This is a genomic window from Blautia sp. OM06-15AC, assembly GCF_003481425.1.
GTDB classification, from domain to species: Bacteria; Bacillota; Clostridia; order Lachnospirales; family Lachnospiraceae; genus Fusicatenibacter; species Fusicatenibacter saccharivorans.
Map to the genome: position 1 here is coordinate 115,344 of NZ_QULD01000005.1, position 57,671 is coordinate 173,014.

A 57,671-nucleotide genomic window follows, 5' to 3' on the forward strand; every position below is an offset into this window, starting at 1 on the left:
TTCAAGAGCTGGGGCGGCATGTACCATGATCAGTGGCTGACACTGAACGGTTCTCAGTATTATTTCCGCAGCTGGGGCGGAAGATATCAGAACTGCACCGCTACGATCAATGGAAAACAGTACAAATTCGATGCTTCCGGACGCAGAATCACGGAAGGATGGGAGTACATCGGAAAATACCGCCGTTACCGCAAAGCAGACGGTTCTTTGATGGAGGATGTGACAAGCATCTTCAATCCGTCATCCAAATACATCACAGTAGACAGAACCCGCGGACGTGTCACCATTTACGGCTATAACAGTGCAACCGGTTCTTACGATACCCCGATCAAATCAATGATCTGCTCCGTAGGAAATCCAATCAGTTACACTGCAGCAGGAACATATAAAATCGGCTGGCAGTTGAAAAAGAAGCAAATGAGAGGTGAAGATTATGTGTGCTGGGCACCATATGTATCACAGATTTATGACGCTGTTTACTTCCATGGCGTAGCAAGCAGCACACCGGATCTGAATATGATCTCTGCCGTAGACTTCAATTCCCTGGGATCACCGATGTCACATGGTTGTGTCAGACTGACTGCAATCGATGCAAAATGGATTTATGATAACGTCAGCAGCGGAACAACGGTCCGCATTGGCGACAATCTGGATTATCCGCTGACAAACCCGACCCGTTATACCTGGACAGGCGGTGCTTTCGGAAGCGATCCGACATATCGATAAAAAATAGAACAGGAATACCTGTATGAGAAAATCCATCGGGGCAGCAGTGCCGCCGATGGATTTTCTGATAAGAAGACATCGGCCATTTTACAGGAAAGGAAGACAGATACGATGGAATTACAGGAAAAGAAAAAGAACCGGACAGAACAGAAAACAGATATGCAGAATAAGGAAAAAGCATTGCTTACCCAACTTGACGAGATTGCAAAACAGGATCTCTGTCTGGCATTCTCCGGCGGTGTGGACAGCAGTCTGCTGCTGAAGCTTGTCATGGATGCATCTGCAAAATATGGAACAAAGGTTTATGCAGTAACCTTTCAGACACGGCTGCATCCGCCCTGCGACCTGGAGACAGCGACAAGAGTAGCAAAGGAGGTTGGCGCTGTTCATGAGGTCCTTTTTGTTGATGAGCTGGAGCAGGAGGCAATCCGTTACAATCCGGAAAACCGCTGCTATCTCTGTAAGCACTATCTATTTGGGAAACTTCTGGAATTTGCCCGCGATCACGGTGTCACCCAGGTACTCGACGGAACAAATGAGGATGACCTTCATGTCTACCGGCCGGGGCGAAAAGCGCTGAGAGAATATGGTGTCATCAGCCCGCTTGCAGCGTGTCATGTGACAAAAACAGAGGTAAAAGCACTTGCTGCAAAGTACGGCGTTTCCGTAGCACACCGTCCATCCACTCCATGTATGGCGACACGCCTTCCCTACGGGGCAGAAATTAACTATGACGTTCTGGATCGGATTGCGGACGGCGAAGCATGGCTTCATACGCTGTTCGGTGCGGAAGAGAATCTCCGTCTGCGTGTACATGGCGATGTGGTGCGTCTTGAAATCTCACCGGAGCGTATGGGGGAAGTGCTTGAGAAGAGAGAAGAAATGATTGCATATCTGAAAAAGCTCGGCTTTTCTTACCTGACGATGGATCTGGAAGGGTTCCGTTCCGGCAGTATGGATGAGAAAATAACACAGAAAGAGGAAACAAAATGAAAGCAATTTTAAGTGCGGACCGCAAATGGGGTCTGGGATATCAGGGACGGCTGCTGGTAAGTATTCCGTCTGATCTGCGATTCTTCCGTGAAACTACGATGGGACACGTTGTCGTGATGGGAAGAAAGACACTTGCTACACTACCGGCAGGGCAGCCCTTAAAAGGCAGAACGAATATTATTTTAAGCCGTGATCCGGAATGGACTGTCCGCGGCGCAACCGTTGTCCACAGTATCAAAGAGCTGATGGAAGTATTAAAGCCGTATGAGGACGACGATATTTATGTTGCGGGCGGCGGAGAAATTTACCGTCAGCTTCTCCCATACTGTGATACGGCATACGTCACACGAATTGACATGACGTATCAGGCGGATACCTTCTTTGAGGATCTTGACGAATCACCGGATTGGGAGATGGTAGAAGAGGGCGATGAGCAGACCTGCTTTGATATTGAATTTTATTTCACGGAATACCGAAGAAAGAATGAAAAGGCAGAACGCCCGAGATAAGGGTAAGACAGGACGTAAAAAACGGAGAAACCACAGAAAAAGCGGCTTCTCCGTTTTTTTTTATATAGGATACAAAAAGTATCAGTGCTGTCCGCCTGCAGAAAGCTCCAGCATTTTTTTCTTAATATCATTTTCGAGCTGTACCAGCTCAACTTCAGCGGCGGCACGTTTCTGGCGGCCGTCCTCCTGAATCTTCATCACTTCATCGAGGGTAGAGATCAGGCTCTGGTTCGTCTGTTTTAAGGTTTCCATATCGATGATACCGCGCTCAGATTCTTTTGCAGTCTCGATCGTTGCCATCTTCAGATTCTCCGCATTCTTTTTCAGAAGCTCATTTGTCATATCCGAAACCTGGCGCTGTGCTTTGGCAGCCTCAGTCGAGTGATGAACGCCGAGTGCAATGATCATCTGGTTTTTCCAGAGCGGAATGGTGTTGACGAGTGTGGATTGGATCTTTTCGGCCATTACAGAATCGCTGTTCTGAAGCATGCGGATCTGCGGCGCTGTCTGGATCGAAACCATACGGGTCAGTTCCAGATCATACAGTTTCTTCTCAAATCGGTTGCAGAGATCTTCGAGATCCTTGGCAGCCTGTGCATCTTCGGCCTTTCCGGTCATCTGCGCTTTATTCTGCAGATCACGGAGTTCTGTGGAACGTACCAGCTCCAGCTTTTTCTTTCCAGCGAGAATGTACATGGTCAGCTCTTTAAAATAATTCAGGTTCTGTGCATACATCTGATCCAGAATGGCAATGTCTTTCAGAAGCTGCCGCTGGTGGCCGTCGAGCACGTCACAGATTTTATTGACATTCACCTCTGCCTTGTCATACTTCGCTTTCATTGCATTGATTTTGTTCGTGCTTTTCTTAAAGAAAGAGAATGGTCCCTTTTCTTCTTCTGCGTCAAACGTTTTCAGCTCTGTCACAACAGAGGTGAGCAGATCGCCGATTTCCCCGAGATCTTTGCTTCTGACGTTCTCCAGCGTTTTCTCGGAAAAGTCTGCCATTTTCTTCTGTGCACCGGCACCGTACTGCAGAATGCCGTTTGTATTGGCAAGATCAATCTGGGAAACAAAGGCATCCACCATGGCTTTCTGTTCGTCGGACAGAACAGAATCATCCATGACCTCTTTCTTTTCTTCCGGCTGCTGTACCGGAAGTTCCGGTTCCGGCTCCGGAGCGCCGAAACTTAAGCTTGGAATTTCAGTGGTGTCCTTTACAAAATTATTCATGTTTTCTATTCTCCTTTTCTTCGGTACGGAAACGTAACCGGTGATTTGATTTCCATTGTATAGCTTTGAATAGTTACATGTGAAGCGGCTCAATATCCTGCTTTGACGGACCTGCCTGATTTGTCAGTCCCTCCTGCGCCAGCATCGTCTGCAGAACAGAGATATCAGAAGAAATATCCCATGCCGTTGTCTGGAACAGATCATCAAGCAGCTTTTCGAATGCGGCATTGATGGTATCCAGTGTGTCCTCGATTTCCTTCTTGGTTCGGAGGATATTGTCGCTTTGAATTGGTTCGTTCTCAAAGGAACGGTAAGCGTCGAGCAGCTTCCAGGTTGTCGGCATATAGTAATCCATAAATTTCCGCAGGGCGGCGGCTTCTTTTGGGCGCTTTTTTGCCTCCTCGAGAATCCGGGTAACAACCGTTTCGAGACGGCTCAGCTTGGCTGTGATGACTTCACCCGGCAGATCCAGGTTGCACTGATGGATCTTCTGAATATAAGATTCACATTCTTCCAGCATCTGCTGGTATTCCGGCGTTACACCGGAGGCCTCCAGCTGTTCACGTGCTTTCTGCTCAGCAATCTGCTGTTCCCTCTGGCTGGCGAGCATTGCGCGGTACTGGTCGTAGCAGTCATTTGTCACCATCAGACAGGTACCATTCTCGTCGAGGTGGCCCTGGCGCAGCATGGATTTATCAATCATGGTCGTAATATCGGTCAGAAGCTCACCTTTCTCACAGTGCATACTGTCGCAGAGTTCTTTCGTGGAAATATATTCCTTTGTGCCGATCAGCGTACAGATCTGGCGGAAATGGCGGACCAGACGCCGGTTTTTACTTCCCTTTTTCAGAAGAATGCCGCCGCCGATGGTAAATGCGGCAAAAATAAGAGAAGGAATCAGCGCGCTGTTGTCTGGACCTGCAAATAAGGAATACAGACTAAGCGCTGTGCAGCAGCCGAACAGTCCGGTGACACCCCAGCCGGCGGCCGTCTGAAATCCGCCGACAAGTGCAAGATCGGTGGATGGCATAAAGCGCTCGCGCAGTACACGGCGTTCTTGTATGCGGCTGTTCCATTCCGTATTCTGGGGGGTCTGCCAGGTATGGGAAGGTTTGGGAACCGGGTTCGCGCTCTTACCCGGCATCGTGCCTCCCGGCCCGTAGGAATAGTGATGCGGTCCGGTCTGCTGCGCTGTATTATTATGGGAAGAATGCTGGCTGCTGTAGGAAGTATCTGCGGAATAGCCGCGGGACGGCTCCTGTGTGCCATTTGCACGGAATGGTCCCTTCCGGTTTGGGTAGACAAACTGGTTGATGGTGTCTGAAATCTTCCGGTTTAATTCCTGAAAATCCTGAGAATTTACAGCGTTATCCACAAGCTTTCCAATACTGTCGCCGACATCCTTTAAATCATCTTCAAAACTCATGACAGTTCCTTTCTGATGAGGTACTTTTTCTGTGTACCGTTTTCCATTTATTATACAATGCGATTGGAAATCTTACAAGCATACAGTGCTTAATTTTCTATGAAGCTGGAGCTGACGGGAATGGTTACAGTTCACAGGAAATGATTTTGTTTTTGGATGAGTTGAAAGAAAGCAGTAACTATTATATACTAAAGAATATCGAATGTCAGAAAAAATCAAATCAGAATAAAGGGGCCGCAATACTAAATGAATAAAAACGAAATTATCCAGATACAGGGAATGGAATATAAAGAAATGACAAAACAGCTTTTGAACAAATGTGCCTTAGCTACGCTCATTCCTTCGAAGGTCAGTCTCATCGGTATTAAGCCAAATCTGGTAGCACCTGTCCCGGCGGAGTTTGGAGGGACGACACATCCGGAGGTGGTTGCGGGGATCATCGAATATCTTCAGGAAAATGGATTTACTAACCTTCAAATCATGGAAGGTTCCTGGGTCGGGGATAAGACAGAGGAATCGTTTGAGGTCTGTGGATACCGTATGCTTTCGGAACAGTACAGCGTTCCGCTTATCGATGCGCAGAAGGAAAAAAGCATGCCGGTGCAGTGTGGTGATATGGAACTTCAGATTTGCGAATGTGCGAAAAAGGTGGATTTTATGATCAATGTCCCGGTCATGAAAGGCCATTGCCAGACTAAAATTACCTGCGCACTGAAAAACATGAAAGGTCTCTTGCCGAATAAAGAAAAACGTCATTTTCATGCCATGGGACTTCATCGGCCAATTGCGCATCTGGGGCTTGGGATTCATCAGGATTTTATTTTGGTGGATAATATCTGCGGAGACCTTGACTTTGAGGATGGCGGTAATCCGTTTATTATGAATCGCCTTTTCGCTGGGTTAGATCCGGTGTTGATTGATGCATATGTCTGCGCGGAACTGCATTATAAGCCAGAAGATGTCCCGTATGTCAAAATGGCAGAAGAGTTGGGCGTGGGCAGCGCTGATCTCACACGGCTTTCAATCCGAAAAATTGGCGAAATTGGTGAAAAAAGAGTGATTCCGGAAAAACGGAAGATCGTGGAACTGCAGGATGCCGTAGAGGAAGTTGAGTCCTGCAGTGCCTGCTACGGCTATCTGATCCCGGCGCTCGACCGGCTGAGGGAGGAAGGACTGCTACCGGAACTCCACGAAAAAATCTGCATCGGGCAGGGATACCGGGGAAAGAGCGGGGCGCTTGGTGTGGGAAGTTGTACTTCAGGGTTTAAATACAATCTGAAAGGCTGCCCACCGACCGATGAGCAGATGTATGAATTTTTGAAGCAGTACATTGCAACTAGACGAAAAACAGAAGCAGAAAAATAGCAACAGAGGAGAGAGTGAATGAAAAAAGCAGTCAAAGCCATTTTAAATGTATTGTCCTACGGCGGAATTGAAGTAGAATCCGCCCGTCGGCTTGCCGATATCAAGAAGCTGGATCCGATCCGTATTTTTCTGCGAAAATTGGATATGGAAATATATAATGGGGACTACAAGGTTCCGATTCGGCTGTTCTTCCCGGATGAAAAAATGGAGGAGCATGGTGCAAAAGAAGCGATTCTGTTCTTCCATGGCGGCGGCTGGACAACCGAGAGTGTGGAGACATACGACCGTGTCTGCGCACGCATGGCGCAGTCGACGGGGCAGATTGTTGTATCGGTAGAATACCGTCTTGCACCGGAGCATCGTTTCCCGACAGGCTTAGAAGACTGCTACGCCGCCGCCCAGGCAATGCTGCGCGGGGAGATTCTGCCGGAGGTAACGCCGGAAAATGTCACGATCATGGGCGACAGCGCAGGAGGAAATCTTGCGGCTGCGGTCTGCCTGATGGCGAGGGACAAAAAAGAACTGCTGCCGGGGAAACAGATTTTGATTTATCCGGCGGTGAATTCCTGTTACACAGAGAAATCACCGTACAAATCCGTGAAAACCAATGGAACCGGATACCTTCTGACCAGTGTCAAAATGGAAGATTATGTAATTCTGTATCAGCGGACCGAAGAAGACCGCAAAAATCCGTACTTTGCACCGGTACTGGCAGAAAATCTGCAGGGACTGCCGGACACGCTGGTACTGACGGCGCAGTACGATCCGCTGCGCGATGAGGGCGAGGATTATGCGAAAAAGCTGAAAAGGGCTGGCAATCTGGTTGAACATCATCGGATCAAGGGCGCATTGCACGGCTATTTTGCGCTTGGCATTGAACACCTATATGTGCAGGAAAGTTTTCAGTATATGAATGCATTTTTAAGGAAAGAAAAACAGCAGAAAAATGCAGACGAAGAACTGGAAAACATAGCAGCAGTGAAGAAACAATTGACACACGGGAAGGCGTAAGGAGGCATAGAAAATGAAGAAAGAACATTCTTCGCGCTGGAGAAAGCTGGACAACGCGGCACAGGCATTTCCGGCGGCCACCGGAAAAAAGGATACGAGAGTCTTCCGGTTTTACTGCCAGCTGAAAGAGGACATCCAGGCGGATCTGCTGCAGAAAGCGCTGGAGCAGACAATGGAGCATTATCCGGTGTTTTCCATGGTACTGCGGAAAGGTCTTTTCTGGTTTTATCTGGAGCAGCGCGATCTGCCAGCAAAAGTAGAAGAGGAAAAGCGTCCGCCGTGCAGTGAGATTTACGTACCCGACCACAAAACGCTTCTTTTCCAGGTTTCTTACTATAAAACCCGAATCAATTTCGAAGTATTCCATGCCCTGACAGACGGCACCGGTGCGATGCTGTTTCTGAAAGAACTGGTGAGCAATTATCTGATCTTGTGTCATCCCGAGGAAATCTTTTCAAAGGTCAGCGAAGACATGCTGACAGAGACAGATTTCGAGGAGGACAGCTTTTCCCAGTATTACACCGGAAAGAAAAATGAAAAAGAAAAAAGCCGCCCGGCATACCAGATCAAAGGCGAGTATCTGGAGCAGGAGGAGATGGAAATTACTGAGATTCTGCTTTCCGCGGAAGCAGTTCATAAGTGCGCAAAAGCACATGGCGTGTCGGTGACGGCGTACCTTGCGGCGGCGCTGGTATATGCGGTATATGAAGAAATCCCGAAAAGCAGGCTGAAAAAGCCGGTTTCTCTGATGGTTCCAGCCAACTTGCGTAACTTTTTCCCATCCGCATCGATGACGAATTTCTGGAGCTGGATCGAGATTGCCTGTGATCTTGGGCCGGAGGCATCGTTTGAGGATGCCCTGCAGATCACGGGAGCCGCGATGCAGAAAGAGGCGCTGAAGCAGGAGATTTCCACACGTATGAACGATCTGGTGCGGATTGAGCGGAATCCGGTGCTGCGCGCCGTGCCGCTGGAAATCAAAAATCTGGCGCTGATGGCGGGCACGACGCTCGGCGGACGAAGCATTACGACCGTCTATTCCAATATCGGCCGGATTCAGATGCCGCCGGAGTATGAAACATATATTGAGCGGTTCGGATTTTTCACCAGCACCGACAAAGTACAGATGTGTTCCTGTTCCTACGGTGACAGCATGGTGCTTGGAATCACATCTAAAATCGCTGATTCCAATATTGAACGGAACCTGATGCATCTGCTGCAGAAAGAGGGCATCGCCTGTGAACAGGAGGAAAATGATTTTCCGGGACAGAAAGAACAGCCGCACGGGACGGCCAAACTGGGATTGAAAATTTTTTCTTTCACCTGCATCGCGGCTGTCGTACTCTGCTGGATGATGAATTTCCTTGCAACGCCGCAGATGTGGTGGGCAGGTTATGCGACAGCGGGTGTGTTCTGCGCCTGGCTTCTGATCCGGGTGGGATATCAGAAACGGAAAAATCCACTCAAAAACAGTATGTGGCAATTGATCTTTATTATGATCGGTGCGATTCTGTGGGATTATGCGACGGGCTGGATCGGCTGGTCTGTCGATTTCGCAATTCCGCTCGCCGTTCTTATGAATGGCGCGACGATGCAGATTCTGGCAAGAGCGTACAAAATGGAGGTCAGTGAATATCTTTTTTATCTGATGCAGTCCGGAGCAGCAGGAATCGTTCCGGCGATTTTGTGGCTGACGGGAACTGTCCGCATTACCTGGCCGTCCGTGATCTGCGTGGGCCTTAGTGTGCTGTATCTGATCGGGCTGTTTTTTTTCCGCGGAAAAGATTTTATGCGGGAAATGCAGAAAAAATTCCGGGTATGAAGGGAAAAGGTGATAGAAAAAATAAGAAGAGCAGGTAAGAAAAGTGGATGTTGGTCCCTTTTCTTACCTGCTCTTTTGAAACTTGTGTGTGTCTGCGGCGGAAAAGCCTGGAGAGATATCTACTGCGCCTTCTCCTCACAGCCGCAGGAATCCCACGACGGCATTTCATCCCCATTTTTAATCGCATCGCGAACCGCGCTGTAATACCGCACTTTCTGCTGAATATGCTCGAGATCAGATTCCATGCGCTCGATTTTCTCGCGTGTATTCTGCTCATGTTCCTCGAGAATGGCAACCATCTGGTCAATATTTCCCGGGATATCATCCTCAAGCCGGAAAAACTCCTGAATCCCCGCAATCGGAAGACCGGTGCGCTTGAAGCAGAGAATTGCGGTCATGCAGTTAATGTGCTGCTGGGTGTAAATTCGTTTCTTGCTTTCGGTATGAATGACATCTGTCAAAAGCCCGATCTCCTCATAATAACGAAGCGTAGAGGCCGGAAGTCCAAAACGCTCGGACATTTCACGAATGGTGTAGGTCTGCTGTTCCATGGAAAAACCTCCTTGAAATAATGAAAAATCAACTGCTTCAAGTATACTTTAGGAAGACAAGTTTGTAAAGTGTAAAACATGATTTCTGAAAAACACAGACCATAAAAAAGAGAAAATCAGAGCAACTTGTGACTGGACGGAACAGCAATTGGTTGTTAAAATGGTGTTAATGAGGTTTCATTTTGCAGAAAATGTTTAAAAACGAATGTGCAGATGGGGGATGGAGAAAAAATGGGGAAGCCAAAAAAGAGAAAAGAATATTCCCTGAAGAAAATTGTTTTAATGGTATTTGCATGCAGCAGTCTGCTCTGTCTTCTGCTGATTATTTTTGTCACGCGGATTTCCATGAAAGCCATGCGGGAATCTAAAATGGAAACATCGCTGAAAGCAACACTGGAGGAAGTGAATCAGGGCTTTGAGTCAGAGTACAATGTGCTGCTGCGTCTGTCACAGACGATGGCATCGAATGGACTGGTCGGGGAAAAATATGATGCTTATCGAACGGCAGAAGAGCAGTATGATAAAATTCTGGAGTATCAGGATTTTTATCAGACCCTGAATGTCGCAACCTGGGAGATGGAAGATGTTATGCTGGGCGCTTATCTGATTCAGGGGGAGAGCCGGGAAATGACACCGGAGGTTCTGTTTTCCACGTACAGCACAAAGAAGGAGACATTCCAGCCGGAAACACTGTCGAAGCTGGTTGATACGGGAGAAGTTACATATCATTCCATTCATCAAAGCTACAACAGTGTGAGAAATGATAATGTTGTTTCAATGGGACGCAGAACATCATTTTCAGATGGCACAGATGCCTGGATTTATTTAGAAGCAAAATCAGATGAAGCACTGATGCTGCAGAAACGTTCCGAATTAGAAAAAATACCATATGTGCTGCTGCAGCTGAATCCGGAAAAGAAAGTAGAGTATTCCAGCGAGAAAGCATTTGCAAAAGGAGATATCCTTGAACTGGATGAGGATGGCAGAATAGAGCAGAACGGATATGAGGGAGTTGCCAAAAAGAATATCTATGGATTTTATACGGTTTTGCTGCTTCCAACTTATGAATACCAGAGCGAAATTTATCAATGGACCCTGCTGACAGGAAGCGTGATTTTTATTTCACTGGCCATTCTTGCCGTAGTCGCAATTTCACAGATCTGGCTGGTATCGCATCCGATCAAAGTACTGGAAAAAGAAATGCGTCATTTTGGAAAAGGAGATTTTTCTGAGGCAGAGACACCGGTTCAGCTTGCGGAATACAATCAGCTTTTTGCAACGTTCAATCAGATGAAAGCGCAGATTCAGGAGCTGATTGAGAGTGAGCAGCGGAAGGAAAAAGAAAAAGCGGATCTGGAGCTGGAAAAGCTGATGTATCAGATCAATCCGCATTTTCTGATGAATGCGCTGAATTCTATTCATTGGATGGCGCTGACAAATCATCAGAAAGAGATCGATGATTACGTGAAGCATCTCGGCTTTATTTTGAGTTATTCCCTCGGGAAGGCGGAGCAGAACACGACACTGCGTACCGAATTGAAATACCTGCAGTATTATCTGGAACTGCAGCAGATGACGCATGATTTTTCCAGTGAATTTGATATTGCGGAGGGAGAGTACCTGAATACGCGGTGTGCCCGCTTTCTGCTACAGCCGATTGCAGAAAATGCGGTCTGCCATAATATGGACGAATTTGGAACCCTGTGGGTAGAAGCGTCGGAACAGGATGGGATAATTACCATTCGAATCCGGGACGATGGAAAGGGCTTTGAAATATCGGAGAAGATGGAGCAGAATGCAAAAGACGAACGAAAGGAGATCGGTCTGCGTTATGTGCAGATGACACTGAAATCATTCTATGGAGAAGAAGCAGAGATCAAAATAGAGAGTGAACTGGGAAAAGGAACGGAGGTTACCCTGCATTTTCCGGTGCTTCCGGCATAAAAAAAGAACTACGAGAAGGAAAAGAGAAAAAGATAAAATGGGGTGGAACAAATGTATCAGGTATTGGTGATTGACGATGATAAGCTGGCAAGAAAGGGACTGATTTCACTGATTCCGTGGGAAAAATACGGAATGGAGGTCGCCGGAGATGTGGCGAACGGAGCGTTAGCACTGCAGTTTATTGAAACACATCCGGTGGATCTGGCTGTGGTGGATCTGACGATGCCGGTGCTCTCCGGGTTGGAGTTTATCTGCGAGTGCAGGGCGCGGGAAATTTCCATGGACTATATTGTGCTTTCCGCACATGAGGATTTTACGTATGTGCAGAAAGCATTGCGGCTCGGGGTAATTGATTATATTTCGAAGCTTCAGCTTGAACCGGAAGAATGCGGTGAGGTGTTCCTGCGTGCGGCGGAGCATATTCGAAAACGGAAAGAAAAAGAGCAGCAGATGCAGACGGGGGGAAGAATAAATCGGAAAAAGACAGAGACTGTGGCAGATCAGGAAGAGAAGGAACAGTGGAGAAAACTCTGGGAGGAGACGGCTTCGCTGACCTGGATTTATAATATAGAGGAAACACAGAAACTCTGTAATCTCAGGAAGGCAATTCCGACCAGTCAGAAACAGGAATACCGGTACACAATGCAGACGCTGCAGGAAATTCAGAATGCCTTTGGCATTTTCATGGAGGAGCAGGAATATGAAAATCTGCAGGAGCCGGAAAAACTGACAGAAAAAATACGACAGGATCTGTGGCAGCGGGTACAGAACGGAGAAGGACAGGCTGTTACGGAGATATTGATTTTAAAAGCGGTACTTTTTATCGAAGATCATCTGGTGGATTCTGAAGTGAAAGCGGAGCAGATTGCAGATGCTGTTGGAATGTCGAGAAGTTATTTTTCCGTCTGTTTCAAGAAATGCACAGGCTATTCGGTCAACAGTTATATCCGAAAAGAACGGATTGCGCTGGCCTGCCGTCTGCTGCGGGAAAATCCGCAGATTTCGGCAGAACAGATGGCGGATGCTGTCGGGTATCATGATGAAAAATATTTTGTAAAACTGTTTCAGCAGAGTATGGGTATTGGCTTTGCCGAATATAAAAAACAGTTAAAACGGCAGGAGTTTTAGCAGAATGCCGGAGTGTGGGAACGAAAAAGCAGACATTTGTTTGAAGGACAGAGAACAAATGTCTGCTTTTTGGATGAAATGGATCCTGGTTTTGTATAAATGTTCGTAAAAAATAGAACACAAGGCTGTTTTAATTCGTCAAAATATATCATAAAATAGACTTATAAGAAAACGAAAGAAACAAAATGACGAACGAGGAAAGGGGAAAACACATGAAAAGGAAAAAACTTGTTGCAATCTTACTCACAGCAGCGATGACCGCAGGCATGCTGGTCGGATGTGGAAGCAGCGGCGGCAGCACAGGAGGCACATCGGACAGTAAAGCATCATCTGAGAGCACAGCATCTTCCGGAACGGCTGATAATTCTTCTGAGGAAGAGGGAGAGGATCTGGCGTTCAAAAAATTTCCGGAAGTTGTCGAGGTACACGTAGGACAGGGTGTCAGCGCAACCGATACTCTGCCGGACGGACTAAGCGTGGATAATAACCAGTACACCGACTATCTTCTGGAAAACTTCAACATCAAAGTCGTTGTAGACTGGACCGCAGCATCTGGAAATGATTACACACAGAAAGTAGCGCTCTGTATCGCAAGCAATACCCTTCCGGATGCGATGACGGTATCGAGAGAGTATATGCTGAAAGCCGCAAAAGCAGGTCAGTTATACGATCTGACCGATCTGTTCCAGAAAGTACAGTCTGATCAGGTAAAAGAAGTTATGGATTCGACCGATGGACAGGCTATCGCAGAAGCGAGCGTGGACGGCAGACAGTATGCAATCCCGGCAGTTGAGGTAGAAACAGGAAGCGTTCAGGTATTAAACGTTCGTCAGGACTGGCTCGATGAGTATGGTCTCGATGCACCGAAAACTCTGGACGATGTAGAAAATATTGCCAAAGTATTTGCGGAGAAAAAACCGGCAGGCGAAGATACCATTCCGCTGGCTGGTCCGGATAAAAATACAAAATGCTATACCAGTTTTCTGGATACCGGCACAACAACAGGCGGATTTGACGCAGTATTTACCGCAAACGGCGCATATCCGGGACTGTTCCTGAAAGATGATGACGGAAACGTAACATATGGAACCGACTCCGATGCAACCAGAAGTACACTGGAGCGTCTGGCGGACTGGTACGCAAAAGGCTATATTGATCCTGAGATGGGAACAAGAGATTCCACAATCGAGCAGATCAATGCCGGAAAAGTTGGTATGTTCTTCGGCGCATGGTGGGTTTCCGGTTATGGAATCGGTGATGCATACCGTAACGAGCCGGATGCAAACTGGCAGACCTATCCGATCTACACCGATGACGGTGAATGGAATGTAAGACTTGGATCTGCAACAACAGGTTACTGTGTCATCAACAAAAATGTTTCCGAAGATGTTGCCAAAGCAGTTATCATCATGGCCAACGTTCTGTTGAGAGATGAGAGCAAATTTGATGTTTCCGAGCAGCCGCTCAGCTTCTGGCCAGTCAGAACACTGATGGCTCCGGCTGATGAGTGTGAATACACTTATCATGAACTGATCAAAGTATTAAACGGCGAAACCAAGCCGGAAGATTATGCAGGTGTATCCAGTGCATACAAACTGCTGGCAAACGATGTTTCGGTTATTAAGGATACCGTTCCTGGATACGAAAAAGACAAACAGCTCTCTATCGAAGATTTCAGCACTGAAAACTTCGGTAACTTCCAGAGAATGTATTCTCTGCTGGTCGGCGACCGTCCGTACGCTACGACAGAAGTAAACAACAAAGTCAGAAGCTGCATCTTCAGCCAGACAGCTACCATGGAGAAAAAATGGGCAAACCTGCAGTCCATGGAAAATGAGATGGTTATGAAAGTCATCACCGGAAAATCGGATATCAGCGCATACGATGAGTTCGTGAAGAACTGGAAGTCTGAAGGCGGCGATACAATTCTGGAAGAAGTAGAAGAATACTAAAACAGGAAAAAGGCAGACCGTTTCAATGTGATTTTCAGATACTGAAAGATCACCTGCTTTGCGAAAAGGGGAGAGCAGTCAGCTTTCCCCTTTTTCACAGAATACGTTCTGTCCATCGGAAACAAAAGGAAAATACGGAAATGACAGGAGGGAGGATCTGTATGAAAGCAGCTTCTGCGTCAAAGAAAAAGGGAGTTCTGAAAAAAACAAGAAATTCCAGAACCATCTGGAACTATCATATTATGATTCTGATAGGAATGGTCTGGCTGTTCTTCTTTAATATTGTTCCAATGTTCGGAATTGTCATTGCATTTGAGGATTACAGTCCGATGTCCGGACTGTGGCATTCAGACTTTGTAGGAATGGAAAATTTTACATATTTATTTTCCATGAGTGACTGTAAACGAGTCATTTTTAATACGCTGGTTATCGCAGTTGCCAAATTGATTCTAAATATTATTGTGCCACTGGCATTTGCACTTTTATTAAATGAAATCCGTCAGGTGAAATTTAAAAAAGCAGTACAGACAATTGTTTATCTGCCGCACTTTCTTTCCTGGGTTATTCTGGCAAGTGTTCTGCTGGAAATGTTCGGCTATAAAGGTGTTATCAATTCCATCCTTGGTGTATTTGGAATCCGGGGAAAGATATGGTTCTCAGAGGAGAGCTGCTTTCGCCAGTTAGTCATCGGTTCGGATGTATGGAAAGAGTTTGGATTTAATGCCGTTATTTATTTAGCAGCTCTCACCGGGATCAGCCCGGAACTCTATGAGGCAGCGGCAATTGACGGCTGCAGTCGTTGGAAAGCGGTATGGAATATCACTATTCCAGGTATTGCAAGTACGATCGTTGTATTAAGTATTCTCGGACTTGGAAATGTACTAAACGCAGGCTTCGATCAGATATTCAACCTGTACAGTCCGTTGGTTTACTCCACAGGAGATATCCTTGATACATGGGTTTACCGCATGGGTCTTTTAAATGTACAGTTCTCGCTGGCAACAGCAGCAGGCCTGTTTAAGTCGGTCATCAGCTTTACCCTGATTGTCATTTCCTACATCATTGCATATAAAGCCGCAGACTATAAGATTTTCTAAGGAGGGACAAAATCATGATTCAAAGCAAAAGTCTTGGAAGTAAAATATTTAATGTGTTTAACATCATTTTAATGAGTCTGCTCTCCTTAAGCTGTCTGTATCCCCTGTGGTATACACTCTGTCTTTCTGTTTCCGACAAGGCCGCGGCAAATTCGGGCAAGGTAAGTTTTTATCCGGTTGGATTCTCCCTGGCTTCCTATCAGCAGATCATGGGAGACACGCAATTTTTTCGTTCCTTCCTGATTTCTGCAGAGCGGACGATTTTTGGAACAGTCTTTACCATTGTAGTGCTTGCTATCTTTGCCTATCCGTTGTCTAAATCAGCAAATGAGTATCATCCGAAAAATGTGATTATGTGGATCGTTATTTTTTGCATGCTGTTCAACGGTGGAACGATTCCATGGTATATTACGATGGTAAATTACGGTATGATCGACAGTATGATCGGTCTGATTCTCTGTGGAGGCCTTCCGGTTTTTAATCTGATTTTGTTGATTAACTTTTATCGAAGCCTGCCAAAAGAACTGATGGAAGCAGCAGAAATTGACGGTGCCGGTGTCTGGACAGTTTTGTTCCGTATTGTTGTTCCGTGTGCAATTCCGATTTTTGCGACGCTAATTCTCTTTACCAGTGTCGGTTACTGGAATGAATATTTTCAGGGGCTGGTACTTTCAAGTGGCGAGCAGCATTATCCGTTACAGACTTATATTAAGCAGATGGTCGTTAATATCCAGACGACAAATCTTTCGATGGATCAGATCGAAAAAATGGACAAGCTGTCCAATCAGTCTTTGGATGCGGCAAAGGTATTCATCGCGATGATCCCAATGCTGGTGGTATATCCGTTCCTGCAGAAATACTTTATCAACGGTATTATGCTGGGAGCTGTAAAAGAATAAGAAAAAAGAGTGACAAGGCTCTGACGGAGTGAAAATCCATCGGAGTCTTTTTTCATGGCAGGGGATAAAAAGTGCATTGCTTATCTGTATCAGAATGGAATATAATAGAAGACAGAAAAAACGAAAAAATGTGAGGAATCATCGTGAAACAGGAAATTATAGCAGACCTGTCCAGGATCACCGAGGAGGAACAGGCAATTCTGGACGGCAAGACGGAAGTGGAAAAGGAGCGGTATTCGAGCGGGCAGAAGTTTGTGATGGATGCGGGAAAGCTGCTGGAGAGGGGAAAATTGATTGATATTCGGCCGCACACGCGGTTTATTCGTTTTCCGGCGCACAGCCACAATTATGTCGAGATGATCTACATGTGCCAGGGAAGCACCGTGCACACCATCAACGGGGACCGGATCGAGCTGAAAACGGGTGAGCTGCTGATTCTGAATCAGAATGCAGTGCAGGAAATTGAACCGGCAGGGCGTGACGATATCGCGGTCAACTTTCTGATTCTGCCGGAGTTTTTTGACCAGACGCTGCGAATGATCGGGGCAGAGGAGAATCAGTTAAAGGATTTTATCGTCGGCTGTCTGAAAAGCGGGGAGGTACCGCTCTGTTATTTGCATTACAGAATCGCGGATGTCCTTCCGGTGCAGAATCTGATCGAAAATCTCGTCTGGACGCTCTTACATCACCAGAGCAATAAGCGGAGCATCAATCAGATTACGATGGGCCTTTTATTCCTGCAACTCATGAACTACACCGAACGCGTGCAGGTGGGAGAGCAGTATTTTGAACAGGAGATGCTGCTCGGCGTATACCGCTATATCGAGGAACATTACCGGGAGGGCAGCCTTTCGGAACTGGCGGAAGAACTGCACTACGATTTTTACACCTTAAGCCGCATGATCCGCCGCCTGACCGGGAAAAACTACACTGAACTTGTCCAGAACAAACGCCTCACCCAGGCCGCGTATCTGCTGGAAACGACAGGACTTTCCGTGGCAGACATCGGCGAGCGGGTCGGGTACGAGAACATGAGTTATTTTCATCGGATTTTTAAAGAGCGCTATGGAATATCGCCGAAGAAGTACCGGGTGGAGAAGAAAATAGAATAGAAATAGAAAAATCCACAGGGGGATAAGGGCTCTGTGGATTTTTTTGCTGTTATCCTATTTTAGCGGAAAACAAATCCTCATAAAGATAATTCTGCTTTTATAATAGATTTGTCCAGCATAGTAAGATGTTGGGCATTCGAAAAAGAAAAAGCAGAGAAAGAGTGGAAAAATAGACAACTTTAGAATATAATTGACTAAGAAAAAATGGAAAAACAGGAAAAACTCGATAAAATTATATTTTACGTCGTAATTGTCATAGGAATTTTAATGATTTTGCTGCAAAATGGAGGTAAGAAAAAACAGAAACGGAGTGAATAAAATGAGTTTATATATCGGGACAAATTATCATCCGCATGATTGGCCGAAGGAGCGGTGGGAAAAGGATTTTCAATTGATGAAAGAGGCTGGATTTGATACAGTACGGCTGGGACATCTGTGCTGGGACAGCTATGAGCCGGAGGATGGCGTTTATACCTTCGAATGGTTTGATCAGGTTATGGAGTTATGCGTAAAATACAAATTGGATGTAATACTGGATGTGTCGATGCATCCGGCACCGATCTGGGTTCATAAACTTTGCCCGGGATGCAATGTAGGAGGAAAAAATGGAGCTCCACAGGCACCGCTGCGCCGATATATGGACGATGTTTCTGATCCAGAGTATCAGAAGTATGCACTGCGGTTTGCTAAAAAAATCGTTTCCCGTTATAAAAATCATCCGGCGCTGTTTGCGTTTGGACTGTGCAATGAGCTGGGAGCAGGCTATCCATCCTATTCTGAAGCGTCGAAGAAGAGATTTCAGAAATGGCTGGAAAAGAAATATAAAACAATAAAAGCACTAAATCATGCCTGGGCAACCCAGCGCTGGAGCCGAAAGCTTTCATCTTTCGAAGACGTTGCAATGCAGGTAAATGAATACGAAATCGGGGCACCGGAGGCATGGCTGGATATGCGGCGCTTCTTTTCCGATGGTATCGCAGATTTTATTACAGAACTGGCAGAAACGGTAGAACAAAATGCGCCGGGAAAGGCTCATACATCGAACCATTTTGCAGAATATGAGACGCTTGGATTTGATTATTTGAAGGCAGCATCTGGATTTGTTGACTATCCTGGCATCGGTTTTTATCCTGGCTATGGAGACAGGGAGAGTATGGAATTCTGGAAAACGGGTTCCTGGTACATGAAACGGATTGCTGAAACTGGAAAACCAATGTGGTGCATTGAATTTGTGACAGGTGGTTTCGGGATTCATCATGCGGCAATGGGGATGAACAGAATGTATGCGTTCTGGTGTCTGCTGCATCGGATGCAGATGATGCTGGGATGGACCTGGCGAAGCATGCTGAATGGCGAAGAACAATATCTGACCGGTATGCTGAATCATGATGGAAGACCGAATGAAAATTATCGGGAATACCAGTGGATTGCATCGGATTTTCGGAAGCTGGAAAAATACGGATTTCCATATCTGCCGCAGCCAGAGATTGCTGTTTCTTACAGTTATGACAGTGAGCTTATGGCTGCGTATGCAAAAATGCAGTATCGAATGCCATACAGCAACAACCTTGCCATCGCGCATCGGATTCTGGAAGAGAGAAACCTGGATTATAATGTTGTAGATTTGCATCAAATGACAGAACAATATCAGATTCTGATTATTCCGGGTGAAATTGTAATGGATCACGAGCAGGAAAACACGGTGCGGGAATTTGTAAAAAATGGCGGTACGGCAATTATGACAGGGTATTCTGCATGGGTAAAAGAAACCGGTCAGGTATTTGACACGTCGAGACCAGGAAACCTGACTGATGTATTTGGAATAGAAATTGTTGGATATCAGAGAACCGCAGGTATGGAAGTTTCTGAAAAAGAAGAGCAGAAGCTTCGCAGAAATCCGGCAAACGGAAGAGAACTTCTGAAAGTGAGAGAAAAATGGATTGATGTGGATTATTATGAGCAGATCGAAGCAACAGATGCAGAAGTCCTGCAGCGTGAGGAGACACATCAGATTCCAGCTATAACCAGAAATCGGTATGGAAAAGGAGCGGCGTATTATTTGTTTTGTGAAACAGAGCCGGAACTTTTAGGCGAGGTTCTTGATGAATGCTGCAGGGAAAAAAGTATGCAGTCCGTGGTTACACCGCAGGGAGTAATTGGAAGAAAAATAGCGGAAAACCAGTATTTTTATGTGAATCTGACGGGAAAGGAGCAGAAAATAGAGCTTCCAGAGAATGGATATGGGGTGCTGCAGGAGAAAAAGATGGAAGATACCTGCACGCTGCAGGCGTTTGATGGTGAACTGGTGATTTGTTAAAGAAGATTGCATGAGGAAAAGAAAATGAAAAAAACAGAGGACAAGTCAGTTATTTACAAGTCACTCTGGATCATGGGGACAGTTATGATTTTAGCTGTCCTCATTATTGAGCTTGTAAGTATTTTTCTGATTCAGAGAGACAGAAGAAAGACGGAGAGGCTATTTTCTAATACGATAGAGAGCTACGGCCAGTTCTGGGAGGATAAATTTGCATCAACTTCAAAAGCGCTTCTGCTGATGAGCGGAACGGATTCAACACCATATTATCAGCAGCTGTGTATTTCGAAAGATCCGCTAACGGTGGAAACTGCTAAAGTACAGCAGCAGAAAATCATGATCGAAATGGGAGAACGGTATGGAAGGGAAATGATGCTGTTTGTCTATGTGCCGGAACGAAATATTTATTTTGTAAGCACAGAGGAAGGGACAACTTATGCCTATCAGAGAGCGTTTAAAGAGAAAATCATTTCTTATATCGCGAACCAATATCAGGAACCAGAGAAAAACTGGATTTTTATGGAATTTGATGGACATCAGTACCTGGCGCGTATTTATTCGGCTGAAAATGGATACATTGGAGCTGCATTTTCTTTGGAAAGAATTGTATCTGGTTTTGTCGGAGAACGAAAAGATCTTTGCGTAGAAGTGCGGGATAATGAGACAGGAGAAGTAAAAATACACCAGGGGACAAGAAAAAGCGGAATTAGTACAACTTGTGTTTATCCACTGAAATATACAAATGCACAGATTTATGTCAGTATGGATGAAGGAATGCTGGACCCGGGAGGAACGTTCGGAACGCTTCTGCTAATGGGAGTCATGATGCTTGCAATTGCCAGCATTCTGATGGCAATTGGTCTGCAGGGAAAAACAGTCTTTGCGCCATTAGAACAGCTTCGAAGAGCCATGGAGCAGTACAGTACCGGGGATTTGGACGTACGTCTGCCGGAGCGGGAAAATGTATCTCAGATCGGACAGCTCTATCAGACCTTTAATCATATGGCAGATCAGATTCAGATTTTAAGAATTGATGTTTATGAAAAAGAGCTGGAGCGGCAGAGGGCGCGAAGCCGTTTCCTGCAGGTGCAGATTCAGCCGCATTTTTATACCAATATTTTAAATCTGATTCATGGAATGGCACAGATTCAGGATTTTGAAGAAATTCAGAAACTCTGCCGGGTATCAGCTGCATATTTCCGTTATCTGATGGGGCAGAAAGGAACCTTTGTACCATTGAAAGAAGAACTTCGATGTCTGATAAGCTATGTTGAAATTCAGCACTGCCGTTATAAAGATATGCTGGAAATTCAGGTAAACGTAGAACCGGAAATGGAGGATGAAATGATTCTTCCACTGGTGATTCAGACTTTTGTTGGAAACAGTGTAAAACATAATATTATGCTGGTTCCGCATCTGGAAATCGAGCTGACAGTAAAAAGAGAAGGCGAGCATGATCTGCTGATTCTGATCGAAGATAATGGTTTAGGATTTAAGAAAGAAATTCTTGATAAAATTAATCGGAATGAGTCAATTGAAGAAGAAGGAGAACATATCGGAATACAGAATGTGAAGGAACGTATCCGTGAATTTTATGGGGAGGCGTATGAATTAAAAATTACAAGTCAGCCGGGATATAGTGAAATTCGCATTTTACTGCCGAGAATAGAAAAACAGTAGAAAGAAGGGAGCAAAAATGAATCTGCTGCTGGTAGATGATGAAATTGCCATGCTGCATATTATGGAGAAGGCAATTGACTGGAAAAAGAAGGGAATTCAAAAGGTTTTTACGGCCTACAATACGGATCTTGCACGGGACATTATCAGTAGTTCCAAAATTGATCTTGTGATCTGCGATATTGAAATGCCAAAAGAGAATGGTCTGAGTCTGATTCAATGGATTCAGGATATGTATCCTGAAATTATCAATATTATTCTGACTGGGTACCCGGATTTTAATTATGCGAGAAGTGCAATTTCCCTTGGGGTTTACCGGTATTTACTGAAACCGATTGCATTTGATGAACTGGAAGAAACAATTGCTTCAGCAGTGGAAAAGCTGGAGGAGTATAAAACAAAAAACAAACCGGAAGCAGATCCGGAGATAGCAGATGCGGTCAATACGATTAAAAAGTATCTGGAAAGCCATTACAGTGAAGTGATTACACGAAAGAAGATTGAAGAATTGGTGCATCTGAACCAGGATCATATCAACCGGGAGTTTAAGAAACAGACAGGATATACACTGATGGAGTATGTACAGCATTATCGAATTTTGATGGCAAAGAAAATGCTGCGGGAGACGACGCTGTCGATTTCTGAAATCAGTATTCGTACAGGCTATGATTCTCCGGCCTATTTTTCTAAAATATTTAAAAAACAGACCGAACGTACACCATTGGAATATCGTGCGGCAAAAGCAAAAGGATAAGTCGTTTTTGTTATAAAACGGGTCGGGATTGAAATTGAGAGAGAAGTGGAAGTGCGGTAAGATAAAACCATCAAAAAACACGGGAGGTAACACAAATGAGAAAGAAAATGGCAGCAGCAGTTTTGATGGCGGCAATGACCGCATCACTTCTTGCAGGATGTGGGGACAGCAAGAGTTCGGACAGCACAAAGGCAGATTCTGCGCAGACAACAGCATCGAACCAAAGTGAAGCAGGAGATAGTACATCCGATCTGAAGGATGGAAAAACAGAAGAACTTCTGATGGTATGGCCAGGATCTAATGCATCACCGGCAGATATGCAGGCCGTAGAGGATGAAATGAATGAGATCATCGGAGAAAAGGTAGATGCAAAAGTAAAACTTCAGATTATTGAATGGGGTGCTTATAACGACCAGACGAACCTGATGCTTTCGAGCGGTGAAAAACTGGATATGGTATTTCTGATGTCCAATATTCGTGAAGATGGACAGAGAGGACAGCTCTATCCAATCAATGATCTGATAGAGACGTATGCACCGGATGCATACAGTGCAATGGAGCGTTATATTGAAGCATGCTATTTCGACGGTAATCTGTATGGACTGCCGACGTATCGTGACCTTGCATCCCAGGCAGGATTTATGTGCCGAGCAGACATTCTGGAAGAGCTTGGATATAAAGCGGAAGATATCAAAAACTTTGATGATATCGAGGAAGTACTGAAAAAATGCCAGGAAGTACATCCGGAACTTTATCCGATGATTCCGTCGGATCTGAACAATGGATGTTTCGCGAACTATGTAAAAGGAGAGTTTGATGTTGTAACTTCAGGTGTCGGCGTTGATATCGATGATGATGCATCCGATGGAATCACCGTTATTAATACGTATGACACAGAAAAGTACAAAGAGATGGCTGAAAAAGCATATGACTGGAACCAGAAAGGCTATTTTATGCCAGATTCTACAACGAATACAACAACCCGTCAGGATCTGTTCCGTGCTAATACAGCGTTCAGCTATTATGGAAGCCAGCATCCGGGAACTGCAACACAGGAAACAATGAACTCCGGTAAAGAAATCGTTTCGATTCCGATTGGAAGAAGCACTATCAGTACTTCCTCTGTTAACTTCTGCCAGTGGGCAATTCCGGCACAGTGCGAGAACCCGAAAAAAGCTCTTGCAGTCCTGAATCTGCTGTACTCAGACTCCGACTTCCAGAATCTGTTCCGATATGGAATTGAAGGCAAAGATTATGTTGTATCGGATGGAATTGCATCTTATCCAGATGGAGTAACTTCTGATTCGGTAGGCTGGGGCAACGAGCTGTGGCTATGTGGTAATGGTTCTGTTGGCTATGCATGGGAAACTGATCCGGAAAATGTATACGAGAAATTTACGGAATACAATGATACTGCACAGGAATCTCCGCTGTATGGATTCATTTATGACACGACAAATGTAAAAAATGAAATTACAGCAATTACAAACGTAACAGATAAATATAAAGCAATCATCGAAAACGGCGATGCAGATCCAAGTACGACACTGCCGCAGTTCAATGAAGAACTGAAATCAGCAGGTATCGACAATATTATCGAAGATATGCAGAAACAGGTAGACGAATGGCTTGCAAATAAATAAACAAGGCAGACAGGGTCGGACGATGAGAATCGGCCGGCCCTGGCTTTTGAGACAGAAAAAGAGGGATTCCTATGGGAAAAAAGAAAACATGGAAAAATATAAAAAGAGCATTTCCATTATATATAATGGTAGCGCCGGGATTTTTATATCTTTTAATTAATAACTATGTGCCGATGACCGGTATCATCATTGCTTTTAAACATTTGAATTTTGCAAAAGGAATTTTGCACAGTGACTGGGCGGGGCTTTCCAACTTTGAATATCTATTTAAAACACCGGATGCAGCACTGATTACAAGAAACACATTATTATACAATTTTGCATTTATTGTCGTTAATACGACGGTATCTATTCTGATTGCAATTTTACTGAGTGAATTAAGAAGCAAGACAAAAGTGAAAATTTTTCAGTCTGCTGTTCTGATTCCATCTTTGATTTCGATTATCATTGTCAGCTATCTGGTATATGCGTTCTTAAGCGGACGTACTGGCTTTGTTAATGGACTGCTGACTTCTCTTGGAAAAGAAAATATCTCATTTTACACCGAGTCAAAATACTGGCCATTCATCCTGATTTTTGTAAACTGCTGGAAGGGAGCCGGATATTCATCCATTATTTATCTGGCAGCGATTCTTGGAATTGACCAGGAAATGTATGAGGCAGCTGAGATTGACGGAGCAACAAGATGGCATAAAATCAAATGTATTACCCTTCCGCTGCTGAAATCTACAGTAGTCACAATGACACTGCTGTCCATCGGAAGAATTTTCTATTCTGATTTTGGTCTGTTTTATCAGGTACCAATGAACTCGGGAGCGCTGATCAATGCAACCAACACGATTGATACTTACGTATATCGAGGACTGATTGAGCTGGGTGACATCAGTATGTCATCGGCAGCCTGTGTATATCAGTCGCTGATGGGATTTGCACTTGTCATGATTGCAAACTGGCTTACAAAACGTTACAGCAGTGAGAATGCACTGTTCTGACAGAAAAGAGGACAAAATTATGGTAGGAAAACAGGAACGGCGTTATCAGAGAATGATCACGGTAGTTCTGGCACTGATTTCACTGATTATGGTGATTCCGCTGGTGCTTCTGGTGGTTGCATCGTTTACAAGCAACAATGAGATTGTGCTGCATGGATATTCTTTCTTCCCAAAAGAACTGAGTCTGGAAGCATACAGGTACATTTGGAACGAGAGGGCACAGGTTTTCCATGCATATGGAATCACCATTCTGGTAACCGCGATTGGAACAACGATTGGCGTGATGATGACACTTTTGTATGCGTATGTACTGGCACATGAGAAATTTCCTGGAAAAACATTTCTTGCATTTTATCTGTTTTTCACGATGCTGTTTAATGGTGGACTGGTACCGACCTATATTATGTATACCCGCTACCTGCACATGAAAAATACGATTCCGGCATTAATTATACCGGGTCTGCTGATGAGTGCTTTTAATGTGATTCTGACAAGAACGTATATTCAGTCAAATGTACCGGCGGCATTAAGTGAGGCTGCCAAAATTGATGGTGCAACAGAGTTTCAGGTATTCCGCAAAGTAGTTCTTCCTATGTGTAAACCGATCATTGCAACGGTCGGATTATTTGCCGGACTTGGTTATTGGAATGACTGGACGAATGGATTATACTATATTACAGATACTAACAAATTCAGCATTCAGCAGCTTTTGAATAATATGATTAAAAACATCGAATTTCTTTCCAAAAATGCGAACAGTAATATCAACCTGGCCAGCGTAGGAGGGGGAATCCCGCAGGAGACCGTGCGTATGGCAATCGCCATCGTCGGACTGCTTCCGATTCTGATCGTATTCCCATTCGTACAGAAATATTTTGTAAAAGGAATTTCTATTGGAGCTGTAAAAGGCTGAGAAAAAATTGGGGGAAAGCAAATGAAAATAAAAGAGATGGAAACAGAAAAACTGATTTCGCTTCTCTGCGGCGATCAGTTTATGAATACAAAAGCACTGCCGGAATACGATATTCCATCCCTGGAAATGAGCGATGGACCGATGGGGCTTCGCTATCAGAAAAAGGATAAGGATTCTCTTGGCATTAATCGAAGTGAACCGGCGACCTGTCTGCCGGCGGGAGTAGCAGTAGCGGCATCCTGGAACCCGGATGTAGCAGAGCAGGTAGGAACAATCATTGGATCAGAGGCGGCTGCGTACGGAGTGGATCTGGTGCTGGGACCGGCGGTTAATTTGGAACGGAATCCCCTCTGCGGAAGAAATGTGGAATATCTTTCCGAGGATCCGCTTCTTGCAGGAAGACTGGGAGGTGCCTATATCCGCGGCGTGCAGTCACAGCAGGTCGGCGCATGTATCAAGCACTTTGCTGCAAATAATCAGGAGACCGAACGGGAATATCTGAATGTAATCTGTGAGGAAGATGTCCTGCGGGATCTGTATTTAAAAGCATTTGAAATTGCAATCCGTGAGGGAAAACCGGCAGCGGTCATGACGAGCCTTTCGAAGATCAATGGAACATACTGTGCAGAAAACCGCTGGCTGTTCGATATTCTTCGAAAAGAATGGGGATTTGACGGACTGGTCATGACGGACTGGTTCGGACTGGACGATCGGGTGAAATCGGCAGAGGCAGGACTGGATCTTGAAATGCCGGGAACGGATGGAAAAAGCACTGCTTATATGGTGGAGCAGTGGAAACAGGGCAGACTGGACGAACACGTGATCCGTGAGCGGGCAGAATGCATCATACGAAATGCGAGAAAGTGGAAGATTCCGAAAACGAAAAAGACAGAGGAAGAACGAGAGCTGCTTTTAAAAGAAAATCATGAAAAAGTCTGCGCAGCAGCAGAAGAAGCCATTGTTCTGCTGAAAAATAAAGAGGATATTCTGCCGCAGCAGCAGGGCAGAAAGCTGGCGGTTATTGGAGAATATGCGAGAGAACCTCTGTTTCAGGCGGAGGGCTCCGGAAAAGTAGAAGGAGCAGGAAAAGAAGACGCCTGGGAATGTGCAGAAAAATGGAACGGAGCAGATAATACACCGTTTGCGATGGGATATCGCAGGAACAATGCGGGAAGTGAAGCGGAGCAGCAAAAACTCCGGGATGAGGCGGTGAAAACAGCAGCGGATGCAGATGCGGTTCTGTTTTTCCTTGCTATGGATTTTGGTTTTGAAGGAGAAGGAAATGACCGTGTGCAATATGAACTGCCGGAATACCAGGTGGCTCTTTTAAAAGAAATTGCTGCAGTTAATTCGAATGTAATTGCGGTTGTGATGAACGGCGGAGCCGTTGCCATGCCGTGGGCTGACGAAGTAAAGGCGATTCTGGAATGCTTCTACGGCGGTCAGGGGATTGGAAGAGCGATTGTGAAAGTGATAAGCGGAGAGGTGAATCCGTCCGGACATATGCCTGTGTCAGTTCCGGCGTTCCGGGAACAGATTATCTCGGATGAAAATTTTGCAGAGCAGACGGAGCAGGTGACGTACCGCGAGGGTATGTTTATGGGCTACCGAGGATACGAGACGAAAAAAATTCCGGTGCAGTTTCCGTTTGGATTCGGACTTTCGTATACAACATTTGAAATTACGGAGTGCAGCGTGGAGCAGGAGAAAATCACAGATTGTGAGAAAACAGTTCTGCGTGGAAAAATTAAAAATACGGGCAGCAGAAAAGGGGCTCAGGTCGTTCAGCTCTATGTGAAAAATCCAAGAGCATGGAAAGCAAGGCCAGCCAGGGAACTTCGCGATTTTCAGAAAATTATACTGGAGGCGGGAGAAGAAAAAGAGTTTGTATTTTCCATTTCACGTGAACTGTTTGAACTCTACGATGAACGCGTTGATGAGCGGACGGTACCGCAGGGAATGTATGGACTTGAGCTTGGATTTTCAGTACAGGATATCCGTGCAGCACAGAAGATCGAAGTAACACCGGTTTTTCCAGTACCAAGACAGATCCAGGGATGGGATAAAACGGAGCGTCTGCTGGAAACGAAGGCTGGGGAACAGATTTTTGAAGAGCTGTATCGTAAAATTACAGAAAAAGCAGGAGGAATCTTCGCGCAGCGTCTGAAAGAAGAGAAAAATGTAAGAGAAATGCTTCTTTCTCAGCCCATTCGTATCGTTCACCTGATGATCTGGAATGAGATGACAGATTCAGAATTAATTGCTATATTGGAAAAGGTAAATCAAGAACTGTATCATGACTACCGGGAAAAGATGCGGAGTTTGGAGAAAAAATGAAAACAATAGAAGAAATGAAATCCTTTCCGGCGGCAAGAAAAAATTACAGACCGGAAAAGGTAGAAAAACTGTCGGAAGAACAGATGAAATGGTTCCGGGATGCGAAGTTTGGCATGTTTATTCACTGGGGAGTATATTCGATGCTCGGAAAAGGGGAATGGGTGCTGATGAATGAGCATCTGGATGTGCGGAAGTATGAGACACTGAAGGATGACTTTCTTGCAGAAAATTTTGATGCGGAACAGTGGGCCCAAAATGCAAAGGCAGCGGGGATGAAGTACATGGTGCTGACAACACGCCACCACGATGGCTTTTGCCTGTTCGATTCGAAATGCAGTGATTTTACCGCAATGAAAGGAGCTGCACATCGGGATTTTGTTAAAGAATATGTGGAGGCGTGCCGGAAAGAAGGAATGAAAGTTGGCTTTTATTATTCTCCTCTCGACTGGCGCTTTCCAGGATATTTCATGCCGGATCTTTACTGGGAGAGTGCAGAGGCACTGAAAAAACAGTGCCATGATCAGCTGATGGAGCTGATGAGTAATTATGGAAAGATTGATCTGCTCTGGTTCGATGGTGAGTGGCTTGCACTTGGAGGAATGGACTGGAATGGAGAAAGAGGCTGGTACAGGAAAGATGACTGGCAGACCAGTGAATATATGAGGGTCAATTATTTCTGGGAGTCGGAGAAACTGATAAATGAAATTCGACAGCTGCAGCCGGATATTATGATCAATAACCGCGGCGGCTGGGAAGGCGATTTCCATGTGCGGGAACGCAGAATCGACGGGATGCGGACGGACAAGCCGTGGGACAGCAACGACTGTATTGCGGATTCCTGGGGCTATATCCCGGGCAGACCAGTGCTGCCGCTGCGCCAGCTGATTCAGAATCTGGTTTCAATCGCCGTGCGGGACGGCAATTATCTGCTGAATATCGGCCCGGACGGAACGGGAAAAATGGATGAGGAGCAGGTAGAACGCCTGCGCCAGGCCGGAGAATGGCTTTCGAAATACGGCGAAACGCTGTACGGCCTGCGCGGCGGCCCTGTGATTGCGGACCGCTGGGGCGGAACGATGTACCGCGACAATATTGTTTATGTGCATATTCTGGAATGGGAAAAAGATCAGATCACGTTTGAAATTCCGGGGAATACAATGGAAAAATGGGAAGTGATTTCCGGCGGAAAAGCAGAACTGACGGAAGAAAACGGAACCTTTTCGATCTCCGTCCCGATTCCGGAGCGCGACAGCATTGATACCATTCTGAAACTTACCTTTGCAGAACCGATTGTATGGGAGGGCTGCAAAGGAAGGGAAAATGATGTGTATGGACTTGCGGACGGTCTGAAAGAAGAATAGAGGATACAAAAAAACGGATCGAGTATCTGACTTTAAAATCAGATGTTCGATCCGTTTTTTGCGTGTAAATCGTATCAATTACTTACTGTTCATTTTCATCCTTCGGCAGCCGCACGATCCGTACCTTGTCGACTCTCCGGTCTGCCATTTTCAGTACGGTTACGTCGAGGCCATCCGAGACGAAATGATCGCCTTCCTTTGGCACGCGCTCGAGGATCCCCATGATCCATCCGCTGACCGTAAAGACGTCAAATTCTTTGTCAATATCGAGCTCTTCATACACCTTGTCGATGCTTGCCGTTCCGGTCACGAGGTATTCGTTTTCGGAAACTTTCTGGATTTCCTGTACAACCGCATCATGCTCATCCCAGATTTCGCCGACGAGCTCTTCGAGGATATCTTCCATGGTGATGATACCGTCGGTGCCGCCGAATTCATCAATGATAATGGCAATATGCGATTTCTTCGCCTGCATTTTTTTTAGCAGCGGGCCGACCTTCGTATTCTCGGTTACAAAGAGCGCCGGGCGGATGATGCTGCTTAGCGGTTTGTTGGTGTGGTAAATGTGGTTGTGGAAATCCTTCTGATACACAATTCCCACAATGTGGTCGATATCATCATCATACACTGGCAGCCGGGAAAATCCGGTGTCGGAGAAAGTCTTAGCGATCTCGGATTTCGTCGCATCGAGCGGAATGCCGATGACGTTGACACGCGGAGTAAAGATCTCTGCGGCCTCCATCTCCATGAAGCCGATTGCATTCTGAATCAGATCGCCTTCCTGGTCGTCGATGTCGCCCTCCTGGGTCGCCTCCTCGACGATGGTCATCAGTTCCTCATCGGTGATGCCGTGGTTTTCCGAGGATTTGAAGATGCGGGAGAGCAGCTTCTTCCACTGGGAAAAGAAAAACGTCACCGGGGTCAGCACGATCATCAGAATGTGGAGAAACGGTGCGGAAAATTTGGCGATCGTCTCCGGAGATTCTTTTGCAATGCTTTTCGGGGAAACTTCGCCGAAGATCAGGACCACGATAGTGGTTACGATCGTGGAAACCGTCGCACCGGAGTCGCCGCCGAGAAGCTTGATAAAAAGCACCGTGGCAAGGGAGCTGAGTCCGATGTTGACGATGTTGTTGCCGACGAGAATCGTGGAGAGCAGCTTGTCAAAGTTCTCCAGCAGCTTTAACACCAGTTCCGCCCGCTTGTCGCCTTTTTCTGCCATATTTTTCATGCGGATGCGGTTCAGCGAGGTGAAGGAAGTCTCCGTCGCCGAAAAGTAGGCTGAGAGCATGACGCAGATAAGAATGATGATGAGTGACACAATGTCGCTGTTCATTTGTTTTTCCTTTCTTAGGAAACCGGGACACGATGCAAAAAATGTACAAAAAGACATAACCTATCTTGAATCTGGCGGAATCAAAGATAGATTATGTCTCCGTTTATCAAATGATGAAAATAAAGCATCGTCGAGGCATACTGCCTGAGTCGTCCATGTTTCTGTAATCCTTTCGTTGATCAGTAATCCCTTTTATTGTACGGTATGTGGGAATAATTGTCAATAAGGTATGCGAAAATCACAGGAAATACGAAACCGCATTGTTGTAGCTGATATTTTCCACCATCTCTTTCAGAAACTCCAGGTTCGCCGGGTACTCCCCGTTTTCCACCCAGTTTCCGATTTGATTGCAGAGAATCCGGCGGAAATATTCGTGGCGCGGGAAGGAGAGGAAGCTGCGGGAGTCGGTCAGCATGCCAATGAAGGTGGAGAGCATGCCGATGCTGGAAAGCGTCGCAAGCTGGGATTCCATGCCGTATTTGTGATCGTTGAACCACCATGCGGTACCGAACTGCACTTTCGAGCGGATGCCAGGCGCAGCAAAGTTTCCGGCCATGCTTGCAAGCATCGGGTTGTCGCCCGGGTTCAGAGAGTAGAGCACAGTTTTCGGCAGTGCGTCGTCCTCGTCCATATCGTTTAAGAAAGCGCCGAGCATCGGGGCAAAGGCGAAATCGTTCATGCTGTCAAAGCCGGTATCGGCACCGAGCGCACGGAACATCCGCTTCGAGTTGTTACGGAGTGCTTTGATATGAAGCTGCATGGCGATATTGTGCTTATGATACAGCCGTCCGAGGTTCGTCAGAAGGAAGCCCTTGTACATGCCGAGCTCTTTTTCGGTGAGAGCACCGCCGTTCATGCGATTTTCAAATACATCATTCGCCTCAGCAGCCGTGCATGGCACATAGAAGCAGCCCTCAAGGCTGTGGTCGCTGACAACGCAGCCGGCGGAGAGGAAGAAGTCGAGGCGGCAGGAGAGGGCATGCACCATATCCTCCGCGGATGCAATCGTCCTGCCGGCGGCAGCGGCAAGCTTTTCCACATATTCCGGGAAATCCGGCTTCTCGAGATGAACGGCGCGGTCCGGGCGGAAGGACGGCAGAACGCGGCAGGCAAAGTCTTCCTTCTGTAATGCCAGATGGCAGTGCAGATCATCTGCAGGATCGTCGGTGGTGCACAGATGCGACACATGCTGGTTCAGAATCAGATTGCGCACGGTAAACTCCTTCGTCTGCAGTTTTGCATTCGCCTCATCCCAGAGCTCCTTCGCTGTTGCTCGGGAGAGCGGTGTCGTGATGCCGAAGTACCGCTGCAGCTCCAGATGTGTCCAGTGGTATAAAGGATTGCCGATCGCGTTCTCAATCGTCTCGGCAAACGCCAGATATTTGTCGTAATCATCGGCGTTTCCGGTGATCAGATCCTCCGAAAAGCCCATCGCACGCATGGCACGCCATTTATAATGATCCCCGCCGAGCCAGACGCGTGTCAGATTCTCCATCTGGCGGTCTTCGAGAATCTCCTGTGGATTCAGATGGTTGTGATAGTCAAAAATGGGCATTTTTTCAGCCGCCTCGTGGTACAGTGTTTTCGCCGTATCGGTCTGCAGCAGAAAGTCAGCGTCCATAAAAGGTTTCATATGGAAATACCTCCCCTTTAGAATTGAGCGGTCAGAGCAGCAAGCGTATCTGCCACAGCGCCAGGTCCATGAAGCATCGAGACAAAAGCATCCAGCACACGGTCAGAAAGTCCGGCGGAAATCAGATCCACACCGAAAATCGAAGCATCGGAGAGCAGCGGAGCCAGCGTTTTGGAAAGCGCCTCACGGTCAGCCGGTGCGCCGAGTTTCAGATCCTGCACATACGGGCGGACCGTGGCAAGCAGCGGATCCGGGCTCAGATCAAATGCATCGCCGTTGTCATCCACGCCCATCAGATACCGCAGCCATCCCGCAAATACAGCCGGAATTGCCTGAAGATCCGAGAGTGACAGCTCCGGGGAAGCAAGATACGATTTGATCGTCTCACCGAACCGGATCGACAGCTTCTGTGACGTATCGGTTGCAATTCGCTGCGGCGTATCCGGCATAAACGGATTCGGGATGCGGATGTTCAGCACTTCAGCGATAAACTGCTTCGGAGAGAGAATACCAGGATCGGTGACAACCGGAAGTCCTTCGATATATCCGATGCGCTCCACGAGCTTTTTCAGTACCGGATTTTTCATCTCCTCACTGATCAGTTCATAGTCCAGCAGGCAGCCGAACACAGCGAGTGCGGTGTGCAGCGGGTTCAGGCAGGTGCAGACCTTCATGCGCTCTGTTTTGTTGACAGTTTCCCGGTCGGTAAAGATCCATCCGCTCTTTTCCATCGGCGGCCGTCCGTTCGGGAAATGATCTTCGACTACGAGGTACTGGCATTCCTCTGCATTGACGAACGGAGCAACGTAGGTGTGGCGGGAGGTGACGATCGACTGTGCATCAGCGAGGCCGTTCTCCTCGAGTATCTTTTCGATGGAACCATCCGGCCGCGGGGTGATCTTGTCGATCATGGTCCACGGGAAGCCGACTTTTTCCGGGTTCTGCAGATAGGAGAGGAAGCCTGGCTGTACCAGCTTGTTTTCTTCCCATGCAGAAGCGTAGGCTGTCAGGGCAAGGGAAAGTTTTTCGCCATTGTGGGAGCAGTTGTCGGTGCTGACCATCGCAAACGGTTTTTCGCCTGCAAGAAATCTTTCATATAAAAGAGAAGCAACTTTTCCCATATAGCTGGTAACGGAAGAAGGTCCGGCAGCAAAATCGGCAGCAACAGACGGCAGCAGTTCGCCCGCACCGTTTTTCAGGGAATATCCCTTTTCGGTGATCGTAAACGTCGCCATCTGCAGGGAATCCTTGGTAAAGATTTCTTTTAACCGGGCAAAATCCGGAGAATCCGCCGTATCGGCAGCCAGCGATTCTGCGATGCTTCCAACAACGGTTTTCTCGACAGAACCATCGGCTTTTAAGGTCACCAGAATGCTTAAATTATCGTGCGGCTGGTACATATCACGGATGATTTCTGTATCGAAGCCCTCCGCAACGATGACACCGCGGTCAAAGGTACCGTTGTTCAGCAGTTCCTGTGCTGTATTTGCCTGGAAGGCACGGAAAATATTTCCGGCTCCGAAATGCACCCAGCACGGAGATTCTTTCGTGCGGGTGATCATTGCTTCGCGGTCATAGGATGGAAGCGCATAGCCTGCGGCTTCCCACGCTTTTTGATCTGCCAGTCCGGCAGCTGTTAAGTTAAGAGACATCAGTAAAAACCTCCTTTAAATTCCACGTTTGTGACTCTTGTCAATAGCTTCCCAGAGTCCGTTTAAATAAGTCGCGCCGAGTGCGCGGTCATACAGTCCATAGCCCGGCATTGCCTTCTCGCCCCAGATCATACGTCCGTGGTCCGGGCGGATCGGGCCGTCAAAGCCGATGTCGTACAGCGCTTTCATGATCTCATACATATCGAAGCTGCCGTCAGAGGAAAGGTGTGCGGCCTCCTCGAAATCCTGCTGGCTGTGGAATTTCAGATTGCGGACGTGAGCGAAGTGGATGCGGCCCTTTAAGGAACGGATCATATCCGGCAGATCGTTCTCCAGGTTCGTTCCGTAGGAGCCCGAGCAGAAGGTTACGCCGTTGTGCGGGTCATCGACCATCTTCATCATGCGCAGAATGTTTTCTCTATTAATGATGATTCTCGGAAGACCGAAGACACTCCATGCCGGGTCGTCCGGGTGAATGGCCATTCTAATGTCGTACTCGTTGCAGACCGGCATGATGCGTTCGAGGAAGTATTTGAGGTTGGCAAACAGTTTCTCATCATCCACATCGCGGTAAGCGTCAAAGAGCTCTTTCACTTTTGCCATGCGCTCCGGCTCCCAGCCAGGAAGAATTGCGCCGTTTGCATCACCTGCGATAGATTCAAACATTTTTTCCGGAACAAGTGCGTCTACGGCGGACTGTTTGTAGGCAAGTACGGTCGAGCCGTCCGGACGGACGCGTGCGAGTTCTGTTCTGGTCCAGTCGAAGACCGGCATGAAGTTATAGCAGACAAGGTGAATGTCTTCCTTGCCGAGGTGCTTTAACGTTTCAATATAATTATCGATGTACTGCTCACGGTCCGGGCTGCCGATTTTGATGGCGTCGTGGATGTTGACGCTCTCGATGCCGGAGATGTGAAGTCCAGAGGCCTCAACCTCTTCTTTTAACGCGTGAATCGCTTCGCGTGTCCACACCTCGCCCGGGGTAGTGTCGTACAGGGTTGTGATGACTCCGGTTACGCCCGGAATCTGGCGGATCTGCTCTAAGGTAACGGTATCAAATTTGGAACCATACCAGCGAAATGTCATTTCCATAAGAAAAACTCTCCTTTATTTTGTAATGTACTCTCGGAATCTTTCTGCACTTGCCTTTGCGGCTGGCGGAAAATCATCTCACAAAAACAAGCACAGAAAGATTCCGAGAGTACATTGTATTTTGCAAGTGGTGTTCTTTGCTTTTTATTGTATCGTTTCTTAAGAAAAAAGCCATGGCAAGAATTGTTGAGCACATTGCAAAAGTTGCGGCGGTTGGCCGGGAAAAAGCAAAATCAGCCTACAGGTGTGATAAGTAATATCTTTCTGGTATGACTAACCAATAGGAAAAACCTATAATCGATTCATCGAAATAACAATTACCAAAAGGCGTTTTAGGGGTTGCACATAGAAAAAATATGCATTATAATATGCCATGTAATCGAAAAACACATTAAACATATCGACTTAGTAGGAAAGGAGAACAGCAAATGAAAAAAACAGACAACAGACGAATGCAGGAGAACAGAATGATGGAGATGTGTTGTTGCTGTTGCTGCAGCTCCAATCAGAATAAAGAAAAATAAGAAACATTCGCAGGCAGAAAAAGCATAGCAGAAATTGCATGTGCGGGCAGGCCGGAACGAATGCCTGCTATTTTTTTAACCTTTTTTAAAAGAAATGAGAATAAACAACATAAGAATAGATAATAAACAGACATAGAAAACGGAGGACAAAAACATGAGCGGATGCGGATGCAGCTTCACCCCAGTTGAAAATAAAGAAACCGAAGAAATCAAATACACAGATGCACTGGCAGAACAGTTTGCAGCAGAAGTCGGAGTAGACCCAAGACCAAATGAAACCCTTGTAGAGATCGATGAGCGCGGCGCTTTCATCCGTCAGCCAAATGCATTTATCCAGCCATTCGGCGATAAAGAAGGCGGCCTGAAAGCAGAAGCAAACCGCTTCGGGATCTACTGGGCAACCGGATGCAACTGGTCCAACCGTCCGATCATCGTGCGGGAGCTTTTAGGACTGCAGGATGTGATCTCGGAGACGAGAGTTTCTCCATCCGGCGAGACAAACCGTTACGGACATGCATTCGGACAGTATCCGGATTTCAAGGATCCGGCGACAGGCGCTTACTTCTTAAGTGAGTTCTATAAAAGAGCAAACCCGGACTTCAAAGGAAGAGCAACGACACCGACCCTGGTGGATGTCAAAGAGAAAAAGGCTGTGAACAACGATTATCACCGCCTTACGAACTACCTCGAAGTGCAGTTCCGTCCATTCCAGCCAAAAGATGCGCCGGACCTGTACCCGAAAAAATTTCGGAAAGAGATCGATGAGTTTAACGACTGGCTCTTCCCGCATATCAACAACGGCCATTACCGCATGGCATTCTGCCAGTCACCGGAAGCATACGATGAGGCATACGAAGATTTCTATGAATCCCTCGATAAGCTGGACAAACGGCTGGAGACGAACCGTTTCCTGTTCGGCGACTACATCACCGACAGCGATGTCCGCGCTTACGTCACTCTGATCCGTTGGGATGTCAGCTACTTCCACAACGTAGGACCGGTGAAGAAACCGATTCGTGATTACAAAAATATCTGGGGCTATTTAAAAGAGCTGTATGCGATCCCGGCCTTCCGTCACGGAAGCGATCCGCAGGTGCTGGCACTTTCGAGACCTGGAAAGAAATTAGGCGAAGTTCTCTTCCGCGGATACAACGAACGAATCCTTGCAAAAGTAGATTTCGAGAAGCTGATGGAAGACGATGGATCGAGAAGAACACTCAGCAAAACACCGGATGAAGTATTCCTTCGCCATCCGGAGGGAGAGACCTACGAGGATTACGCAGGAGAAATCTCAAAAACCATCTGGAACAGCCCGAAATGGGAAGACAGAAACCCGAAGAACGGCGTACTTTCCGTGGATGCATCGATTAATCCGCTGAAAGGACTTTTATAAAGAGATAAGACAGAAGAATCCGGAGCGCTCTGGTGGAACACTCTCAGGCAGCCGGGGTGCGGCCGGAACTGAAAAGAACGAGGAAATGAGGAGGATTTTATTATGAAAAAGACAAAGAAATTCTGGGCAGTATTGGCAGCGGCGGGCCTTTTGGCAGCAAGCTTTGCAGGATGCGGAAGCAATGCATCAGCAAATGCAGGAAGCAGCAGCGGTTCCGCAGCATCATCTTCCGCAGAAGGCAGCTCCGCATCGGATTCCGGTGAGAAAAAAGTGATTAAAGCTGTAACAAGCGGCACACTGGCACCGTACTTTTACGTAAATGATGACAACGAGCTGACCGGTGTCGATATCGATATCGTAAAAGAAGTGTTCAACCGCCTTCCGCAGTATGAACTGAAAATTGAGCAGGCAGATGCACTGCAGGGTGTGCTGAGCGGTCAGTACGACATCGCAGTCAACAACTATGGATATACCGATGAGAGAGCAGAATCCTACTACTTCTCTTTACCATATAAAACCAGCTTCAACGAATACATTCAGAGAACCGGCGATGAGCCGCTGACTTCTCTTACCGATCTGGCAGACCGCGGATACAAAATTGAGCTGAGTGCAGGAAGCCTTACCGCAAATGCACTGGAAAAATGGAATACAGACAACCCGGATCACCAGATCAATATCGTATATTCCAATGCAAACTTCCAGGTCCGCTACCAGCATATCGTAGATGGAACCGCTGATGTGGCAATCGACGACGGACCGATCATCGACAACCTGCTTCCGCAGTTCGGACTGGAAGGTCAGCTGGAAGCAAACGAGATCGACGAGGAGACCGAAGATTTCCTGTTCCCGCAGAACAATACCTACTTCCTGTTTGGAAAGAACGAAGAGGGCGCAGCACTCCGCGAGGATGTTGACAAAGCCTTAAAAGAGATGAAAGAAGACGGAACTCTTTCCAAGATCACAACCGAGTATCTCGGCGTGGACACCAGCCCGGACGAGAAATACTTTGATGAGACACCAAACTAGAATATCATTTTCGAAATAAAAACAGAAGAGATTACAAAACAGACGGGAAGCGGATCGAGAACATCCGTTTCCCGATTCTAAAAGGAGCGAAAAACATGGCAGAAATTTACCGGGTAGAAAAGGGAAGCGAAGAGTGGAAATACAAAGCATATGATTACGTCAGAACCGATGCGTTCTGCTGCGGACAGAACATTCCGATTGAACTGGAATTCGGACAGGACGAGAGCAAAGATGATCTGCAGGCGATTCTGGTGACAGAAGATCACAAGCCGGTAGCCGGCTGCCGCATCGCATTTCCGGCGGAAAAGACAGGAAAAATCGAGCGTGTCTGTGTTGTCAGAGAAAAACAGAAAAGCGGATACGGCCGCGTACTGGTCGAAGCCGCTGAGAAATGGCTGAAAGAATACGGTGTCGATCACATCGTCATCACGAGCCAGGACCGCGCCGCAGGCTTTTATGAGAAATTAGGCTACAAACTGAATCCGGACGCTGACCTGTCGGTATACGACCACCATGCACTGAAGAAAGACGAAGAGCCGAAAAAGCCGAAGAAAAATCTTGGCTTTACCTGTGTACTGGTAGAAAAATACGTGTAAGAGAGGACAAAAATCATGGGAAAATTATTTGACGTTTCACTGGTATTTTCATCCATACCAGAATTGCTGACAAAGCTGCCGATCACGCTGGAACTGGCCGTGGTTTCTATGCTGATCGGACTGGGACTGGGACTTGTGATGGCGATCATCAAAATGAAAAAAATCAGAGTGCTGACGCAGATTACGAATCTTCTGATTTCACTGCTCCGCGGCACGCCGGTCATCGTACAGCTGTACGTTGCGTTCTTTGGTATTCCCATGATGTTCAAGGCAATCAACCAGCAGTTCGGAACGAATCTGGCGGTTGCCAATATTTCCGGTTTCGTCTATGCGATGATCGCTCTGGGACTGAACCAGTCGGGCTTTATGGCTGAGATTATCCGTTCAGCCCTGCAGTCCGTTGATCCGGGCCAGATCGAAGCAGCACATGCACTCGGCATGACGTATCCGCAGACACTGCGCCGCATCATTCTGCCGGAGGCCTTTGAGGTTGCGCTTCCGACCCTTGGAAACTCTTTTATCAGTATCATCAAAGGAACGTCTCTTGCCTTTACCTGCGCCGTTGTCGAGATTACCGCACAGGGCCAGATTATTGGAGGAAGAACGTATCGCTACTTTGAAGTTTACGTTTCACTGGCCATCATTTACTGGCTGGTAACGCTGGTGATCGAGCAGATTATCCGCGTAATTGAAAATAAAATCCGGATTCCGGACCAGGTAGAGCTGGCGTCCGCAAACGGGGAGGGTAAGAAAAATGATAAAAATTGATCATTTATCAAAAAAATATAACGACAACGTGGTGCTCGACGACATCAGCCTCGAGATCAGACAGGGCGATGTTGTGGGAATCATCGGTCCTTCCGGAACCGGAAAATCAACGCTTCTGCGCTGCGTCAACCGCCTTGAGACACCGGAGAAGGGAACGGTGACGATCGGGGACAAGGTGATCGGCCTTTCCGAGCGGAAACCGAAAGAGCTTCTGTATTTAAGACAGAACACAGGAATGGTGTTCCAGCGGTTCAATCTGTTTGAGAAGAAAACCGCACTGGAAAATGTGATGGAAGGCCTGATTGTTGTCAAGAAGATGAAAAAAGACGAGGCCAGAGCCATTGCATTAGAAGAACTGAAACTGGTCGGCATGGAGAAATGGGCAAACCATTATCCGAAACATATGTCCGGCGGACAGCAGCAGAGGGTGGCGCTCGCAAGAGCCCTCGCCATGAAACCGCAGATTCTGCTGCTCGACGAGCCGACCTCAGCCCTTGACCCGGAGCTGGTTGGAGAGGTTCTGGATGTTATTAAAAAAGTTGCGGCACAGGGATATACAATGCTTCTGGTTTCCCATGAGATGAACTTTATCCGCCATGTGTCGAACCGTGTGATCTTCCTTGATAAAGGACACGTAGTAGAAGACGGAACACCGAAAGAAGTATTCGAGCATCCGCAGAATCAGAGAACACGGGAGTTCTTCAGCAAGATGCATATTATGGCGCAGCCTGAGTATGTTATTTAAATTGCGGACACAGCCAAAGAGTAGGAGAAAATATTATGATAGATGAGAAAAGAATTGCTGATTTTTTTGCGGAGCTGGTATCTATCGATTCGCCGGCCTTAGAGGAGCGCGAGATGGCGGACACTTTAAAAATAAAATTCGCCGAAATCGGGGTTACGCTTACAGAAGATCATACGCAGGAGCAGACCGGCTCCAATGCGGGCAATCTGTTCGCGCGCATTCCGGGCAGCCTTGCAGGAGCCCCGGTTCTCTTTGCGGCCCACATGGACACTGTTGAGCCTGCAAAAGGAAAAAAAGCCGTCTCCCATGAGGATGGAACCGTAACGAGCGACGGCACGACAGTTCTTGGCGCCGACGACCTCGCCGGTGTGACAGTCATCTATGAAGCTGTCCGCCACCTCATCGAGACCAAAACACCGCACCGCCCGATCGAAATCCTGATCTCTACTGGTGAGGAGCTGTACTGCAAAGGCGCAAATGCCTTCGACTACAGCCAGGTGCAGGCAAAAGAAGCATACGTTCTGGATTTAAGCGGCGCGATCGGTGCAGCCGCCTACGCGGCACCGACACTCGTTTCCTTCGCGGCGAAAATCCAGGGAAAAGCCGCCCACGCCGGTTTCCACCCGGAGGACGGCATCAACAGCATCCAGGCGGCCGCCCACGCAATCGCACAGCTTCCGCAGGGCCACGTGGATGAAAGTACCACTGCCAACATCGGAAAAATCGGCGGCGGCTCCGGTACCAACATCGTTTCGGAAAGCTGCGTGATCGAAGGCGAAATTCGAAGTCTGAACCACGAGACGGCGATGGAGCTTCTGGAAACATATTACAGAACCTTCCAGCAGGAAGCAGAGAAGATTGGTGCGAAGCTGGTCTGGGAAGAAAAGCTGAATATCCATGCGTATGAGACGCCGCTGACAAGCGATGCCGCAAGGCATTACGAGAGCGCCGTTGCAGAAGAAGGCCTGACCGCTGCATTCGAAAAAACTTTCGGCGGCAGCGACAACAACGTCTTTGCACAGCACGGCATCGAAGGGCTTGTCATCGCAACCTCGATGAATCAGGTACACAGCTGCGCCGAGTACACAAAAATCCCGGAAATAGCGCAGGTGGCGCGGATTGTGGCCAATCTTGCCGCACCGCAGGAAGCCTGAACAGATCCCGGACGAAAAAACAGAATACGTAAAAAATCCCCAAAGCCCGTCGGCAGATGTGAAAACAAAAACCGGCGGACTTTTCCTGTTTCCGGCATGGCTTGCCACGCAGAGAAAAATAGTCTATAATAGGGAAAAGCTTCCGGTACATGCCGGAATTTAACACCAGTAGACAAGAAGTCCCCAGCTTCTAAAGCGGTGGGATGAATTATTAAAAGAAACATAACGGCAGTGGCGGGCGGAGAAAAATCGGTATCCTCCACTGACATGAGGCAAGTCACAGTCGAACTATTTTCGGCATGTCAGACTCCGTGAAAATACCGACTGTGAGTTGAAACAAGAATAAAAGAGGAAAAACAATGATACATACACCAATTCAGAAACTGGAATTTCCAAACGACAGAAATGTCCGACTGTACTGCAAGAGAGAGGATCTTCTCCCGTTTTCCCTGGGCGGAAATAAAGTGCGGATCGGACGCGCCTTTTTCCAGGATATGCAGGAGAAAAACAAAGACTGCATGATCATCTACGGAAACAGCAGATCCAACCTCTGCCGCGTGCTGGCCAATCTGTGCTGTGCCGAGAAAATTCCATGTTATATGATCTGTTCTTCCGAAGAAAACGAGGAACAACCGATCGAAACAAACAACAGCCGTCTGATGAAATGGCTCGGAGCCGAAGTCATTCCGTGCAGAAAAACAGAGATTGCACAGACCGTCGAGCAGACGATGAACCGTTTGACAGAAGAGGGATATCACCCATATTATATTTTTGGGGATAAATTCGGAACGGGCAATGAAGGCACACCGGTACAGGCCTACGTGGACGGCTACCGCGAGATTCTTGCGTGGGAGAAAGAACAGAACATTTCTTTTTCTCATATCTTTGCGGCATCCGGAACCGGCTCGACCCAGTGCGGCCTGGTAAGCGGAAAACTGCTCGAGCAGGGAACGGAGCAGATCACCGGCCTTTCGATTTCATCCCGCGAGTACGACCGCGCCATCCGCATCATGGAGAGCGGCATTTCCGATTATTTTGCGAAGAATCATCTCGTGCTGCCGGAAGGATGGGAGAGTGAACTTCATCTGGAAATGGGATACCGCCAGGGCGGATACGGCCAGTACGATGAGCGGATTTTACAGGTGATCCGGGAAGAGTTCTGCCGGAACGGCCTTCCGCTGGATCCGACGTACACCGGAAAGGCATTCTGGGGAATGAAGCAGTACATAGAAGAACATCAGTTACAGGACTGCGATGTGCTTTTTATCCATACCGGAGGCACGCCGCTGTTCTATGACTGCATTCTGAACGATACCGATGGAGGAAAAAAATGAAACTGATTTCAATAGTCATCCCATGCTACAATTCCGAGGCAACGATCCGGAAAGTTGTAGAGATGGTGATGGAAGAATTCAAGAAAATGGACGGATATGACTGCGAATTTGTCCTGGTGAACGACGGTTCCCCGAAAGACAATACGTATGGGGAGATCAAGAAGCTCGGTGAGCAGTATCAGAATGTCAAGGGCATCAACCTGCTGCGCAATTTCGGCCAGCACAATGCGCTGATGGCGGCACTCCACTACACCGAAGGAGACTTTATTCTCGGCATGGACGATGACATGCAGACACATCCGTCCCAGATCAGCAAACTGATCCACAAGATGGAAGAAGGATACGATCTGGTTTACGGCTGCTATCCGAAACGAAAAAATTCGTTCCTGAAAAATGTCACCAGCAAACTGAACGAAGTTTCCTCCCGGATTCTTCTCGGACGGCCAAAAGACATCGTTTCCAGCAATTTCTGGATGATTACCCGCCAGATCAAGGACGAGGTGGTAAAATACGACAGCTTCAATCCCTATATTGACGGCATTTTCTACCGCACGACACACAAAATCGGAAATGTAGAGGTGGAGCATTTCAAACGTGCAGTGGGAACTTCCAACTATACGTTAAAGAAACTGATCAAATTGTGGCTTGCCTACTGGAACTATTCTGTAATTCCGCTTCGCATATCGTCCGTTCTCGGCGGAGTTTCTGCAGCCGGCGGTTTTCTGGCAGCCATCATGATTGCCATCCGAAAGCTCATCAATCCGACCGTGATGGTTGGCTGGTCTTCGACGATCTGCGCCATCGTTGTTTTTTCCGGATTGATTCTGATGGTGCTCGGCATCATCGGAGAATACCTCGGAAAGATGATTCTGATTCTGAACCGCACGCCGCAGTATATTGTGCGGGAAACCATTAACGTATCTGATGAGGAAGAAAAAAAGTGAAAAAAATCATGATTTTAGGTGCCGGTATTTACCAGGTGCCGCTGATCTGGACTGCACGCAGAATGGGTCTTTACACAATCGTAGTGAGTATTCCCGGCGATTATCCGGGGTTTGCACTTGCAGATAAAATTTATGAACTGAATACGCGGGATAAAGAAGCGATTCTTGCGGCGGCGGAAAAAGAACAGATCGACGGAATCTGTACATCGGGAACCGATGTGGCCGTCAGCACAATCGGCTATGTCTGTGAAAAGATGCATCTGTCCGGCATTCCGTATGAGGCGGCGGAAATTCTGACCGATAAGGCAAAGATGAAAGACGCATTCCGGCAGGGCGGCGTTTCCGCGGCAGACGGGATGCGGGTAAGAAGCGCAGAGGAGGCACAAAAAGCCGCAGAACAGCTTGGATACCCGGTTGTCGTAAAACGGGTGGACAGTTCAGGAAGCCGCGGAATTACCGTGGTGGAGCATTCCGGACAGATCGAAGAAGCGTATGAAAATGCGAGAAACGGTTCGGCAAGAGATTATGTGCTGGTTGAAAAATTCCTCCGCGGAACGGAGATCGGCGTGGATGGATTTGTGCAGAACCACAAACTGGTCTTTCTGGCACCGCACACGAAATTTGTATACCGCGGTGCGCACACGACCGTTCCGGTCGGCCATGCATTTCCGTATGGATGCAGCGGGGCACTGCGGGAAGAAATTGCCCGCCAGATGCAGCTGGCCGTCACCGCATCCGGTGCCGATCAGTGCTCCGTCAATGCGGATGTCTTTGTGGACGGAGAGAGGGTCTGGATCATTGAAATGGGCGGAAGAACCGGGGCAACCTGCATTCCGGAACTGATTTCAACGTATTACGGATTTGATTTTTATGAGCAGATGATCAAAAGCGCCCTCGGGGAAAAAACGGATTTTCAGCAGACGGAAAGCTGCCCGTGCATGGCAAAACTGCTGCTGAGTCCGGTAAGCGGAACCATCACACAAATCGACCGGGATCAGGTCGAACGTCTGCGTCAGGAAGGGCTGGAGCTTGTCCTGGATTATCCGGAGGGGCATGAAGTTTCTGCCATGGCAGATGGAACTGACCGGATCGGCCATGTGATTGTAAAGACGGACCGGGAAGCGGAACTGGATGAGCAGATGAAGCGGGTGTACCACTGTATCTGGATTGATGGAAAAAATCTGGAGACAATCTGGGAAGAGAAAACAGCAAAATAAAAAAACCCGGAATCTTTTCAAGACCTCAGAAGAGGAGCGAAAGGATTCCGGGTTTTGCGTTGCCAGGCATATCAATATCCGGTGGACCAATTTTGATTACACTGTTTTTACAGGCTTCATCATCATCCGATAGTAGACTGGAATCAGCAGTGCAATTGCACCGAACCAGGCAAACGGGCTTGCGATGCAGACGGCAGTGTAGCCTAAGAAGCGTGACAGCCAGACGGTAGCAGCAAGACGCATCACAAGCTCGATCATGCATGCGGCAAACGGTGCGCGTCCGTTCTGCATACTCTGAATCGAGGTGCGGTAGACGGCGAGAAGGCCGAGCAGGAAGTAGAACGGCGCTTCGATCGTCAGGAATGCATCGGAGTAATGGTAAGAATCCGTGATTTCGCTCGAAAAGCTTGGTGAGCAGGTGCATCTGTCCCGCGAGGTCTGCTGCCGCCGCTTCCGGAAAATGACGGGAAAGACGGTGACGCAGTATCTCGAGGAATACCGTGCGTCCAAAAGCCTGCCGCTCGTCGAAAGCGGCTTTTTGCCACGAAAAATATGTTACATCTGTTTGATTGCCTGCAGCATTTCAAGATCCGAAGCAGTCACCTTGATATTGGAAACCATCGTTCGGCCGTCCGGTTTTTTCACCGTGACTTCGAGAATCGTTCCCTCCTCGATCTGCGAGGATGCGAGATCGCTCATGAATTTTACGAACTTCGGGTGGTTTTGGGCGAAACGGTCTCTCAGATTTTTTAATTCCATTAACTTCATTGGGTTAAATGCCATTCTTTTTTCTGTCCTTTCTATTCGAAACTTCTTTTGAAACATGAAAGTATTGTAACATGGAAAAGAAAAAATGCAAGCGGATAAAAAGAGAAAAGACAGAGATACTGGGAATAAGAGAAAAGATTCTCAATTAGAATGGGAGAAAAACGAATGAAAGCGAAGAAGTATCTGCTGTTTTTTCTTTTGGGCTACTGCATTTATATTGCCATCGAAGTCACCTACCGCGGTTACAGCTTCCGCCTGATGGGCATTGCCGGAGGACTGTCCCTTGCAGGAATCGGAATGCTGGAAGACGCCGGGCTGCGCCGCTTTCCGCTGGCGTTTCAGATGATGGTATCTGCGGTTCTGATCACGGCCATCGAACTGTATTCGGGAATGTTTTCCCTGCGGGTGCTGCATTACCGTATGTGGGACTATAGTACGCTGCCGTTTTCCTTCTGCGATGGGCTGATCTGCCCGTGGTTTTTCGGGATCTGGTATCTGCTCTCGGCAGTGGGGATTTTTCTCACAGATTATGTGAGCTATTATATTTTCCACGAGGGGACGCATCCGATGTATCGAAAGAAGAAAAAGGGTTGTGCCGAGGGTGAGTTCGTTATAAAATAAGAAAAAACAACCCAGGCAGGAGGTCCTCATGGAAAACGAAAAAAATTATCTGGAATATCTCGCAGAATTGTACCCGACCATCGAAAAAGCAGCGACCGAAATCATCAATCTGCAGTCCGTTATCAACCTTCCCAAAGGCACGGAGCATTTCCTTTCGGATATTCATGGCGAATACGAAGCCTTTTCTCATGTACTCCGCAATGGTTCCGGTGCCGTGCGAAAGAAGATTGACGATGTCTTCGGCCACACGCTCGGCATTTCGGAAAAACGTGCGCTTGCAACCCTTATCTATTACCCGAGAGAGCGCCTGGAGATGGAGAAAAAGCAGCAGGAGGACATCGATGACTGGTACAAGGTCATGCTGTACCGCCTGATCGACGTCTGCAAAATCGTTTCTTCCAAATACACCCGTGCCAAAGTGCGGAAAGCCCTGCCGGCGGATTATGGCTATATCATCGAGGAGCTGATCACCGAAAAGCCGGAGGTGCTCGACAAAGAAGCATACTACGAGGCGATCATCCAGACTATCCTCGAAATCGGAAGCGCCGAGAACTTCATCATTGCCGTGGCAGAGCTGATTCAGCGGCTCGTTGTCGATCATCTCCACATCATCGGCGACATCTTTGACCGCGGTCCGGAGCCGTATAAAATCATGGACTGCCTGATGAATTACCATTCCCTCGATATCCAGTGGGGCAACCACGATGTGCTCTGGATGGGCGCTGCGACCGGCCAGCCGGCGTGCGTGGCCAGCACGATCCGCATCTGCCTCCACTACGGCAATCTCGATGTGCTGGAGGACGGCTACGGCATCAATATGCTTCCGCTTGCCACCTTTGCTCTCGAGACGTACGGCGATGATCCGTGCGAATGCTTTGCCGCAAAAGGCGGCGAGGACAGCGGAAATTCCCAGCAGATGCTGGAGCGCCGCATGCACAAGGCCATCACCGTAATGCAGTTAAAGCTCGAGAACCGTCTGATCCGTGAGAACCCGGAGTACGGCATGGAAAACCGCCGTCTGCTGGAAAAGATCGATTACCAGAACGGAACGGTGGCGATTGGGGAGAAAACGTATGCTCTGCGCGACAAGAGCTTTCCGACGATCGATCCGGCGCATCCGGACGAGCTGACAGAAAAAGAGGCAGAAGTGCTCGATAAGCTGATCTTCGCCTTCCGAAACAGCGAAAAACTGCAGGCGCACGTCGATTTCCTGCTCAAAAAAGGAAGCCTCTACCGCGTCTACAATGGAAATCTGCTGTACCACGGCTGCATGCCGATGAATGAGGACGGCACCTTAAAAGAGGTACAGGTCGACGGAAAGAAATACAAGGGAAAAGCACTGTACGATATCCTCGAGCACAACGTGCGCCGCGCATTTGTAAGCCGCGATCCGAAAAAACGGGAGCAGGGCCGCAATACGCTGTGGTATCTGTGGACCGCGCCGAATTCCCCGCTGTACGGCCGCGACAAGATGACAACATTTGAGCGGTATTTCCTCGCAGAAAAAGAGACCTGGACCGAGGTGAAAAACGCGTATTACCGCCTGATCGAGAAAGAGGAGACGGCGGACCGGATCTTACAGGAGTTCGGGCTTGCCGGTGAAAATGTACATATTATCAACGGCCACGTCCCGGTACACCAGAGTGCCGGTGAAAGCCCGGTCAAATGCGGCGGCAAGGTGCTGATCATCGACGGCGGCTTCTGCAGGGCGTACCACAAAGAAACCGGCATCGCGGGTTACACGCTGATTTACAACTCGTACGGCCTCAGCCTCACCGCGCACGAGCCGTTTGAATCGACGGAAAAAGCAATCCAGGAGGAGAAGGATATTGTCTCCCGCCAGGTGGCGGTGCGGTACAACATGAAGCGCCAGTTAGTCGGCGATACGGATCAGGGACGGCAGATCCGGCAGCGCATCCGTGAATTAAAGGAACTGATCGAGGCGTACCGCACGGCTCAGTTAAAAGAGCTTCTTTAAATCAAGGGTTTTCAACTGCGCCGGAAAATGGTATAATCAAAACAGTGTGCGCAGATGGAAACACTATGCGCTGGAACAGATGGAAAGAAGGAAGAAACATATGAGGGCATGGATTGCCAGGATGACAGAAGATAACATAGATCAGAGCGCGATCGAAAAAGCAGGAGAGATTCTGAAAAACGGTGGTCTGGCGGCATTCCCGACCGAGACCGTATATGGTCTTGGCGGAAATGCGCTGGATGCCAAAGCTTCTGAGAAAATTTATGCGGCAAAGGGCCGTCCGTCGGACAACCCGCTGATCGTCCACATCGGAAGAATGGAGGACCTCGAAACCGTAGCGGCAAACGTGCCGGAGAGTGCACGCAAACTGGCAGCCGCATGCTGGCCGGGACCGCTGACGATGATTTTTGAGAAAACAAATGCCGTTCCGCTCGAGACGACGGGAGGCCTTACCTCCGTAGCCGTGCGCTACCCGAGCAACAAAGTGGCAAACGCACTGATCTTAGCCGGAGGCGGCTTCATCGCAGCGCCGAGCGCCAATACATCAGGCCGGCCGAGCCCGACGAAAGCCGAGCATGTGATCGAGGACCTTGGGGACAAAATTGACTGTATCATCGACGGAGGAGACGCCGAGATCGGCCTCGAATCCACCATCGTCGATTTTACAGAGGAGATTCCGACGATTCTCCGCCCGGGCTATTACAACAAAGAGATGCTGGAAAAAGTGCTTGGAACCGTGCGTGTCGATCCGGGAATCCTTGCGGAGGACAGCCATGTGCGTCCGAAGGCACCGGGCATGCGCTACAAACATTATGCGCCGAAGGCAGACCTTACGATTATCCAGGGCGAGATGGAACGGGTGATTCCGGAAATCAACCGCCTTGCCGCAGAACAGGAAAAGGCAGGAAAGAAAGTGGGCGTAATCTGCACCGATGAGACACGGGAGCAGTACACCACAGGAGATATCAAGAGCATCGGGCTGCGCGCCGAAGATGAGACGATCGCGCATCACCTGTTTGCGATTCTGCGCGACTTCGATGAGGACGGCGTGGAGGTGATTTATTCCGAGGCTTTCGACACCCCACGTATGGGGCAGGCGATCATGAACCGCCTGTTAAAAGCCGCAGGCCACAAAGTAGCAGAGGTATAACAGTGAAACATTACAGCAGGATTTTATTTGTGGACGCGGACGATACCGCGCGCGCACCGATGGCGAAGGCGATTCTGCAGAGCAAAGAGCTTCCGTGGCCGATGGAAATTGGTTCCCGCGGGCTTGTCGTTCTGTTTCCGCAGCCGGTCAACCAGAAGGTAGAGGCAGTGCTTGCGCGCAACGGGCTTTCGGCCAAAGACCACACCACCACACCGCTTACCGCGGAGGACATCAACGACGACACGCTGCTTCTTGTGATGGAGGACAGTCAGAGGGAAAAGATCCGTGAGGACTTCCCGGATGCGCCCCATCTGCAGACGATCGCCGGATTTCTGCGGCTGGCAGGAGACATCCCCGCCCTTTACGGGGAACCGCTTACCGAATACGGAAAATGTTATGAAGCGCTGGAATTCCTGATTGAAGGTGTTCTTGCGCGGCTGAAAGAGGAGGAAGAACAATGATAGCTTTAGGATGCGACCACGGCGGATATGAGCTGATGCAGGAGGTAAAAGCATATCTGGACAAACAGGGACTGGAATATCAGGACTTCGGATGCTACAGCAACGAGGCAGTTGATTATCCGGTTTACGCCAGAAAAGTAGGCCATGCGATCCAGAACGGAACGTGTGATAAGGGAATCCTGATCTGCGGAACCGGAATCGGCATTTCTATCACGGCAAACAAAATGGAAGGAATCCGTGCAGCACTCTGCACCGACTGCTTCTGCGCAGAGGCAACCCGCCTGCACAACGATGCCAACGTACTGGCGATGGGAGGACGCGTTGTAGGCCCTGGCCTTGCAATCAAAATCGTAGAAACCTTCCTGAACACTCCATTTTCCGGAGAAGAGCGTCACGAACGCCGGATTCACTTGATTGAGCATGAAGGAGAAAATGAATAAATTTTAAACAAAGGAGAAGGGAAAATGGCAAGAACAGTCATCATGGATCACCCGCTGATCCAGCACAAAATCGGTATTATCAGAAAGAAAGACACAAGCTCCAAGGAGTTCCGCGAGATGATCAGCGAGATTGCAATGCTGATGTGCTACGAGGCAACCAGAGAGCTGCCGCTCACAGACGTTGAAATTGAAACCCCGATCTGCAAAACAACCGTAAAAGAGCTCGAAGGAAAGAAAATGGCAGTTGTGCCGATCCTCCGTGCCGGTCTTGGTATGGTAGAAGGTATGCTGGCTATGATTCCGGCAGCAAAAATCGGACACATCGGTCTGTACCGTGATCCGGAAACCCTGGCACCGGTTGAGTATTACTGCAAACTTCCGTCAGACATCGCAAGCCGTGAAGTATTTGTAACCGACCCGATGCTGGCAACCGGCGGTTCTGCAACGGCAGCCATCACCATGCTGAAAGAAAAAGGCGCAAAGAAGATCCACTTCATGTGCATCATCGCATCTCCGGAAGGAATCGAGAAAATGCATGAGGTTCACCCGGATGTCGATGTTTTCGTCGGAGCACTGGATGACCATCTGAACGAGCACGGCTACATTGTACCAGGCCTCGGCGATGCCGGAGACCGTATCTTCGGTACGAAATAAGAGCGGAAGCAAAGTACGTTAAGAAAACACAGGGGAAATGGGTATGAGCGATAAACGAGAGGATTATATTTCCTGGGATGAATATTTCATGGCAGTTGCCCAGCTTGCCGGTATGCGCTCGAAGGATCCGCACACACAGGTGGGAGCCTGCATTGTGAGCGAGGACAACAAGATTCTGTCCATGGGATACAACGGTTTCCCGAGAGGCTGCTCGGACGACGAGTTCCCGTGGGGAAAGACAAGTGAAAATCCGCTGGAAAACAAGTATCTTTACACAACGCACAGTGAACTGAACGCCATCCTGAATTACCGCGGCGGAAGCCTCGAGGGAGCCAAGCTGTATGTGACATTGTTCCCATGCAACGAGTGCTGCAAGGCGATTATCCAGGCGGGAATCAAAACGGTGATCTACGACTGCGACAAGTACGCGGACACCCCGTCCGTGATCGCATCGAAACGGATGATGAAGGCGTCCGGAGTCACTTTTCAGAAATACCACCGCACAGGGCGGGAAATTACCATGTCCCTGTAGCAGAAAAGATAATAGAAGGAGCGCGCCTGAACGAACAGAAAGTTCAGACGCGCTTCGTCTGTATACACGAAAAGACAAGAAACGGGAGGGCACCATGGAGAGCAATTTCGAATGGATTACGGCAAACGGGGATATCGGCATCCGCTTTTTTCACAGCATCGACGACGGCCCGCGCCACGTACCGATGGGATTCACCTCAGGTCTGATTGTGGATGATGATTTCCATTACCGCAAACCGATCATGTACCACTACATCGGCCATATTTCCAAATATATTGCTCCGGGTGCAAAACGCATCGGCTGGAGCAAATACGGAGCAAACCTGGATGTAACGGCCGCAGTCAATCCAGACGGAAGCTACGTTGTGATCCTGCTGAACCGCACAAAAGAGGATTCCGGCTGCTTCCTGCGTGTCAACGGACATATCATGCGTGTCGATCTTCCGGCAGAGACACTCAGCACGGTTGTAATCGAGAAATAAAAAGCAAAAATAAAAAAATGCCTTCTGTGCAGAATGGAAACAGTCTGCACAGAAGGCATTTTTGTAAGATACGATTTATTTTTGATCGGAATCGGAAGAATCTGAGTTTTTCTCTTCGGTCGAAGGCTTTGCCGGTGTATACGGCGCATCAACCGGAGACTCTTCCGTGGCCAGTTTTGTTAGCGCTTTGCGCAGCCGGTAGCCCGGGAAGTGGAAGACTTCGGCCTCGTTGATCTTCTTTTTCTGATATGGGATCGCCTGTCTCGTTTCCGGATCAATGTGGTCCATGTGGAAGTAAAATGCATCGTCATCCGGCAGGTGATGTTTTTCAAGACGACGGTTGGCGAAGTTGCGGCAGACCGTGCAGATAATGGCACAGACCGGAACGGCGATGATCATGCCAAAGACACCCCAGAAGCCGCCGCCGATCAGAATCGAGATGATGATAAGGAAGCTGGACACACCGGTCGTCTCGCCGAGGATTTTCGGTCCTAAGAAGTTTCCGTCAAACTGCTGCAGGAGAACGACGAAAATCAGGAAATACAGTGCCTGCAGAGGGTCGATCAGAAGGATCAGCAGAAGACACGGAACGGCGCCGAGGAACGGGCCGAAAAACGGAATGATATTCGTCACACCGATGATTACGCTGACCAGCAGTGCGTACGGGGTGCCGATCAGGCTCGTCACAAGATAGCAGATGGCACCGATGATGATCGAATCGATGACTTTTCCAACGAGGAATCCGCTGAATTCCTGGTTCACATACTGGCAGTCGCGGATCACGGCATTTCCGTGATCCAGACCGAGCAGCGCGTAGACTGCTTTTTTCAGCTTGGCAATGTAGCTTTCCTTGTTGTACAGCATGTAGATCGCAACGATCGCGCCAAGCAGAATGTTTTTGAAAAACGTAACCATGTTGACGAGCTGTCCGGAGAGGTTCAGAAGGAACGTACGGAGCATCGGCATCAGGTCATTGGTCAGCCAGTTGGAAAGCTTTGCGGAGAACATGGAGATGTACTGGTCTGCCGTCTGCTGCATCTCCGGGTAATTCGCCAGCACTTTTGTGGCAAAATCCTGAATGTTGTTTGCATAGTTGGAGAAGTTGGAGACAATGTTTGTGATACTTGAGAACAGCTCCGGGATCAGGGTCGCAATGAGTCCGTACAGCGCGAAAAGCATGGCGACGTACGTCAGAAGAATCAAAAGCGCCCGTACAAGCTTTTTGCAGCGTACCGACTGTGTTTTTCCGTGGCGGGCGAAGAGTCTGGCGATGATCCGCTGTTCTATGAAGTTAATGATCGGGCTGATCACATAGGCGAGAATCAGGGCTGCAATCAGGGGGGAGAGAATGTCGAGGACATTGTGAAAGGCGGTCCGCACAGAAGTCTGGTGGAAGAGCAGGTAGTAAAAAATCATGGACGCTGCAAGTACCAGAAAGGCAGTAACGCCGGCCCGGACATATTTTCGGTAACGATCCAGTTTCATAAAAATGTAAATCCCCTTTCGAATTTTATTAACCTCTATTATACACATGCAATCCCCAAAATACAACCGCAACCACACTTGCGGGAAAAAAAGGAAACTGCTATACTGGAAAAGCAGATTTAGAAAAAGGAGATAACAAATTTGAAGATAAAAATGCCGCCAAGCGTAAATATGGTAATCGATTCCCTGCATGCGAAAGGCTTCGAGGCGTACGCGGTCGGAGGCTGTGTGCGCGATACGATTCTTGCGCGGGAGCCGGACGACTGGGATATTACAACCTCTGCTTCCCCACAGCAGGTAAAAGAAATTTTTGACCGCACCGTGGATACGGGACTGGAGCACGGAACGGTAACAGTTCTGGCCGGAAGCGGCGCGCACGAGGTCACGACGTACCGCATCGACGGAGAGTATGAGGACGGCCGCCATCCGAAAGAAGTGGTCTTTACCTCCAGCCTCGCCGAGGATCTGCGCCGCCGTGATTTTACGATCAATGCGATGGCATACAACAACGAAGAGGGGCTTGTGGATCTGTTCGATGGAATCAGGGATTTACAGCGCAAAGTCATCCGCTGTGTCGGAAATCCGACCGAGCGGTTCAGTGAGGATGCACTGCGGATCCTGCGCGCCCTCCGCTTTTCCGCACAGCTCGGCTTCAAACTCGATCCGGTAACACTGGATGCCATCATAGCACTCGCGCCGACGCTTGAAAAAATCAGCGCCGAGCGGATCCGTGTGGAACTGAATAAACTGCTGATCTCGAAGCGGCCGGAGTACATGGAGGCCGTCTATGAGGCGGGTATTACAAAGATTGTGCTGCCGGAGTTTGATGAACTGATGAAAACGCCGCAGAACAATCCGCACCACTGCTATAATGTCGGTGAGCACACGATTGCCGCTCTGCAGCACGTTCCGGCAGATCCGATTCTGCGCTGGACGATGCTGCTCCACGACATTGCAAAACCGGCGTGCCGCACAACGGATGAGGCCGGCATCAATCATTTTAAAGGCCACGCACCGGCGGGGGAGAAAATGGCGAAAGCGATTCTGCGCCGTCTGAAATTCGACAACGAAACCATCCGCCAGGTCGCAGCATTGATCCGCTGGCATGACTGCCGCATGGCTCCGGAGAAACCGGTGATCCGCCGTATTCTGAACAAACTCGGCCCGGAGCTGTTCGAAAAACTGATGATCGTGCAGGAAGCCGATACGATGGCCAAAAGCCTGTACCAGCGGGAGAAAACCCTGGAACGGATCGAAAAGGTAAGGGAGTGCGTCAGAGAAATTCTCGATAACGGCGACTGCTTTACGTTGAAAATGCTGGCCGTTTCCGGCAAAGATCTGATGGAACTCGGTGTCCCGAAAGGCCCGAAAATCGGCGAATGCCTGAACGCGGCGCTGGAAGAAGTGATGAAAGATCCGGCGAAGAATACAAAAGAATACCTGACAGAGTACGTAAAAACACTGCTGTAAAGCCAAAACGGCAAACAAGAGAGCCGGGGACAGAACAATCCGTCCCCGGCGCTCTTTTGTTTTTTGCTGGTTTTATACGTTCAGATCGCGCAGCAGATCCGCATACCAGCAGAACACATGGGCAATGCGGTACAGTTCGCTCTCCTTGGAGACGGTGCGCCACAGCTCTTTATAGCTGTGCAGCCACCGTTCGAGATCTCCGGCGAGTGCAAAACAGTCTTCTTTCTCCGGCAGAGTGCCCTCGGAAAGAAGGGAAGCGCGCAGGAACGGCAGCAGGCGGTTCAGCACTTTCAGGCCGTCTGCGGCGAGCAGGTACGCATAGATCATCGGACGGTTCTCCGGGCGGACGGTGCCGGCTTTCTCGTACAGAACGGCGCAGAGCGCGTCGATTGAAGCATTTGCTGCATCCGCATCGCCTTCCGCGCAGGAGCGGAGCAGTTCGGCAGCCTCTTCTTTGTTCTGATGCAGTTCGAGTGCTTCCTGTACCATAACGGCAGTGCGCCACGGATACGCATCCTGATGGCAGAGAAGATCGAGCACGGAAACAAGTTTTCCGGAAGCATCACCAAATTCCAGCACGGAAATCTGGCGGTTGATTTCCTCCTCCGGCAGAATGTCTGCATTCCAGGAGAACGCCGCGCCGTAGATCATGCCGATGCGGGAGAAGTCCGGGTGATTGATGTGGCCGTAATCGCCCCAGTCAGTGTTCAGAAGTCCCATCGCATGGCATTCGTGGCCGTAGCGCGCCATTCTGGAAATGTTTTCATACGCCTCATGATACTTGTTGATGAGCTGGTTCCATCCCTGTACGCCCGGGCACACATACAGATGCTCGGCACCGGAATTGGCAAGGCGGGTCAGACGCTCCGATGAAACATTTGACGCATAATCCCAGTGGAGGCAGATCAGGTTCTTCGGCAGGAGATGATAAACTTCCGGCTCCTGGCTGATGACATCACTCCAGAACATCGGCGTGCGGCCGGATTCAGTGATATAGTTGGCAAGCTCTGTCACAAACTCGGTGTAGATGACGGTGGTTCCCTTTTCCTCGGCGAGTGCGCGGGAAGCCCCTTTTCCAAGGTCAAACGTTTCATCCGCGCAGAGATTGAAATACTTCGAGGAGAAGAGCTGCATATATTCGGAAAGAATGTGTTTGGCAAGGGAGAGGCTCTCCGGGTTTGTGATATCGAGCGTATGGTGCGCCTGGCGGTCATAGAAGGAGAACGGAGCCGAAGCAGAGCCTTCCAGTTCGCACAGATGTGCATACGATTTCGTGCAGAGCAGCTTGTACAGATGGCCGAAGCTTGCAAGCGACGGAACGAGATCAATGCCAAGTCCCTTGCAGTAGCGGTCCAGCTCGAGGATGTCCTCTGCAGTGAGCGGCGTATCGTCGCGCCACATCTCGGTCAGATCGTCGAAGAGATAGCTGTGCTCGATGTAGAGCTGAAGCTGATTGATTTTATAGAAGCTCAAGGTGGCGGCAAGCTGTTTCAGATAGGAAAGCGTCGGAACACGTCCGCGGGTCGCATCGTGGTAGAAGCCGCGGTTTTCCATGGCCGGTTTGTCGGAGATCAGGACGGTTGGAAGAACAGCACCTGCCTGGCGGATCATCTGACGGAGTGTCTGCACGCCGTAGAGAACGCCGCTTTCCAGAGATCCGCAGATCGTGATGTTTTCCGGTGTGACAGCGAGGGTATAAGCCTCACGGGATAATTCCGGAGAGGCAGTCAGATAGATCAGGTGTGATCCCACCGGCTGATGACGGCGGCAGATGGCAGGACGGAATCCCGTCTGTGTCTCAATCTCCTGCTGCAGAAGCTGTGCTGCAGAAAAAAGCTCAGCCGGGCTCTCGGAATCGAGAAAAATGCGGCTGTCATAGTGAATTGTAAAGGTGCCCTCTCCGTAGGAAAGGGAAGATGGCTGTGGTAAGAAAATCATAAAAACCCTCCTTAAAATAAAATGATTTTAGAGAACCCCATAACAGGTGTTTTTCATCCTGTCAAGTTTGGAATATTTTACCATGCGGTGAAATTAAAAACAATAAAATAAGAGAAAAAGAAAACACTTTCAACATTGCTTTTGGGATGAAAGAAAAAACAGAAACCAGTATGCATGGCACAGGGCGGATACGCATACATTGAATCGTGACCCCAAAAACGATCACAACAGGGAAAGGAGTCAGGCTCTTGTATGATTATGGATTGAGTGTGCTGTCCCATTACGGTCTTACGGCTTCCGGCACAATGCGGGTGCGGGGCGCTTTATTGTGCCACACCGAACAGGGGGATAAGCTGATCAGCGAGTTCGGGACGGCGGCAGAAAAACTGGAGCAGCGGTATCTTCTACAGTGCCGCATCACGGAGTCGGGGCTCCTGCGGTGCGATCAGATTCTGCGGAACGAAGAGGGAGCGCTTGCAACGCGCGGGGACGACGGAGGAACGTACATTGTGCGGAACTGGTA

Annotated in this window: 50 protein-coding genes (2 of these 50 cut by a window edge); 39 read left to right on the top strand and 11 right to left on the bottom strand. The window is 48.3% G+C overall.

Annotated elements, in window-relative coordinates:
* From DXB83_RS08655 to DXB83_RS08665, 3 genes are all read left to right on the top strand, one after another.
* Positions 1-726 carry the 3' portion of a L,D-transpeptidase family protein gene (locus tag DXB83_RS08655; protein ID WP_117761058.1) on the top strand. 1,890 nt of this gene lie to the left of the window's left edge, so the window shows 726 of its 2,616 coding nt (coding positions 1,891-2,616); the start codon falls outside the window, past its left edge; it ends in the stop codon at positions 724-726.
* Between the two features lie 111 nt (positions 727-837).
* Complete coding sequence (larE, locus tag DXB83_RS08660) at positions 838-1,719, top strand: ATP-dependent sacrificial sulfur transferase LarE (RefSeq protein WP_330410110.1); 882 nt, start codon at positions 838-840, stop codon at positions 1,717-1,719.
* Positions 1,716-2,228, top strand: a complete 513-nt coding sequence (locus DXB83_RS08665; RefSeq protein WP_055218639.1) for a dihydrofolate reductase — start codon at positions 1,716-1,718, stop codon at positions 2,226-2,228. Before larE ends, DXB83_RS08665 begins: the two co-directional genes overlap by 4 nt.
* Positions 2,229-2,309: 81 nt before the next feature.
* Here the strand turns inward: DXB83_RS08665 and DXB83_RS08670 are convergent, their stop codons facing one another.
* Together DXB83_RS08670 and DXB83_RS08675 are read right to left on the bottom strand one after the other, a co-directional pair.
* Positions 2,310-3,458 (bottom strand): toxic anion resistance protein, encoded by a 1,149-nt coding sequence (locus tag DXB83_RS08670; protein ID WP_118697450.1) that lies wholly within the window; start codon positions 3,456-3,458, stop codon positions 2,310-2,312.
* Between the two features lie 73 nt (positions 3,459-3,531).
* The gene (locus DXB83_RS08675) at positions 3,532-4,884 is read right to left on the bottom strand and encodes a 5-bromo-4-chloroindolyl phosphate hydrolysis family protein (RefSeq protein ID WP_055227323.1); all 1,353 of its coding nucleotides are present in this window, start codon (positions 4,882-4,884) and stop codon (positions 3,532-3,534) included.
* Between the two features lie 246 nt (positions 4,885-5,130).
* Between DXB83_RS08675 and DXB83_RS08680 the strand changes: the two genes are divergently transcribed.
* The 3 genes from DXB83_RS08680 to DXB83_RS08690 are packed head-to-tail and all read left to right on the top strand — an operon-like array spanning position 5,131 to position 9,082.
* The gene (locus DXB83_RS08680; protein ID WP_118697451.1) at positions 5,131-6,249 is read left to right on the top strand and encodes a DUF362 domain-containing protein; all 1,119 of its coding nucleotides are present in this window, start codon (positions 5,131-5,133) and stop codon (positions 6,247-6,249) included.
* An 18-nt stretch (positions 6,250-6,267) separates the two neighbouring features.
* The gene (locus tag DXB83_RS08685) at positions 6,268-7,260 is read left to right on the top strand and encodes an alpha/beta hydrolase (protein WP_117761068.1); all 993 of its coding nucleotides are present in this window, start codon (positions 6,268-6,270) and stop codon (positions 7,258-7,260) included.
* Between the two features lie 13 nt (positions 7,261-7,273).
* Positions 7,274-9,082, top strand: a complete 1,809-nt coding sequence (locus tag DXB83_RS08690; RefSeq protein ID WP_055227317.1) for a DUF6320 domain-containing protein — start codon at positions 7,274-7,276, stop codon at positions 9,080-9,082.
* Between the two features lie 119 nt (positions 9,083-9,201).
* Here DXB83_RS08690 and DXB83_RS08695 read toward each other — a convergent pair whose 3' ends face one another.
* A complete protein-coding gene (locus DXB83_RS08695) occupies positions 9,202-9,633 on the bottom strand; it encodes a MerR family transcriptional regulator (RefSeq protein ID WP_118659210.1) in 432 nt (143 codons plus the stop codon).
* Between the two features lie 231 nt (positions 9,634-9,864).
* Between DXB83_RS08695 and DXB83_RS08700 the strand changes: the two genes are divergently transcribed.
* The 14 genes from DXB83_RS08700 to DXB83_RS08765 all read left to right on the top strand — a co-directional run bounded on the left by DXB83_RS08700 (position 9,865) and on the right by DXB83_RS08765 (position 29,756).
* Positions 9,865-11,577: a sensor histidine kinase gene (locus tag DXB83_RS08700; RefSeq protein ID WP_158581096.1), complete on the top strand. Its 1,713-nt coding sequence runs from the start codon at positions 9,865-9,867 to the stop codon at positions 11,575-11,577.
* Positions 11,578-11,628: 51 nt separating this feature from the next.
* Positions 11,629-12,705, top strand: a complete 1,077-nt coding sequence (locus DXB83_RS16440) for a response regulator transcription factor (protein WP_158581097.1) — start codon at positions 11,629-11,631, stop codon at positions 12,703-12,705.
* A gap of 212 nt (positions 12,706-12,917) precedes the next feature.
* Positions 12,918-14,657, top strand: a complete 1,740-nt coding sequence (locus DXB83_RS08710; RefSeq protein ID WP_118697453.1) for an extracellular solute-binding protein — start codon at positions 12,918-12,920, stop codon at positions 14,655-14,657.
* A 161-nt stretch (positions 14,658-14,818) separates the two neighbouring features.
* On the top strand, positions 14,819-15,754 hold the full coding sequence (locus tag DXB83_RS08715) for an ABC transporter permease (RefSeq protein WP_118697454.1): 936 nt from the start codon (positions 14,819-14,821) through the stop codon (positions 15,752-15,754).
* A gap of 14 nt (positions 15,755-15,768) precedes the next feature.
* Positions 15,769-16,653, top strand: coding sequence for a carbohydrate ABC transporter permease (locus DXB83_RS08720; RefSeq protein WP_118697455.1), 885 nt, complete (start codon positions 15,769-15,771; stop codon positions 16,651-16,653).
* Positions 16,654-16,796: 143 nt separating this feature from the next.
* Positions 16,797-17,765: an AraC family transcriptional regulator gene (locus tag DXB83_RS08725; RefSeq protein ID WP_022462067.1), complete on the top strand. Its 969-nt coding sequence runs from the start codon at positions 16,797-16,799 to the stop codon at positions 17,763-17,765.
* A gap of 319 nt (positions 17,766-18,084) precedes the next feature.
* Positions 18,085-20,082 (top strand): beta-galactosidase, encoded by a 1,998-nt coding sequence (locus DXB83_RS08730; RefSeq protein ID WP_158581064.1) that lies wholly within the window; start codon positions 18,085-18,087, stop codon positions 20,080-20,082.
* A gap of 24 nt (positions 20,083-20,106) precedes the next feature.
* On the top strand, positions 20,107-21,759 hold the full coding sequence (locus tag DXB83_RS08735; RefSeq protein ID WP_117509490.1) for a sensor histidine kinase: 1,653 nt from the start codon (positions 20,107-20,109) through the stop codon (positions 21,757-21,759).
* 16 nt (positions 21,760-21,775) lie between these two features.
* Positions 21,776-22,510 carry a response regulator transcription factor gene (locus DXB83_RS08740; protein WP_055218660.1) on the top strand — a complete coding sequence of 245 codons (735 nt, stop codon included), beginning with the start codon at positions 21,776-21,778 and terminating at the stop codon, positions 22,508-22,510.
* A 95-nt stretch (positions 22,511-22,605) separates the two neighbouring features.
* The gene (locus DXB83_RS08745) at positions 22,606-24,153 is read left to right on the top strand and encodes an ABC transporter substrate-binding protein (protein WP_118697457.1); all 1,548 of its coding nucleotides are present in this window, start codon (positions 22,606-22,608) and stop codon (positions 24,151-24,153) included.
* 71 nt (positions 24,154-24,224) lie between these two features.
* Entirely contained in the window at positions 24,225-25,145 is a 921-nt protein-coding gene (locus DXB83_RS08750) for an ABC transporter permease (RefSeq protein WP_022462072.1), read from the top strand.
* Positions 25,146-25,164: 19 nt separating this feature from the next.
* Entirely contained in the window at positions 25,165-26,058 is an 894-nt protein-coding gene (locus DXB83_RS08755; RefSeq protein ID WP_022462073.1) for a carbohydrate ABC transporter permease, read from the top strand.
* Between the two features lie 21 nt (positions 26,059-26,079).
* Positions 26,080-28,395: a beta-glucosidase family protein gene (locus DXB83_RS08760; RefSeq protein WP_118697458.1), complete on the top strand. Its 2,316-nt coding sequence runs from the start codon at positions 26,080-26,082 to the stop codon at positions 28,393-28,395.
* Complete coding sequence (locus DXB83_RS08765) at positions 28,392-29,756, top strand: alpha-L-fucosidase (protein WP_118697459.1); 1,365 nt, start codon at positions 28,392-28,394, stop codon at positions 29,754-29,756. Before DXB83_RS08760 ends, DXB83_RS08765 begins: the two co-directional genes overlap by 4 nt.
* 82 nt (positions 29,757-29,838) lie before the next feature.
* On the opposite strand, the gene DXB83_RS08770 is transcribed toward DXB83_RS08765, so the two are convergent.
* The 4 genes from DXB83_RS08770 to uxuA form a co-directional block, all read right to left on the bottom strand.
* Positions 29,839-31,092 (bottom strand): HlyC/CorC family transporter, encoded by a 1,254-nt coding sequence (locus DXB83_RS08770; RefSeq protein WP_117509487.1) that lies wholly within the window; start codon positions 31,090-31,092, stop codon positions 29,839-29,841.
* 238 nt (positions 31,093-31,330) lie between these two features.
* Entirely contained in the window at positions 31,331-32,725 is a 1,395-nt protein-coding gene (uxaC, locus tag DXB83_RS08775; RefSeq protein ID WP_118697460.1) for a glucuronate isomerase, read from the bottom strand.
* 17 nt (positions 32,726-32,742) lie between these two features.
* Positions 32,743-34,377, bottom strand: a complete 1,635-nt coding sequence (locus DXB83_RS08780) for a mannitol dehydrogenase family protein (protein WP_118697461.1) — start codon at positions 34,375-34,377, stop codon at positions 32,743-32,745.
* Between the two features lie 15 nt (positions 34,378-34,392).
* Entirely contained in the window at positions 34,393-35,469 is a 1,077-nt protein-coding gene (gene uxuA / locus DXB83_RS08785; protein WP_118697462.1) for a mannonate dehydratase, read from the bottom strand.
* A 678-nt stretch (positions 35,470-36,147) separates the two neighbouring features.
* Here uxuA and DXB83_RS08790 point away from each other — a divergent pair.
* From DXB83_RS08790 to DXB83_RS08835, 9 genes are all read left to right on the top strand, one after another.
* Entirely contained in the window at positions 36,148-37,386 is a 1,239-nt protein-coding gene (locus tag DXB83_RS08790) for a glutathione S-transferase C-terminal domain-containing protein (protein WP_118697463.1), read from the top strand.
* 102 nt (positions 37,387-37,488) lie between these two features.
* Positions 37,489-38,412, top strand: coding sequence for a transporter substrate-binding domain-containing protein (locus DXB83_RS08795; RefSeq protein ID WP_055264864.1), 924 nt, complete (start codon positions 37,489-37,491; stop codon positions 38,410-38,412).
* Positions 38,413-38,507: 95 nt separating this feature from the next.
* Positions 38,508-39,008 carry a GNAT family N-acetyltransferase gene (locus DXB83_RS08800; protein ID WP_118697464.1) on the top strand — a complete coding sequence of 167 codons (501 nt, stop codon included), beginning with the start codon at positions 38,508-38,510 and terminating at the stop codon, positions 39,006-39,008.
* A 15-nt stretch (positions 39,009-39,023) separates the two neighbouring features.
* Positions 39,024-39,776, top strand: coding sequence for an amino acid ABC transporter permease (locus tag DXB83_RS08805; protein ID WP_022462083.1), 753 nt, complete (start codon positions 39,024-39,026; stop codon positions 39,774-39,776).
* Positions 39,763-40,521 (top strand): amino acid ABC transporter ATP-binding protein, encoded by a 759-nt coding sequence (locus tag DXB83_RS08810; RefSeq protein ID WP_117801468.1) that lies wholly within the window; start codon positions 39,763-39,765, stop codon positions 40,519-40,521. The genes DXB83_RS08805 and DXB83_RS08810 overlap by 14 nt, the downstream gene beginning before the upstream one ends.
* Positions 40,522-40,556: 35 nt before the next feature.
* On the top strand, positions 40,557-41,675 hold the full coding sequence (locus tag DXB83_RS08815) for a M20/M25/M40 family metallo-hydrolase (protein WP_243108887.1): 1,119 nt from the start codon (positions 40,557-40,559) through the stop codon (positions 41,673-41,675).
* A gap of 359 nt (positions 41,676-42,034) precedes the next feature.
* Positions 42,035-43,009, top strand: coding sequence for a 1-aminocyclopropane-1-carboxylate deaminase/D-cysteine desulfhydrase (locus DXB83_RS08825; RefSeq protein WP_118697465.1), 975 nt, complete (start codon positions 42,035-42,037; stop codon positions 43,007-43,009).
* Complete coding sequence (locus tag DXB83_RS08830) at positions 43,006-43,953, top strand: glycosyltransferase family 2 protein (RefSeq protein WP_117509476.1); 948 nt, start codon at positions 43,006-43,008, stop codon at positions 43,951-43,953. The genes DXB83_RS08825 and DXB83_RS08830 overlap by 4 nt, the downstream gene beginning before the upstream one ends.
* Positions 43,950-45,170 (top strand): ATP-binding protein, encoded by a 1,221-nt coding sequence (locus DXB83_RS08835; RefSeq protein WP_118697466.1) that lies wholly within the window; start codon positions 43,950-43,952, stop codon positions 45,168-45,170. The genes DXB83_RS08830 and DXB83_RS08835 overlap by 4 nt, the downstream gene beginning before the upstream one ends.
* Before the next feature lie 96 nt (positions 45,171-45,266).
* On the opposite strand, the gene DXB83_RS08840 is transcribed toward DXB83_RS08835, so the two are convergent.
* Positions 45,267-45,680, bottom strand: a complete 414-nt coding sequence (locus DXB83_RS08840) for a hypothetical protein (protein ID WP_243108890.1) — start codon at positions 45,678-45,680, stop codon at positions 45,267-45,269.
* 45 nt (positions 45,681-45,725) lie between these two features.
* A complete protein-coding gene (locus tag DXB83_RS08845; protein ID WP_118697467.1) occupies positions 45,726-45,953 on the bottom strand; it encodes a hypothetical protein in 228 nt (75 codons plus the stop codon).
* Positions 45,954-46,103: 150 nt separating this feature from the next.
* Here DXB83_RS08845 and DXB83_RS08850 point away from each other — a divergent pair, with 150 nt between their 5' ends.
* The 8 genes from DXB83_RS08850 (at position 46,104) to DXB83_RS08885 (ending at position 52,255) form a co-directional block, all read left to right on the top strand.
* Positions 46,104-46,559 carry a putative ABC transporter permease gene (locus tag DXB83_RS08850; RefSeq protein WP_158581098.1) on the top strand — a complete coding sequence of 152 codons (456 nt, stop codon included), beginning with the start codon at positions 46,104-46,106 and terminating at the stop codon, positions 46,557-46,559.
* A gap of 28 nt (positions 46,560-46,587) precedes the next feature.
* On the top strand, positions 46,588-48,537 hold the full coding sequence (locus DXB83_RS08855) for a fructose-1,6-bisphosphatase (protein WP_118639992.1): 1,950 nt from the start codon (positions 46,588-46,590) through the stop codon (positions 48,535-48,537).
* 100 nt (positions 48,538-48,637) lie between these two features.
* On the top strand, positions 48,638-49,687 hold the full coding sequence (locus tag DXB83_RS08860) for an L-threonylcarbamoyladenylate synthase (protein WP_022462093.1): 1,050 nt from the start codon (positions 48,638-48,640) through the stop codon (positions 49,685-49,687).
* Positions 49,688-49,689: 2 nt separating this feature from the next.
* Positions 49,690-50,148, top strand: a complete 459-nt coding sequence (locus DXB83_RS08865; protein WP_055218690.1) for an arsenate reductase/protein-tyrosine-phosphatase family protein — start codon at positions 49,690-49,692, stop codon at positions 50,146-50,148.
* Positions 50,145-50,588, top strand: coding sequence for a ribose 5-phosphate isomerase B (gene rpiB / locus DXB83_RS08870; protein WP_055218692.1), 444 nt, complete (start codon positions 50,145-50,147; stop codon positions 50,586-50,588). The genes DXB83_RS08865 and rpiB overlap by 4 nt, the downstream gene beginning before the upstream one ends.
* 24 nt (positions 50,589-50,612) lie before the next feature.
* Complete coding sequence (upp, locus tag DXB83_RS08875) at positions 50,613-51,242, top strand: uracil phosphoribosyltransferase (protein ID WP_022462095.1); 630 nt, start codon at positions 50,613-50,615, stop codon at positions 51,240-51,242.
* A gap of 43 nt (positions 51,243-51,285) precedes the next feature.
* Complete coding sequence (locus DXB83_RS08880) at positions 51,286-51,774, top strand: deoxycytidylate deaminase (RefSeq protein WP_022462096.1); 489 nt, start codon at positions 51,286-51,288, stop codon at positions 51,772-51,774.
* Positions 51,775-51,868: 94 nt separating this feature from the next.
* A complete protein-coding gene (locus DXB83_RS08885; protein ID WP_117813681.1) occupies positions 51,869-52,255 on the top strand; it encodes a glycoside hydrolase family 30 beta sandwich domain-containing protein in 387 nt (128 codons plus the stop codon).
* 75 nt (positions 52,256-52,330) lie between these two features.
* Here DXB83_RS08885 and DXB83_RS08890 read toward each other — a convergent pair whose 3' ends face one another.
* A complete protein-coding gene (locus DXB83_RS08890) occupies positions 52,331-53,740 on the bottom strand; it encodes an AI-2E family transporter (protein WP_158581099.1) in 1,410 nt (469 codons plus the stop codon).
* Positions 53,741-53,881: 141 nt separating this feature from the next.
* Between DXB83_RS08890 and DXB83_RS08895 the strand changes: the two genes are divergently transcribed.
* Entirely contained in the window at positions 53,882-55,210 is a 1,329-nt protein-coding gene (locus DXB83_RS08895) for a CCA tRNA nucleotidyltransferase (protein WP_118697470.1), read from the top strand.
* 72 nt (positions 55,211-55,282) lie between these two features.
* On the opposite strand, the gene DXB83_RS08900 is transcribed toward DXB83_RS08895, so the two are convergent.
* The gene (locus tag DXB83_RS08900) at positions 55,283-57,148 is read right to left on the bottom strand and encodes a beta-N-acetylhexosaminidase (protein ID WP_118697471.1); all 1,866 of its coding nucleotides are present in this window, start codon (positions 57,146-57,148) and stop codon (positions 55,283-55,285) included.
* A 248-nt stretch (positions 57,149-57,396) separates the two neighbouring features.
* Between DXB83_RS08900 and DXB83_RS08905 the strand changes: the two genes are divergently transcribed.
* Positions 57,397-57,671 carry the beginning of a phosphotransferase gene (locus DXB83_RS08905; RefSeq protein WP_117509466.1) on the top strand. It continues 703 nt past the right edge of the window, so 275 of the gene's 978 nt are visible here — the first part of the coding sequence; its start codon is at positions 57,397-57,399; the stop codon falls past the right edge of the window.

Excerpts from the sequence above, each read along its gene's own strand:
- larE (WP_330410110.1), top strand. The coding sequence starts at position 838 with ATGGAATTACAGGAAAAGAAAAAGAACCGGACAGAACAGAAAACAGAT.
- DXB83_RS08665 (WP_055218639.1), top strand. The coding sequence starts at position 1,716 with ATGAAAGCAATTTTAAGTGCGGACCGCAAATGGGGTCTGGGATATCAG.
- DXB83_RS08670 (WP_118697450.1), bottom strand. The coding sequence starts at position 3,458 with ATGAATAATTTTGTAAAGGACACCACTGAAATTCCAAGCTTAAGTTTC.
- DXB83_RS08675 (WP_055227323.1), bottom strand. The coding sequence starts at position 4,884 with ATGAGTTTTGAAGATGATTTAAAGGATGTCGGCGACAGTATTGGAAAG.
- DXB83_RS08680 (WP_118697451.1), top strand. The coding sequence starts at position 5,131 with ATGAATAAAAACGAAATTATCCAGATACAGGGAATGGAATATAAAGAA.
- DXB83_RS08685 (WP_117761068.1), top strand. The coding sequence starts at position 6,268 with ATGAAAAAAGCAGTCAAAGCCATTTTAAATGTATTGTCCTACGGCGGA.
- DXB83_RS08690 (WP_055227317.1), top strand. The coding sequence starts at position 7,274 with ATGAAGAAAGAACATTCTTCGCGCTGGAGAAAGCTGGACAACGCGGCA.
- DXB83_RS08695 (WP_118659210.1), bottom strand. The coding sequence starts at position 9,633 with ATGGAACAGCAGACCTACACCATTCGTGAAATGTCCGAGCGTTTTGGA.
- DXB83_RS08700 (WP_158581096.1), top strand. The coding sequence starts at position 9,865 with ATGGGGAAGCCAAAAAAGAGAAAAGAATATTCCCTGAAGAAAATTGTT.
- DXB83_RS16440 (WP_158581097.1), top strand. The coding sequence starts at position 11,629 with ATGTATCAGGTATTGGTGATTGACGATGATAAGCTGGCAAGAAAGGGA.
- DXB83_RS08710 (WP_118697453.1), top strand. The coding sequence starts at position 12,918 with ATGAAAAGGAAAAAACTTGTTGCAATCTTACTCACAGCAGCGATGACC.
- DXB83_RS08715 (WP_118697454.1), top strand. The coding sequence starts at position 14,819 with ATGAAAGCAGCTTCTGCGTCAAAGAAAAAGGGAGTTCTGAAAAAAACA.
- DXB83_RS08720 (WP_118697455.1), top strand. The coding sequence starts at position 15,769 with ATGATTCAAAGCAAAAGTCTTGGAAGTAAAATATTTAATGTGTTTAAC.
- DXB83_RS08730 (WP_158581064.1), top strand. The coding sequence starts at position 18,085 with ATGAGTTTATATATCGGGACAAATTATCATCCGCATGATTGGCCGAAG.
- DXB83_RS08735 (WP_117509490.1), top strand. The coding sequence starts at position 20,107 with ATGAAAAAAACAGAGGACAAGTCAGTTATTTACAAGTCACTCTGGATC.
- DXB83_RS08740 (WP_055218660.1), top strand. The coding sequence starts at position 21,776 with ATGAATCTGCTGCTGGTAGATGATGAAATTGCCATGCTGCATATTATG.
- DXB83_RS08745 (WP_118697457.1), top strand. The coding sequence starts at position 22,606 with ATGAGAAAGAAAATGGCAGCAGCAGTTTTGATGGCGGCAATGACCGCA.
- DXB83_RS08750 (WP_022462072.1), top strand. The coding sequence starts at position 24,225 with ATGGGAAAAAAGAAAACATGGAAAAATATAAAAAGAGCATTTCCATTA.
- DXB83_RS08755 (WP_022462073.1), top strand. The coding sequence starts at position 25,165 with ATGGTAGGAAAACAGGAACGGCGTTATCAGAGAATGATCACGGTAGTT.
- DXB83_RS08760 (WP_118697458.1), top strand. The coding sequence starts at position 26,080 with ATGAAAATAAAAGAGATGGAAACAGAAAAACTGATTTCGCTTCTCTGC.
- DXB83_RS08765 (WP_118697459.1), top strand. The coding sequence starts at position 28,392 with ATGAAAACAATAGAAGAAATGAAATCCTTTCCGGCGGCAAGAAAAAAT.
- DXB83_RS08770 (WP_117509487.1), bottom strand. The coding sequence starts at position 31,092 with ATGAACAGCGACATTGTGTCACTCATCATCATTCTTATCTGCGTCATG.
- uxaC (WP_118697460.1), bottom strand. The coding sequence starts at position 32,725 with ATGAAACCTTTTATGGACGCTGACTTTCTGCTGCAGACCGATACGGCG.
- DXB83_RS08780 (WP_118697461.1), bottom strand. The coding sequence starts at position 34,377 with ATGTCTCTTAACTTAACAGCTGCCGGACTGGCAGATCAAAAAGCGTGG.
- uxuA (WP_118697462.1), bottom strand. The coding sequence starts at position 35,469 with ATGGAAATGACATTTCGCTGGTATGGTTCCAAATTTGATACCGTTACC.
- DXB83_RS08790 (WP_118697463.1), top strand. The coding sequence starts at position 36,148 with ATGAGCGGATGCGGATGCAGCTTCACCCCAGTTGAAAATAAAGAAACC.
- DXB83_RS08795 (WP_055264864.1), top strand. The coding sequence starts at position 37,489 with ATGAAAAAGACAAAGAAATTCTGGGCAGTATTGGCAGCGGCGGGCCTT.
- DXB83_RS08800 (WP_118697464.1), top strand. The coding sequence starts at position 38,508 with ATGGCAGAAATTTACCGGGTAGAAAAGGGAAGCGAAGAGTGGAAATAC.
- DXB83_RS08805 (WP_022462083.1), top strand. The coding sequence starts at position 39,024 with ATGGGAAAATTATTTGACGTTTCACTGGTATTTTCATCCATACCAGAA.
- DXB83_RS08810 (WP_117801468.1), top strand. The coding sequence starts at position 39,763 with ATGATAAAAATTGATCATTTATCAAAAAAATATAACGACAACGTGGTG.
- DXB83_RS08815 (WP_243108887.1), top strand. The coding sequence starts at position 40,557 with ATGATAGATGAGAAAAGAATTGCTGATTTTTTTGCGGAGCTGGTATCT.
- DXB83_RS08825 (WP_118697465.1), top strand. The coding sequence starts at position 42,035 with ATGATACATACACCAATTCAGAAACTGGAATTTCCAAACGACAGAAAT.
- DXB83_RS08830 (WP_117509476.1), top strand. The coding sequence starts at position 43,006 with ATGAAACTGATTTCAATAGTCATCCCATGCTACAATTCCGAGGCAACG.
- DXB83_RS08845 (WP_118697467.1), bottom strand. The coding sequence starts at position 45,953 with ATGGCATTTAACCCAATGAAGTTAATGGAATTAAAAAATCTGAGAGAC.
- DXB83_RS08850 (WP_158581098.1), top strand. The coding sequence starts at position 46,104 with ATGAAAGCGAAGAAGTATCTGCTGTTTTTTCTTTTGGGCTACTGCATT.
- DXB83_RS08855 (WP_118639992.1), top strand. The coding sequence starts at position 46,588 with ATGGAAAACGAAAAAAATTATCTGGAATATCTCGCAGAATTGTACCCG.
- DXB83_RS08860 (WP_022462093.1), top strand. The coding sequence starts at position 48,638 with ATGAGGGCATGGATTGCCAGGATGACAGAAGATAACATAGATCAGAGC.
- rpiB (WP_055218692.1), top strand. The coding sequence starts at position 50,145 with ATGATAGCTTTAGGATGCGACCACGGCGGATATGAGCTGATGCAGGAG.
- upp (WP_022462095.1), top strand. The coding sequence starts at position 50,613 with ATGGCAAGAACAGTCATCATGGATCACCCGCTGATCCAGCACAAAATC.
- DXB83_RS08880 (WP_022462096.1), top strand. The coding sequence starts at position 51,286 with ATGAGCGATAAACGAGAGGATTATATTTCCTGGGATGAATATTTCATG.
- DXB83_RS08885 (WP_117813681.1), top strand. The coding sequence starts at position 51,869 with ATGGAGAGCAATTTCGAATGGATTACGGCAAACGGGGATATCGGCATC.
- DXB83_RS08890 (WP_158581099.1), bottom strand. The coding sequence starts at position 53,740 with ATGAAACTGGATCGTTACCGAAAATATGTCCGGGCCGGCGTTACTGCC.
- DXB83_RS08900 (WP_118697471.1), bottom strand. The coding sequence starts at position 57,148 with ATGATTTTCTTACCACAGCCATCTTCCCTTTCCTACGGAGAGGGCACC.